Source organism: Actinomadura sp. B10D3 (genome assembly GCF_039871695.1).
Classification (GTDB): domain Bacteria; phylum Actinomycetota; class Actinomycetes; order Streptosporangiales; family Streptosporangiaceae; genus Spirillospora; species Spirillospora madurae.
Map to the genome: position 1 here is coordinate 57,672 of NZ_JBDPLY010000014.1, position 57,671 is coordinate 115,342.

Genomic DNA, 57,671 nt, shown 5'->3' on the forward strand with positions numbered 1-57,671 from the left:
GCCACTGGTCCGTTTCCCCCCACGTGTCCGCCGCCGCCACCGCGGCCTCATGTTCGGCCCGCTCGGCCGCCTCGCGCCGGATGCGCCGCTCCTCACGCCTGCGCCGGTCCTCCGGGTTGGTGCTGTAGGCCGCAGCCGCGTCGGCCGGTGTGGGGCCGAGGAGGACCTGCGAGTGCCGGCCGGACAGGTCCCGGTAGAAGCCCCGGGCCCAGCGGGCCGGCAGGCCGTCCTCCGGCGGCAGCGGCCCGAACTCCCGGATCTGGGCGAGCCGCTCGTCGGTCGCCCGGAGCCCGCACAGGCCCAGCGCGGTCTCCGCCTCCTTCCGCTCGTTCAGCTTCAGCACCATGACCCGGCTGAGGTAGGACTCCAGGTCCTTGGTCACCACGTCGGCGATCCGCTGGGTGAGGAACACCGGCAGGATGTTCAGCGACCGGCCCTCACGGGAGATGCGCTGCAGCGACGCCAGCCCCTCGGTCTGGGACAGGAACGTCCACGCCTCGTCCACGATCAGCACGCCGGACCCGTTCGCGATCAGGATTTCCAGCGAGGCCCGGATGACCAGCCGGACGGCGGCCAGCGCGATCCGCTCCGACACCGAGTACTCGCTGGGCGTCTTCCCCTCGGGCAGGCCGAGGTCGCGGTCGAAGTCGACCAGGGTGAGCCGCTGCGACATGTCCAGCTGCGGCAGTGGCCGGAGCGACACGCCCAGCGAGAACATGCTGGACGCCTCCATCTGCTGCTCGACCAGGCCGCGCAGCCGGTCCGCGTCCTCGCCGGGCACGAACTTCAGGGCCTCCCACACGCACCGCGCCCCGTTGAGTGCGCCGCGCTTCAGCCCCGAACCGAGTGACAGCCGTTCCGACAGCGTCAGGCCGTCCTTCGCGTCGTCCAGGGCGGACAGGATGTGCACGTTCGCGATCTCGGCGGCGATGGTCGGCGGAGCGTACCGGAACGGGTCGAACGCGCCGGGGGTCTCCTCCAGCGCCGACATCGACACCCGTCCGGCGGGAACCCCGAGCCCGTTGACGTAGTCGACCATCCCGTACAGCGAGTCACCGCCCTTCGGGTTGACGAAGATGACCGGCAGCCCGTTCAGCACGGACTGCGTCGCGAGGGACTGGGCGAAGAACGTCTTGCCGCTGCCCGGATCGCCGAAGACCCCGAAGACCGGAGGAAGGTTGCGGCGGGGGGCGGCGAGCGGGTCGATGAAGAACGGCGTGCCGTCCGGGTCGATCAGCCCGCCGAAGGCCCCCGCGTCATCGCCCAGGTAGGAGAAGGACTGCAGCCCCGCGTGCGACACCATCGGCACGTTGACGTCCTGCAGGAACGGGTTCACCCGGACCGAGGAGCACGGCAGGGTCTCCTCCAGCGCCTGGATCTGCCGGTGCTCCAGCGCCTTGATCTGGATACCGTAGGTCTGGTCGAGGAAGTCCATGTAGGTCTCGGTGGCGTCGGTCACCTCCCGGGCCATGATGAAGCTGCAGTTGGCCAGCATCGGCTGGTTGGCACCGGCGAGGTAGTCCTCCACCTCCTTGGCCTGCTGGAAGGTGTCGGAGAGCTCCACCTTCTCCAGGTCCTGGGTCTTGCGCTCCTCCTCCATGTTGGCGATGATCCGGCGCTGCGAGCGGCGCGCCCGGGCCCGCGTCAGGTTCGGCGGTTCCAGCTCGGCGCGGATCGAGGTGACGTGCGGGGCGTCGCCGGGATGGCTGATCGCGTCCAGCGCCCACTGCGCCTGCGGCGAGGGCATGATCGGCTGGTCGAAGCGCATGACCGCGGCCATCTCCAGCTCCCCGATGCCGGTCACCCAGAGCCGGGTGGGCAGTTCCTCGATCACCGCGTCGGGGCCGCGCCCCAGGTTGTACCAGGATTCCAGCTGGTCGAACTCCTCCCGGGTGGGCATCCGCGCGTCGGCCCGTTCGAAGATCGACGAGATCTGGTCGATGTCCTTCCGGTAGTGGGCCAGGTCCGGAACGTCCTCGGCCATGGACTCCTTGAGCAGCTCCGTCAGCGATCTGGCGAAGGACGGCCCGCCTCCCGACGCCTTCCCCGCCCGGGACGCCTTGTCCAGCAGTGACGAGCGCAGCTGCACGCCGACGAACAGCACCCGCTTGGGAGCCAGGAACCCGAAGGCCTCGGCCTGGTAGGCGCGCAGCTCGTCGCTGTTCTCCTTGGGAGGGGTGGCGAGATCGTCCCAGGTGATCGAGACCAGGTGGATGTTGCGGTTGTCGGACAGGGTCGCCAGCCCGCCGATCGGCTGCCGGGACGTCTGGCCCAGCTCGCCCAGCAGCCGCGCCAGCGGTGTGGCCAGGGAGAGTTGCTGCTCGGGATCCTCCCATTTCATCGGCGACAGGCGGACCGTGCGGTACATCCAGACCTCGCCGTTGTGACCGACGTAGATCCCATCGGAGGTCCGCCATGCGTACGGAGTCGTCCACATGGTGGCGGTGTCGGCCTCGGAACGACCCGCTCGACCGGCGCCGACGAGCCGCTCCAGCGCGGATCGGAGGTTGACCATGTGTGAAATCCCTCGGGTATGTGAGCTCATCAGGACTGTCCGGGGATTGGGGCTGGCTTCAGCAGCTTTTGTCCGCACAGTCGGAGGGAAGACCGACGACCGGCCACCGCGCCTGGCCGGAAGACAACCAGAGCACCGAGAGTTTTGGACACTGTTATGGCTACCGCACCGAACCTCGTCGTGGCGGGGCATCCGGGCGTCGCGCGGAAGCTGCGGGAGACCGGACGCTTCCCCGCGGTGTTCGATGTCAGCAGCGCATCCGAACTTCGTGATCTGTCCAAGAGCGGCAGAGTCGCACCGCCGGCCGCCTTCATGTTCGCCCCCGGCTTCGTCGAGGACCTGCCGGAGGCCGGGGTGACCGTGCTGGCCAACGGGCTGACCGCCGCCGGCTACACCGTGCTGGTGCACGAGTTCTTCGTCCAGCGGGGCACCGAGTTCGCCCCAAAAGTACAGGTCACCGCCCGGGAACTTAGGCTGACGGACCTGCTGGCGATGCTCGGCATGGCCGGATCCGAACAGCAGCAGGCCCCGCAGGAGCCCGAGACCCGGATCGGAGACCAACCCAGCTCGCAGCCCCAGTCGGACTGGGACCAGTGGAGCTGGGGCCAGTGGAGCGGGGGCCAGCAGAGGCAGCGACCCGAGGCCCAGCAGCCGCAAGCGCCACCGCCACAGCAGGCGCCCCGGGCGCCGGCACGGCAGCGATCACAGCCGCAGGCACAGGGGCAGCCGCACCCACGAGCGCCGGCACAACAACCACCGGCGCAGCAGCCGCAATCGCAGCGAACACCACAACCACAACCGCCGCGGATCCCCCAATCACAACCGCAGAAGCACTCCCAACAGCCCCCCGCACAGGGGCAGCCGCACCCGCACCCGCACCCGCACCCGCAATCACGCCCACAGCCGCAGGCATCATCGGGCTCCGACCTGGCCCCACCTCCGCCACCGGGCGCCGGTCCGCCACAGGCTCCGGCTCCGGCTCCGGCTCCGAACGGATGGAACGGTGGCTCGAACGGGTCGAACGGCGTGCACGGCGCCGGTTACTCGAACGGCAGGATGCCGGCATCCGGGGCGCCACCGGCCGCGCCTCCGGCGCCGGCGCGGCGCGGCCAGGTGATCACCGTCGCCTCGGCGAAGGGCGGCGTGGGCAAGACCAGCATGTCCGTGCAACTGGCGCTCTTCGCGTCGCGGCTGCTGCGCGGCGCCGGCCGGGAGGGGTCGGCGGTGGTGGTGGACGCCAACTTCCAGCAGGCCGATGTCGCGCGGTACCTGAACCTGAGGTCGCCGACGGTGCTGGACCTGCTGCAGCAGCCGGCGGGCCTGTCCGCGGCCACGGTGCGCAGCCAGCTCGCCAGCGTGCCCGAGGCCGGGCTGTACGCGCTGCTCGGGCCGCCGGACGCGGCCAGCGCCGACCCCGCGCTGATCAACTCGGCGCTGTACCACCGGATACTCGCGGTGCTGCGCCAGGCGTTCGACTACGTGTTCATCGACACGCCGGTCGCCGAGCTCTACCACATGACCTTCGCCGACCTGATCCTGCCCGAGACCGACGTGATCCTGGTCCCCGTCGAAGCCAACCGGGTCACGCTGGAGGCGGTCGGTTCCTGGCTGAGGGCGATCACCATGCCCCGGCACACCTGGGGCGGCGGGGTCGCCCCGGAGAAGCTGTCACTGATCCTCAACCGGGCCCGGGCCGACGTCGAGTGCACCCCCGAGGACGTCATGGACCTGATGCCGGGATGGCGGTTCGTCGGAATGATCCCGGAGGACAAGGAGTGGATGCAGGCGGTGAACAGGCAACAGCTGGTCTCGATGAACATCGGCCCCGACCTGGAGGAGACGTTCCGCAGCATCCTGCACACCGTTACCGGAGACCAGGTGTTCGCAGCCGGCGCGGCCCCGCCGGCGGAACCCAGCCGCTGGAAGCGGCTGCTCAGCCTGGCCACGCAATGATCGAGATTGTTTCCCGAACCAGCGACGAGCGCGGACGGAAGAGCCCGAGGTATGGCAATGTCTGAAGATCCCGCCCCGAAGACGGATTTCTGGGCGGTCATGGGTATCGGCCACCAGGACGCCCACGAGGAGAACGGGCAGCAGCAGGACCCGGCGAATCACCTCGGGAGGCGGGACGCGGAGGAAGAGACCGCGGTCGCCTCCTCCGCCGGCCAGGCGCCCGCCGGGACGGCCCTGCCCCCGCCAGAACCCGCCGCGAACGACACGTCGCCACCGGAGCAGGATGCCTGGGCCGCGATGTTCTCGGAGGAGAACGGGGCACCGCCCACCGGGACGGAGGGTCCCGCGCAGCCGGGCACTGCCGGGACGGCGGTCCCGACGGCCAAGGCGCCCGTGCACGCGGCACCCGGACCGGAAGCCGCGGGACAGGCGGGACCGGCGGGACCGGAAGCGGCAGGACCGGACGAGCCGGTTCCGGACGGATCCGCGGCGAACGACCCGGCCGGTACGGCGGCCGCCCTCCCTCCCGATCCCACCTGGGTGGCGGCGGAGCAGCTCGAGGCCTCGATCCGGCCGCGGCTGACCCAGCTGTGGCTCCAGCTGCTCACCGAGCACGCCGGTGGGGACGCGGCCATGGGCCGCCGGATCTACCAGGTCATGGACGGCTTGCACCTGATGGGGGAACTCTGCGAGGACCAGAGCATCAGCGAGGTGCACGTGCACGGCACCCGGGTGACCGTTGTCGGGCCCTCCGGCACGCGGGAGGTGCCCGGTTTCTCGAGCCAGGCCACGGCGCGCCGCGCGATCGAGGCGGTCAAGGCCAGGCGGGACGCCATGCGCGTCACCGTCACCGAGCTCGACGGCTCGGTCGTGGTGCGGCGGGCGCACAACGCGACCCCGAGCGCGGCCGACCTGGTCGCGTCCGGGATCCTCACCGAGGATCTGGTCTCCCGCGTGCGTGAGGCCCTCGACCGGGTGCAGGCGGTGACCATCACGGGCCCGGCCGCACGGATCGTCATGCGCGCCTTCGCCCCGCTCGTTCCCGAGGGCAGCCGGGTCTTCGCGGGGCCGCAGGCGGTGCTGCCGCCGGGCTGCCTCGCCGCGGCCGGCCCGCTGGACGCCGACTACGTGATCGGTGTTCGCCCTGGCGTGGTGGCGGAGGAGATGGCGGCGGCCGGCCAGCTCGGCGCCCTCATCGCGAACCCGCAGACGCGGTTCAGGGCGGCGGTGCGGCTGCTGGTGTCCGGGCGGTCCACGGCACCTGGCGCGGTCACGATCGAGGGATCTCCGGTGATCCCGGCATAGCCCGCCCCCCATCGGGTGGCCGGCGTGACCGGTCAGGCGCTTCGCATGTTCACCGTCCGGTCGGAGTCGAGGATGAAGGTCGCCGCCTCGTCCGGCGTCAGCCCCAGCACGTCGACGGCCAGCCTGACCGGTCCGACCTTCTCGCGATCGCAGCGGTGGCATCTGGTCTTGTTGTCCCCGTGGACCTTCATGGACGGGTTCTCGTCACGGTTGCTGTGCCGCGTCGGCCGCGGGCAGTGCCACCGGCCCGTCTCGTCGGGCGCGGAGCCCAGCCGGGTCAGGACCGTCGGGATGTCCACCGCGTTGGCCTCCATCAGGCGCTTGTCGCGCGCCGTGGGAGGGACCGGCGGGACGATCTCGGCGCTCTTGTTCGCGGTCCGCAGCTCCTGCCGGTACTGCGCGCCGGCCCGCCGGACCAACTCGAGATCGATCCCCTGCCGCGGGTCGTCCTTGACCGTGGGGACGGGCTCGGTCCCGGTGGACAGGTAGGGGAAGCGGTCCTGGTCCCGCCGCCGCAGCTCCGCCACGAGCACGAACATGGTGAACGCGTCCCGCGCCGACTCCGGCGGGACCATCCGCAGCCGCGCCGCGTACCGGATCACGCTCACCGCCTCGGGGGTGACCGGCCCGTCCGCGGGCGAGCCGACCTCGACGGTCGGGATTCCCTCTGCCGCCGGCCCGCCCGCCTGCCCCCACATCAGGTGCCCGGGCGGCCGGCCCGCGTCGGGAATCCGCTCGCCGTCGTGGCCCCGCCGGGAGAATTCCAGGACGGCGCCGTCGACGTAGGTGTCGATCCGCCTGCCGGCGAACCCGCACAGTGCCGCGTAGAGCACCAGTCCGCCGGTGCCCTCGGGCGCCAGGAAGATCACCCGGGCCCGGAAGTCGGTGGCGCTCAGCGAGCTCGCGCGCAGCGCGGCGACGGCCGAGGCGGCGGCGTCGCCCTCGCCGGGGACCAGGTCGACCGTCTTGATCCCCGGAGGTCCGGGCGGCGCGTCCGGAGTACGGATGGCCAGTACGTAGTCCGTCAGCTTCACGGTTCTCCTTTGTCGCCTTCCCTGAATTTCACCATGGTGACCGTCCTGACCTGTGGCTCAGGCGCACGTCCATTACGGGCAGTTGCCGATCCGGGATCTCGCGCAACTAATACAGAAGGGGATGTCAATGCCGGTCGAAGGGCCGGCTCCGCGCCCGGCCGGCCTCCGGCGGGGCGTACGAAGATCGCCCCGGCCTGCCGGGCCGGGGGCCGCAGAAGAAGGAGAGGGTGCACAGTGGAGACCACCCAGATCAAAGAAGAGTTCTACATACGGCGTCTTTTCGACGACGACGTCCCGCTGTTCGTGGACGCGACCAAGTACGCCAGGCACGGGTTCCCCTACGAGCTCAGCGCGAAGAAGGCGCTGAAGGCTACCTGCGCCGTGCGGCTCGACAGCGAGGTGGTCGCGTTCAGCCTGCGCAACTACACCGCCCGGCAGGCGGAGAAGGAGGTCGAGAACGTCGGCACCGGCACCGCCGACGGGGCGGGCACGCGGAACCAGCTGCGCCTTCGGATGCCCCGCAAGACCCTGCACGTCCTGAACGAGAGGGCGCGCGCCCTGGCGGTCGTGCTCGGCGACGACGTGATCGTCGAGTTGGACGACACCCTGTACGTGCTGCGGCTGTCGCGCACCGGCTCCGACGGCGAGCTGATGCTCGTCGGCAAGCTTCGGGCCAGGTCCGAGGGCGGGTACGACCGAACCGAGATCGGTGCGGACGACGCCGACTTCGAGCTCCCGATCACCGGGGTCCGGCTCCGCGTGTTCCTGCGGTCTCCGATCCGCGACCGCATCCTGGCCTACGGTTTCAGTGGCTACCTCACCCGCAAGCCGGGCGAGATGGAGACGGTGACCCGGGCGACGGCGCTGGCGCTCAACAACCTGATCGGGCTGGCCACGTTCCGGATGCTGTCGGGGCTGCACCGCGTCGACGTCCCGCCCCGCCCGTCGGGTGCCGCCGCCCGGCAGCGCGGGCCCGAGGAGCGTGTGCTGTTCGACGTCCCGGTGCTGCTGTTCACGGAGGACGAGGTCCCCGCGGCCCGCGGCAGGGTCGACGCGGAGATCGACCTGGACCGGATCGATCCGGTGACCGGTGGGCTGCAGGTCCACCTCGGCGAAGGAGACAAGCTGGAGTGGAACCCGGCGGTGGCCGGCACGGTGAATTTCGCCTCGTACGAACAGGTGCTCGTGGAGACCACCGCCAGCCTGGTCCACTCGATCCTGGGTGATGACACCGTGCGGGACATGGCCTACGACATCATGCTCGCCGACCTCGGGGAGGACGCGGTGGCCAAGCTGCGCGCCGCCACCACCAGCCTCCCCGGTCTCCTGGCCGCCAAGCCCAGCCAGGCCAGGGTCCGCCAGGCCGAGCCCGCCACCGGCTCCACGGCCGCCGTCTGAACCGGAGTCCACCAGCTTCAGGGATGCCGCTGCCCTGGACTTCACGCACGCCGCCACCACGTCGCTACGGGGCATCCCACACAGAGCGGATCAATCCCTGCTCGCGACCGCGGGAATACGCGCCGACCTGGGGGCGGCGCTGGCGCCGCCTCGGACGTGGCCCAGCCCAGCTCGTCGAGGCGGGAGGACGGGACGCGCTGCTCGGGGCCGGCCCACCGACAGTGCGGCGACGCGCCTCCCGCGGTAGTCCAGGACAGGGGCGCCGACTCCGCGGATCCCGGGTTCGTTCTCGGCGTCGTCGACGCTGCATCAGGTCGGTGTCTGTCATCGCGGGACGGACCCGCGCACGGTGCGCGCCTGGCGTGTGGAACACGCGATGGGGCGGATCAGAACCACACCCGGTGGGTGCCAGGGATGTCAACCGCTCTCGCGTGGCGCGTAACGAACGCAGGTTCCGTAAGCGACATAGGCGACATCGGTCACCACGCCCCTTCCATGGCTGGCGACCTGAGGGATCGCTGTGAAACCCACCCCCACCACCGCATCGGGGTGCAGATCCTGCACCGCAGCAGCCAGATTCTCAAGAGCGATCTCGGAGTTCGCGCCTGGCCTGCCGGCGCGAATCTGCTCCGCCTCCACCTTGCGCTGATCGCCAGGGATGAAGTCCGTTGTACACATCGGAATACCCACACCAACATGCTGCCCACAGCCCACCCAAGGAGCCCTCAACCGTCGTTCAGACGTTGGGAAACCGGTTGTGGTCAGTGGCCGCTGGGAAGTTCAGACAGCGAACGCGTTGGTGATCGTCGCGGCCAGCTCACGGACACGCTGGTGCGCGTCGGCCATGGATGCCTCGTGCTTCGGGAGGAGTTCGGCCAGTGCAGGGTTGTGCGTGGCCATGATGAGTTCGGGGATCACCGTGTGGACCTCGAGTCCGAGCAGCTCTTCTCTTCCGAGGACCGCTTCGGTGGTCGGCACGACGTAGTCCAGGCCGTGGTTGGGCGTGCCAGGCCCGTAGCCGCCGCCTCGCGCGGAGATCAGCACCGCGGGGCGTCCGGCGGCAGGGGACGGTCGGACGGTGCGGCCGAAGACGATGATCTGGTCGAGCCAGGCCTTGAAGACCGACGGCATCGACAGGTTGTACATCGGCACAGTGAACAAGTAGGCGTTGGCGCCGAGGAACTCCTCGATGAGTTCCTCCTGGAGAGCGGCCGCGGCGGCCTGCTCAGGGGTGTGGTCTGCGGGGTCGGTCTCGCGGGCGGTCACACCTGCGGCGCTGATGTGCGGGACCGGGGCTGCGGCCAGGTCCCGGTGGACGACGTCCCCGTCCCAGCCTTCGAGGAAGGTTCGGGCCACGTTCCGAGAGACCGAGGCCTCGCCGAGCGAGGAGGAATCGACGTGAAGCAGGTACGACATCAGTGTTTCCTTAGCTGGATAGGCGGGTTCATACTGGGAATGCGGTTACGTACGGCCTGGGAGGTATCTGGGGTGGTGGCAGCACGACGGATCAGCGGCCCGTGCCAGGCGTGGCCGGAGGACAGCGCCTTCATCCGGGAGGTGCTCGACCGCATCGGCGACAAGTGGACGGTGCTGGTCATCAGCACCCTGAGCACCGGATCCCTGCGCTACTCCGACCTGCAGGCAAGCATCCCGGGGATCTCGCAGCGGATGCTGACCCAGACCCTCAAGCACCTGGAGCGTGACGGGCTGGTCACCCGGACCGCGTATGCCGAGGTCCCGCCACGGGTGGAGTACGACCTGACCGACCTCGGCCGGTCACTCCTGGACGCGGTCACAGCGATGGCCGCGTGGGCAGCCGCCCACCACGGGGAGGTCGCCAGCAACCGAGCCTCCAGCGAGACCACGGGCGTGGGCCGCGCGAAGACCTCGGTCACCGCCCCGGCTCGATGACCGACGGGCGGCCGGGGTGTTTCGCCACGTAGCACCACGGGCAGCCCAGATCGGCTGACCTCGATGGCGACGCGCGGACCGGTGCCCTGCTCTCGCTGTTCAACCATCCGTCTCTCACCTCACTAACGGTGCGTAACACCATCATGAGTGAGTAGGACAAGGCTTACAAAAGGCACTTTGAAGTGCGTCAGCCTCGCGGGCCAGGCAACCAGGGCGGCGCATCTGGACACCGCGAACGAAGTACAGGTCAGGGGCTGGACACCGCTTCCGAGCGATGTATTATGCATAAAACACAACGAGCTGAGGGAGAGTGGGATGCGGGACGAGCGGCGTGGGGGCGCGCGGAAGCCGGGCACGACCATGCCGACCGTGGCGTCGGCGATCGCCGACGCGATCCGGGGGCAGATCCGGAGCGGTGAACTGGCTCCGGGCACCCGGTTGCGCCAGAACGAGATCGCGGCTCAGTTCGGTGTCAGCAGCACCCCGACGCGAGAGGCGTTCCGGCTCCTGGAGGCCGAAGGGCTGGTTCGCATCACGGCTCGGACCGGCGCGATCGTCTTCGCGCCGAGCAGAGCCGACGTCCTGGAGACCTATGAGATCCGCTGGGCCCTGGAACGGCTGGCCGTCGCGCAGGCGACGCCGAAGTTCACCCCGGCGGACGTGCGCGAGGCCGAGCGATTCCTGAAGGAGATGGAAACCGCGCCCGACTACGACGCCTATCAACGCGCCCACAACTCGTTCCACCTGGCCACTTACCAGCCGGCGGCGATGCCGCAGCTCCACTCCTTGATCGCCGGAGTGCGGGACAGGTTCGGCGCCTATTTCCACATGTTCGTCACGCAGCACGCTCCCGACGAGGAGACCTTCGCCCAGCATCGAGCGATCCTCGACGCCTGCAGTGAGGGAGACGTGGCGAACGCGGAGAACGCCCTGCGCCTGCACTTCGAGGAGACCCGAAAGGTGATTCTGGCCGCACTGCCGGAAGATGCCGAATAGCCCGCAAGTGCAGTGATCGCCACAGTGTCGCGCGTTATTGGCGTGCGAATTTTCCCAAGGAGTCCATCATGGTCTCAGCCGTGCGATTTTTCTCCGATCACAGTGTTCTCGAAGGTCATGTCTATCGCCCGAAAGGCCGGGTGGGATCCACGCCGGGAATCGTGCTGTGCCATGGCTTCGCCGGCCAGACGGCGCCGGCGCTCGCCGCGGCGCTCGCCGACCTCGGCTACACCGTGCTGACGTTCATGTTCAGCGGCTACGGCGCCAGCGGCCGGCGCGGCGAGGTGGACTGCGAACAGCAGGTGCGCGACGCGCGGACGGCGGTTTCCTTCCTCGCGTCGCAACCCGGGGTCGACGCGGACCGCATCGGAATCGTCGGTTCCAGCCTCGGCGGTTCGATCGCCATTCTCGCCTCCGCCGAGGACGAGCGGATCGCGGCCTGCGTCGCCGCTTGCCCGATCGGCGACGGTGAGCGCATGATGAGGGCGCGCATCTCCGCTGACGACGCCTGGCGGCGGCACACGGAGAGGATCCGCAGGGCCCGTGAGGACGGTCGGCCGGTACACCGGTTCGACATCGTCTTCATCCCGGAGGAATTGCGTGAGCACCTGCCGATGGACACGCCGATGGAGTTCCCCGCGGACACCTTCTTCAGCGTCCAGAGCCTGAACGCCCATTCGGCCATCGGCAAGCTCTCGCCCCGACCGCTGCTCGTACTGCACGCGGTGGACGACGACGTCGTGCCGAAAACCGAGTCGGACCGGCTGGTCGCCGACGCCGGCCCATCCTGCGATTACCGCGAGCTGGAACAAGGCAACCACTTCATCCTTGCCCAACCGGGCGTGCACAAAAGCGTCTGTGAATGGCTGACGGTTCATCTTCCTGTTGCCGCTTAGCCGACAGAACGCAGCTTCACCAGGGGGCACCAGGGCGCTCCGAAGACGACTGACACCCATGGTCGCCCACGGCGCCGATCGAAAACGGGAGAGCCGTATAGGCACGTGACGAAAGAGGTTCGGTTCCGTGGACACCCAGAGGCAGGGACGCACAAACGAGGACGGACGACTGCATCGACGGGTCACCAGAAAGGTGGCCAGGCGCCTGGTCCCGCTGATCGGGCTCCTCTACTTCGTGAACTACCTCGACCGCAGCAACATCGCGTTCGCCAAATTGACGATGAGCGAGGAACTCGGGCTCAACGCCACCGAATACGGCGTGGCGGCGGGCGTGTTCTTCGTCGGATATCTGCTCTTCCAGGTGCCGAGCAACCTGGCACTGCACCGGTTCGGTGCCCGCCGGTGGCTCAGCCTGACCCTCCTGGTCTGGGGCCTGCTCGCCGCCGGGACGGCCTTCGTGCCCGACGCGCCGACCCTCTACGGCCTCAGATTCGTCCTCGGACTCGCGGAGGCGGGACTGTTCCCCGGAGTGATCGTGTACCTCGCGCAGTGGTTCCCGGCCGCCGAGCGGGCGCGGGTGTTCAGCCTGTTCGTGATCGCGATCCCCATCTCCGCGGTCGTGGGGTCGCCCACGTCGACCGCGCTGATGCAGTACGGCGACGGCCTCCTCGGCCTCGACGGCTGGCGGCTGATGTTCCTCGTCGAGGGACTGCCCGCGGTCCTGCTCGCCTTCGTCACCTGGAGCTACCTGACCGACCGGCCGTCGGAGGCCCACTGGCTGTCACCGGCCGAACGGAACTGGCTCGTCGCGACCCTGGAGCGGGAGGCCGCCGAGGCCGCCGGGAAGTTCAACTGGTCGCTGCGCCGCACGCTGACGAACCCGCGCACGCTCGCCCTGGGTTTCATCGCCTTCGGGTTCCTGTACGGGCTGTACGCGATCAGCTTCTTCCTGCCGACGATCGTGGCCGGCTTCTCGAAGATGTTCGGCACCGACTTCTCGCTGGTGGAGACCGGCCTGATCGTGGCCGTGCCCTTCCTGGTCGGGACGGCGGCCATGATCGTGTGGTCCCGGCACAGTGACCGGACCCAGGAGAGGGTGCGGCACGTCGCCGTGCCGATGGCGCTGGGCGGTGTCTCGATTCCGGTGGCGCTGTACCTCCACTCTCCGTTCGCGGTGATGGCGCTGGTCACCCTGACCGTGGCCAGCATCCTGTGCACCATTCCCGTCTTCTGGGCGATGCCTCCGGTCTTCCTCTTCGGCGCCGCGCTCGCCGGAGGGATCGGCGTGATCAACACCCTCGGCAACTCCTCCGGATTCCTCGCCCCCTACGTCACCGGCTGGCTCTCGGACGCGACCGGCAGCAGCCGCGCCGGCCTGTGGGTGGTGGGCATCGTGATGGTCCTCGCGGCGATCACCACGGTCGCCCTCGGCGCCACCCCCCGGCCCGACACCACCGCGCCCGCGCCGGAACCCGTCCGGGTGGGCGACCGGTGAACGGCTGACGCACGGCGGGACCACCCCGCACCCGTCCGGCACGACCGTGCCGACGAAGCTCTGACATCGCTCCGCGGCGGCCACGCCGGCGAGTCCCTGCGGCCTGCCCGCCGCGGAGCCTGGAGACAGCATGAGCATTGACGAGACACCGGCCTTCACGGTCGCGGCGGTGCATGCCGCGCCCGTGTTCATGGACCGCGACGCGACGATCGACAAGATGGGCGGCCTGGTCGCACGGGCCTCCCGCAGCGGAGCCGACCTGGCGGTGTTCCCGGAGTCGTTCATCCCGGGATTCCCGCTCTGGACCCTGGTGCACGCACCCATCGACCAGCACGCCATGTTCCGGCGCCTGTACCAGCAGGCGATGCCGGTCCCGGGGCCGGAGGCCACCCGGATCGCCGCGCTCGCCCGCCGTCACGGCCTCCATGTGTCCGTCGGCATCACCGAACGGAGCCCGGTCAGCATGGGCGGCCTCTACAACACGAACCTTCTGTTCGACCCTGACGGCCGCCTCGTCCACATTCACCGCAAGCTGGTGCCCACATGGGCGGAGAAGCTCGTCTGGGCCCGGGGGGACGGCAGCTCGCTGCGCCCCACGACGACGTCCATCGGCCGCCTCGGCGTCCTCATTTGCGGGGAGAACACCAATCCACTTGCGCGTTATGCGTTGCTCGCGCAGGGAGAGCAACTGCACATCTCCACCTATCCGCCGGCCTGGCCCTTCCGTCGCGGTGCCTCCCCGGACACCTACCAGCGCTGGATCGAGCTGCGCGCGGCCGCCCACTCCTTCGAGGGCAAGGTCTTCAACGTGGTGGCCGCGGCACATCTGGACGAGGCCGCGATCGTCCAGTCGGCCGCGGGCGACCCGCGGGCCGAGGAGACGCTGCGCGGGGCCGGGCGCGCGGCTTCAATGATCATCGGTCCCGGTGGCGTCGTCGTCGCCGGTCCCCACCCGGGCGAGGAGGATCTGGTCGTGGCGCCGGTGGACGTCGCCGACTCCATCGAGGAGAAACTCGCCCACGATGTCGTCGGCTACTACCAGCGGCCGGATCTTCTGCAGTTGCGGGTCGACCAGCGGCCGCAGCCGCCGGTCTCGCTGCTCAACGAGGTCGGCTCCGGCTCGGCGCCCTGGGAGACGCCCGGCGCCGACCCCACCGCATCCGATGCCTTCTCGGCGGGAGTGCCGCTGGCCGGGATGTGGGCGGCGGACGGGCCGCAAGGGTTCGCCGCGCCCGGCGAGGGCCGGGTCGGCGATGGCGGCCGGGGGAAGGTGACGGACCAGTGAGCACCACGACCGGCGATGGACGGCAGCTGGACGGGGTGGTCGTGCTCGATCTGTCCCGGGCTCTCGCCGGGCCTTACGCCACCATGATGCTCGGCGATCTCGGCGCCCGGGTGATCAAGGTGGAGGCGCCCGGCACGGGCGACGACACCCGCGGCTGGGGGCCGCCGTTCGTCGGGGAGGCGGCCGCCAGGGAGTCGACCTACTTCCTGTCGTGCAACCGCAACAAGGAGTCGATCATTCTCGACCTCAAGGACGATGCCGACAAGGAGATGCTGAGCCGGCTGGCGCGCCGCGCCGACGTCCTCGTCGAGAACTTCCGGCCGGGCACCCTCGACCGGCTCGGCCTCTCCGTGCGCCGCCTCCGGCAACTGAACCCACGGTTGATCATCCTGTCCATCACCGGCTTCGGTCATGACGGCCCCGAGGCCGGCCGGGCCGGCTACGACCAGATCGCCCAGGGCGAGGCCGGCCTGATGTCGCTGACGGGCCCCGACCCCGGTCACCCGACCCGGATCGGCATCCCGATCGCAGATCTGCTCGCGGGGATGCACGGCGCCTACGGTGTCGTTTCGGCCCTGTACGAACGCCAGCGCACGGGTCGTCCGCGGATCGTGCGCACCAGCCTGCTCGCGGCGGTGGTCGCCACCCACGCCTTCCAGGGGACCCGATGGACGGTCGCCGGTGAGGTGCCGGCCGCCCAGGGGAACCATCACCCGTCGATCGCGCCGTACGGGCTGTTCCACTGCGCGGACGGCATGCTGCAGATCGCCGTGGGCAGCGAGGGGCTCTGGCGGTCCTTCGCCGCGGGATTCGATATCGCGCCCATGGACGCCCGGTTCGCGACCAACGCCCTGCGCGTCGCCAACCGCGGGGAACTGACATCCGTCATCAACGCCGCGTTCGCCGGCCTCAAGCTCGAGGACGTCCTGCGCCACCTTGACGACCTCGGGATTCCCGCCGGCGAGGTGCGCACCCTCGACCGCGTCTACGAATGGGAGCAGACGCGGTCGCAGGGACTGCTGATCGACGTCGAGCACCCCTCGCTGGGCGCGATCGCCCTCCCGGGGCCGGCGCTTCGTTTCGACGACGGCTTCCGTGATGACCACAGCGCGCCGCCGACGCTGGGGCAGCATGACGCGGCCGTCCGGGCGTGGCTGGACGAGCAGGACGCCCCGCGCACCGCCGGCACCGGTGGTGCGGCCGAGGAGACGGCATGAGCGCGCACCGGCCCGATGCCCGGGAGTTCGTCGAGCTTCTGGTCGATCCCGGAACCTGGAGGTCATGGTCGGCCGGCTCGGAGCAGGCCGTCACGGCGTCGGCGGACTACGCCGGGCAGCTGGCCCGGGCCCGCGAACGCACCGGGGTGGACGAATCCATCCAGACCGGGGAAGGGCTCGTCCACGGACGCCGGGTGGCCCTGGCCGTGTCGGAGTTCGGCTTCCTCGGCGGGTCCGTCGGCGTCGCCGCGGCGGAACGGCTCGTGCGAGCGATCGAGCGGGCCGGCGCCGAAGGGCTGCCGCTCATCGCGGCGCCCGCGTCCGGCGGGACCCGGATGCAGGAGGGTGCGATCGCCTTCGTGCAGATGCTGAAGATATCCGCCGCGATCGGGCGGCACCGCGCGTCCGGCCTTCCGTACGTGGTCTACCTGCGCGATCCGACCACCGGCGGGGTGTTCGCGTCCTGGGGTTCGCTCGGGCATCTGACCGTCGCCGAACCGGGGGCGCTGGTGGGATTCCTGGGGCCGCGCGTCCTTGAGGCGCACGGCCGCCCGATACCGGAGGGCGTGCAGGTCGCCGAGAACCTGCTGCGCCACGGATTGGTGGACGCGGTCGTCGAGCCGAAGGATCTGAGAAGCTTTCTCGATGGCGCGCTCGATGCGCTGACGAGCGCCCCACCAGTTGCCGCGAGGGCGCCGAGTCCTCCGAGGGAGCGGTTGCCCGCCGCGTCATCGTGGGAGTCCGTGGCACGCAGCCGAGCGTCGGGGCGGCCGTCCCTGCGCGACATGCTCGCCCGGATCGGGACGTCCGTCACCGTCCTTCACGGCACCGCGACGGAGGACAACGGCGATGGACTGCTCGTCGCAGTGGCGCGATTCGGCGACGTGCCGTGCGTCGTGGTCGGGCATGACCGCGGACCGTCGAACCGTCCCGCCCTCGTGGGTCCGGCCGGGCTGCGGCGGGTCCGCCGCGGGATGCGGCTCGCCACCGAGCTGGGGCTGCCACTCGTCACCGTGGTCGACACCGCCGGGGCGGTGCTCTCCCGGCAGGCCGAGGAACAGGGGCTCGCCGGGCAGATCGCCGACGGCCTCGCCGAGATGCTGGCGCTGCCCGCCGCCACGGTGTGCGTCCTGCTCGGCCAAGGGACCGGCGGGGCCGCGCTCGCGCTCCTGCCCGCGGACCGGGTGATCGCCGCCCAGCACTCCTGGTTGTCGCCGCTGGCACCCGAGGACGCCTCGATGATCCTGCACCGGACCACCGCCCGAGCGGCCGAGGTGGCGGAACTGCAGGGCGTGCAGGCCCGTGACCTGCACCGCAACGGCATCGTCGACGTGGTGGTCGCCGAACACGCCGATGCCGCCGACGACCCCGCGGACCTCCTCGACCGGCTCGGCCGCGTCCTGGTGCACGAACTGGACCGGTTGCTCCGCGCCGACCCCGGGGCGCGGCTGGAGGCCCGCCTCGATCGGTACCGGCGGCTCGGAACATCCCTGGTCAGTGCGCCGACCGATCCCGCTGCAGAGCGGTGCACCGGGTCGAACCTGGGCATGGGTTCCACTGAGCCGGATCGCACCGCGGCCCCAGCGGCGAAGCCGCTCGGCTGAGTCCCGGTGAGGAGATGAAGGCCATGGACAGAGCCACAACGCAGCCGGGGGTGGTCATGGCGCCCGCGGACCGCACCGTGATCCGGGACGCCGACGCCGCCGCCCTGGCGAGCTACCTCACCCCCGTCACCGACCATTACGTACTGGGGGCGCTGGGCATCGCGCACTGCGATGCCGAGCGCTGGACCCTCACTGTCACCGGTTCGGTCGATCGCCCCCTGACCCTTTCCATGGACGAGGTCCGGGCGCTTCCCTCCGTCGAGTTGACCGTCACGCTCGAATGCGCCGGCGACCCTCTGAATCCGGACAAGCCGGTGCGCCGAGTCAGCACCGCCGCATGGCGCGGGGTTCCCCTCGCCGATCTGCTGCGCCTGGCACGGCCTCACCCCGACGCGTCGGACGTCTGGTTCGACGGCGCCGACCATGGAACGTACCGGCCCAACACCGCCGTCGCGGAAGCGGTCGCGGAGTACCGCAAGGATCTTCCCCTCGCCACGGCGTCCGGTGGCGACGTCCTGGTCGCCTACGCCATGAACGGAGAGCCGCTGCCCACGGAGCACGGGTCCCCACTGCGGTTGATCGTGCCCGGCCATTACGGAACCAATTCCGTGAAATGGCTGAAGCGGATCACGGTCGCGAACGGCCGCCCGCAGGGGCTGTTCTGCAGCGTCCTGTACCAGTCGGCGGAACAGGTGGACGGCCGGATCGTCCGGCGGCCCGTCCGGCAGGTGGCGGTCAACTCCTTGATCACGGACCCGGCCCCCGGGGCCACGCTCACGCCGGGACGGGTCCGCGTGACCGGGTGGGCGTGGGGCGCGCGCGAGGTCGCCGCGGTCGAGGTCATGGCCGAACCGCGGGGAGTCTGGCAGCCCGCACGGCTGGAACCGCGCACTGATCACGCGTGGCAGCGCTTCGACGCGGCTCTGGAGATCCCGGCGGCCGGCGAGTACCGGCTCGCGGTCCGCGCACGAGACCGCGGCGGCGCGGTTCAGCCGGCAGAGGAGCACATCAACCAGATCCCTCATGTGACGGTCCACGTAGGCCGAGGTTGACGGCCACACCTCGCCGGATCGCCTGAAAGTCAGCGAGAGAACATCACCTCTTTGTTGCCTTGGTCTCGCTTTCCAGGAGGGTGAGGGCCGCCTCCCGGGCGTCGTCAGCGACGCCAGGAACTCCCTGGTGGTCGGCGACCACCGTCGCACCTTCGAGGAGCAGGAGGAACCGCCGTCCTAGCGCGGCGGGGTCCGCGACTCCGGCTCGGGTCGCGATCTGCGTGAGCAGTTCCAGGTAGCGGCCGAGGTGGCGGGTGGCGATGACGTCGACCGGTGTCGCATGGCGCTGGGTGGCGGCGTTGACGATGGCGCAACCGCGGAAGCCGGGTTCCTCGTACCACCGGCCAAGGGCGTCGAACACCGCGGCCAACTGGGCCGCCGGCTCGTCGCCCGCATCGGCGACGACCTGGGACAGCCAATGCGTGACGCGGTCGCTGCGCGCTTCGAGGACGGCCTGGATGAGCCCGTCCTTGGACCCGAAGTGACGGTACAGCGTCTCCTTGGAGATGCCCGCCTCGGCGCACAGTTCCGCGACACCCACACCGTCGAGCCCGCGTGCGTAGAGGAATTCTCCTGCGGTGCGAAGGATCGCCGCCCGGGTGCGGTCGGGGTCCAGGGTGCTGCCCTTGGGTACCGGCATACCCGAGATCGTACCGGGCGGTTCGATGTCTTGCTATCGTTCACATCGAACCGATCAGTTCTATCTGAAGGGTCGTGCCATGCCGGATCCGCTGATCACCGATCCAGTACATGTGAACGGGCCTGCCGCACGCACGGTCCCGGTGACCTTCCAGAGTGCGGGCGCGACGCTGCTGGGAATCCTGCACCTACCGTCCGGCCCCGGGCCGTACCCCATCGTGGTCGTACTGCACGGCTTTCCAGGGAACGAGCGCAACTTCGACCTCGCACAGGCCGCGCGAAGGGCCGGCTACGCGGCGTTGGTGTTCCACTACCGCGGCTCGTGGGGCATGGGCGGTTCCTGGTCATGGACGCACGTGCTGGAGGACTCCGCCGCCGTCGTCTCCGCACTGCGCACGACAGAGGCCGCTGCCTACGACCTCGACCCGGGACGGCTCGCCGTGGTGGGCCACAGCACGGGCGGGTTCGCCGCGTTGATGACCGCGGCCGCCGACCCCGGGGTGACCGCGGTCGGCTCGGTGGCCGGGTTCGATTTCGGGACGGCGGCCGCCGCCTCTCGCACCGACCCAGCCGTCCGGGCAGCCTACCTCGACGGCTGGGCGGGCGAGCTGCTTCCGCTCCACGGCACCAGCGCGCATGCACTGGTCGAGGAGATGGAGGCGGCAGGCGACTCATGGCGCCTGGCGGGGCTCGCACCACGGCTCGCCGACCGTCCCGTGCTGCTGATCGGCACCGGCCGCGACCCGGTCACTCCCGCCGACGTCCACCACCGGCCGCTGGTGGAGGCCTACCGAGCCCACCCGCTGCGGGATCTAGACGCCCGTATCTTCCCCACCGACCACGCCCTGTCCGACCATCGGGTCGCCCTGGCCCGCACGGTGATCGCCTTTCTCGACCATCACCTGAAGGCCGGCCCGCGGTGAGCGCGACCCCTGCCGCGACGGCGGAGGCTCGGTTCCACCACGCGCCCGGGTATCGCTGGACCGCCGCGAGACTGGCCATGGGAACCGCATCGGCCCTCGGGATCTCCCGCTTCGCCTACGGTCTACTCCTTCCTGCCATGCGGACCGACCTGCATTGGAGTCTCGCGCAGGCCGGCGCACTCACCACCGCCAACAGCGTCGGATACCTCATCGGAGCCGCGCTCACCGGTGCCGCGGCCCGACGCTCGGGCCCTACGGCGACCTTCCGCGTGGGCATGGTGCTGACCGTCGTGTCCCTGGCCGCCACGGCAATGAATGGTGGCTATCCAGCGCTGCTGACCGCGCGCCTGGTGGCGGGCATCGGCGGCGCCCTGGTCTTCGTCGCCGGCGGCGTGATCGCTTCGCGCGCCGCCGCCGCCGTGCACTCGCCCGCTCCGATCACGATCTACTTCTCCGGTGCCGGGCTGGGCATCGCGGTGAGCGGCGCCGCGCTCCCGAGCCTGGTGGCCCGTGCTCCGCACAACTGGCCGGTCGCATGGATCGGCCTGGCCGCGTTCGCCCTTGTGGCCGCCGCCATCAGCTGGACCGCTGCGCGCGTCGACGAACCCGAACTCCGGTCCACCGCGGGCCGACGCCGGATGCGACCGCTGTTCCCCACCGCCGTCGCCTACCTGCTGTTCGCCTGCGGGTACATCGCCTACATCACCTTCCTGTCAGCCGCCCTCGCCGACAGGCAGACGTCCACGTGGCAGATCAGCATGCTGTGGACGGTGCTCGGGATCAGTGCGATGGCCGCGCCGCGGCTATGGAATCCGGTGATCGGTGCATGGCCGCAGGCCCGCGTCCTGACCTGCCTCCTGACCCTCCTCGCGGGCGCGAGCGTCCTCGCCCTCGTCAGCTCGTCCTATGCCGTCCTCACCGCCTCGGTCCTGATCTACGGCGGCACCTTCATGAACGTCCCGGCCGCTGTGACCGCGACCATCCGCGGCGCGAACCGCCAGGAGGACTGGGCACCCACGCTCGCCGCCTTCACCACCGTGTTCGCCGCCGGCCAGACCGTCGGCCCATGGGTGGCCGGCGCCATCGCGGACCACACCACGCCTGACGCCGCTCTCACCTGGACGGCCGCGCTGTGCGCCACGGCCGCCCTCGTCGCCGCGACCCAGCGAGCCTCCGCGCACCTCGGCGCGAGCAGGAAACGATCGCACTCCTAACCGCTGCCGGCGGCGACATGGATCCGCTCGCCATGCGCCCCGGCGCCTGCGCTGTGCTGGTGCGTGCGCTGGGCGCCTGGTTCGGCCAACCGGCCTGAGCGCCGTATTAACGGTCGTCTCAGGTTCGCTCAATAGGAAGCAGGCGTCAGATACGCGATGTAACCCGTGTAGGAGGCCAGTGATGGCAGTCAACACAGCGCCGTCCGGGAAAGCGCCGGCCGGTCGGTTGGCCGGTCGGTGGGTGCCGTGGTTGGTGATCGGCTTCTGGATGGTGCTGGCGGCGTTCATGGTGCCGCTGAGCGGAAAATTGAGCTCGGTCACCACCGACAGCGCCGTGGACACCCTGCCGGCCAGTGCCGAGTCCACCAGGGTGGCGGTGCTGGAGGACAGTCTCCCCGGCGGTGACGAGAACACGTTCGTCTTCGTGTACCACCGCGCCGGCGGCATCACCGACGCCGACCGCGCGACGGTCGAGCACCACTACAACACCCTCGCCAAGCGGTACCCGCCGAAGGCGGCGGCCCCGGCCGGCGGCGAGGACGAGGGCCCACCGACGAGAGCCTCCACCGACGGCGAGGCGATGATGTTCACCCTCCCGGTGAGCGCGACCTACGGCGAACCGGAGGCCATCGTCGGCCCGTTGCGCGACGCCGCGAAGGACCGCCCCGCCGGCCTGGAACTCGACGTGACCGGCCCGGCCGCGATCGACGGCGACATGGACGCCGTCTTCGACGGCATCGACCTGCAGGTCTTCCTCACCACCGTCGTCGTCGTCACGCTCCTGCTCATCCTCACCTACCGCAGCCCGGTGTTGTGGTTGATCCCGCTGGTGGTCGTGGGCGCGGCCGCACTGACCGCGATGGCGACCGTCTACCTGCTCGTCAAGGGCTTCGGCATCGTGGTCAACAGCCAGAACTCGGCGCTGCTGACGATCCTTGTATTCGGCGTCGGAACGGACTACGCGCTGTTGCTCATCGCCCGGTACCGGGAGTCACTGCGCCACCACGAGAACGTCCGGGTCGCGATGGTCCACGCGCTACGCGGCGCGGCGCCGGCCATCGTCGCGTCCGCGGCCACCGTGGTCGCCGGCCTGCTCTGCCTGCTCGTCGCGGACCTGAACAGCACCAGCGGTCTGGGCCCGATCGGTGCGGCCGGCATCCTGTGCGCGCTGGTGGCCATGCTGACGCTGTTCCCGGCGGTGCTCGTGGTGCTCGGCAGGCGGATCTTCTGGCCGGCCATCCCGCGGTTCAGCACGGCCGTGGAGGAGAAGCCGGGGCTGTGGGGACGGCTCGGCACCGCCATCAGCCGCCGCCGGTGGGTGGCCGCGCTCGGCTCGCTCGGAGTCCTCGGCGTGCTCGCCGTCGGGCTGGCGGGCAACACCGGCGCCCTGCGGGAGCAGGACCAGTTCCTGTCCGCGCCGGAGTCGGTCAGCGGCTTCACCGTTCTGCGCCAGCACTTCCCAGAGCTCGGCGGCCAGCCGATGACGATCTTCACGCGGCCCGCGTACCAGGAGCGGGTGCTCGACATCGTCAAGGACACGCGCGGTGTGGCCCTGGCCATCCCGGAGGAGACCAGCGGTGGCTGGGCCAACATCTCCGCGTTCCCGGCGGACGCGCCGGAAACCGCCGCAGAGTACGACACGATCAAGCGGGTGCGCACCGCCGTGCACGCGGTGAGCGGGGCGGAGGCGATCGTCGGCGGGCCGAGTGCGGAGAACCTCGACACCGAGGTGACCACCAGCCGCGACGAGAAGCTGGTGATCCCGCTGGTGCTCGCCGTCGTCCTGATCGTCCTCGGGCTGCTGCTGCGCGCGATCGTGGCCCCGCTGGTCCTGATGGCCACCGTGATCGTCTCATTCGCCGCGGCCTTCGGCGGCAGCGTGTTCGTCTTCGACACGATCCTCGGGTTCAAGGGGATCGACTATTCGGTGCCGCTGCTGGCATTCCTGTTCCTGGTGGCGCTCGGCGTCGACTACAACATCTTCCTGACCAGCCGGGCCCGGGAGGAGACCGTGCCTCTCGGCGCCAGACAGGGCATGCTCAAAGCCCTCTCCGCCACCGGTGGCGTCATCACCTCGGCAGGCGTGGTCCTGGCGGCCACGTTCGCGGTCCTCGCCACACTTCCGCTGGTGATGCTGATCGAGGTCGGGTTCCTGGTCGCCTTCGGCGTCCTGCTCGACGCCCTGCTGGTGCGGTCGGTCCTGGTGCCCGCCCTCACCCTGCTGATCGGCCGGCGGATCTGGTGGCCGAGCCGGCTGTCCCGTCCGGCTTTGGAGCTGCCGGACGGTCAACAGTCGCTCGCCGACGACGAGGAGCCCACGCTGCAACGGTGAGCGCGGCGGCACGGACGAGATCCGGGACGGGGACCCAGGCCCGTCCCGGTGTCCTACCCGGTGGTGGGCCGCGCGATCGGGGCGGGCGGGGCCGCGGCCGGAAGGTCGACCCGAAGCAGCGCGCCACCGCGTGCGGAGCGGGCGACGGTGGCCCGGCCGCCGTGGGCGTCGACGACCCGCTGCACGATCGACAGCCCCAGACCGGATCCCGGCAACGCCCGGGCGCTGTCGGCACGGTAGAACCGGTCGAACACCCGCGGTGCGTCGGCGGCGTCGATGCCCGGCCCGGCGTCGTCGACCTCGAGCACCGCCGACTCGCCCTCTGCCCGGAGCCGGACCTGGACCGGCTGGTCCGCGGGGGACCACTTGCCGGCGTTGTCGATGAGGTTGAGCACCGCCCGCTGGAGCGCGGCGGGACGCCCGCTCACCCACACGGAGGTCACGTCGAGCGCGACCTCGATGTCGGGCACGCGGGAACGCGCCCGGGTCGCGGCGGCCACCACCACGTCGGCGAGGTCGAGCAGCTCGGTGCTCTCGTCGCTGACGTCACCGCGCGCCAGGTCGGTCAGCTCGGCGGCAAGAGTGCTCAACTCGGCCACCTGGGCGCCGAGATCGTTGAGCAGCCGGGTCCGGCTCTCCGCCGGCAGTGCGCTGTCCAGGGTGCCGCGCCGATCGAGCCGGATCAGCAGCTCGACGTTGAGGCGCAGGCTGGTGAGCGGGGTCTTGAGCTCGTGGGCGGCGTCCTCGGCGAGCAGCCGCTGGGCCCGCCGGGAGTCCCGGAGCGCGGCGAGCATGTCGTTGATCGACTGGATCAGCCGCCGGATCTCCCCACCGCCCTCATCCGGGATGTCGGCGTCGAGATCCCGGGTGTGCGCGACACGTACCGCGGCGGCGGTCAGCCGGTCGATCGGTGCCAGCCCGGTCCGCGCCACGGTCCGCCCGACAAGGGCGCCGCCGACCACGCAGAGCAGCCCGATCAGCAGCATGACCAACCCGAACCGGGTGATCGGGCTGTCGTCGTCGGCGGCGCGGGCCACCTGGACCGCGCCGTCGCCCACCCGCAGCGTGTAGATGAGGTAGCCGCCGCTGTCGTTCGACTCCACCAGATCGGCCGACGCTCCCTGCGCCACGCGCCCGGCGTGCTCGCTGACCGGGGGCAGCGCGGGTTGGCCGGCCGGCGTCCGGGTCGAGCCGTCGGGCAGGATGACCCGCACCAGCCGACCGGATCCGAGATACGGCGGTAGCTGGACCTGCGCCAGACCGGCGCGCTCCGCGTTCGCCGCCAGGACGCGGGAGTCGTCGCGTAGCTGATTCTCGGCGGTGTCCTGCAGCTCCCAGTTCAGTAGCTCGATGCCCGCCTGGAAGGCCGCGAACACGCTGACCGCGATGGCCGTCGCCGCGATCACCGTCAGCCTGGTCCGCAGGGACCGCCGGCGCCACCATCGGGCCAGCCGGCGCGGTCCCCGGCCGGCGGGCCTGCTCACGGAGGAGTCTCCCGCAACGTGTATCCCAGGCCGCGCAGCGTGTAGATCAATCGCGGCTCGCCCTCGGCCTCCATCTTGCGGCGCAGGTAGCTCACGTACACCTGGAGGTTGTTGGCGGTGGCGCTCATGTCGAAGCCCCAGACCGCCTCGAACAGCGCGTCGCGGGTCAAGACCCGGGTGGCGTTGCGCAGGAGGACCTGCAGGAGGGAGAACTCGGTCCGGGTCAGGTGCAGCGGCCGCCCGCCACGCCACGCCTCGAACCTGTCGGGATCGAGCCGGACGTCGGCGAACGACAGGATCTGCGACTCCTCGTCGGGCGGCGTGCGCCGACGCAGCAGGGCCCGCACCCGGGCCAGCAACTCCTCGGTGGCGAACGGCTTGGGCAGGTAGTCGTCGGCGCCCGCGTCCAGCCCCGCGACCCGGTCGGAGACCTGGTCACGGGCGGTCAGCATCAGCACCGGCAGGTCCCGACCCGCGGCCCGCAACCGCCGGCAGGTCTCCAACCCGCCGAGGCGGGGCAGCATCACGTCGAGGATCAGCAGATCCAGCGTGTCACCGCCGGCCCCACCGACCCCGTCGAGCACGGCGAGACCGTTGGCGACGGTGCTGGTGTCGTAACCCTCGACCTGGAGCACCCGCTCCAGCGACTCACGAATGGCCCTCTCATCGTCCGCGATCATGATCCGCACGCCGGCCCGCCCCCTTCCAGTCGAGGCTTTTGCCGCTCATTGTCCCCGACCAACCTGAGACCAGGATTAACGCGTCGCCGGGCTGGATGAGCCAGGCCTCCGGGCGGGGCACCGGTCAGGGCGGGTGGAGCCGTGGCGGGAGGCCATGGCGTATGTGCGGGGTCTGCTGGCCGGGCTGGAACTCAAAGAACGGGTGGACGCTGGCCGAGTTCGCCGGGGACAGCGCGCCGGATGCGACGCAGCGGTTGCTGCGCAGGGCGCGCTGGGACGCCGAGGGTCTGCGGGACGACCTGCGTGAGTCCGTCGTTCAACACCTCGGGGACCTGGCCGGGGTGCTGGTCGTGGACGAGACCAGAGCGCACCTGGTTTGGTGAACGCGGTCCCGGTCTTGTGGGCGGGACGTCCAGCAGGCGCGGCCTCGGGGGCTGCGCTTGCTGGGCATCACGTCCGTGCAGGGCGCCTTGAGCAATGCGGCGTACCTCGCGAGCGGTGGGGCGGCGGTGCGCGCAGCGGGCGGGATCGCGTGGGTCAGGCCTTGGCGCGCTGCTGCTTGAGGCGGAGTTCCTCCTTGCGGACTTCGGCTTGGACGGCTTGCTCGCGTTCCAGCCACTCGGGCCTTTCGGCCTTCAGGTTCTCGATCTCGGCCGTGGTGAGGGGACCCGTGATGCCGGCGCGGGCCAGACCCGAGATGGAGACGCGAAGCTTGGCGGCGACGACCTGGCGGGGGTGGGGACCCTCACGGCGCAGATTCGCCAGCCATGAAGGCGGGTCGGCCTGGAGCGCGTTCAATTCGTCCCGGGAGACAGGACCTTCCTGGAACTCGGCAGGTGCTGCCGACAGCAGGATCCCCAGCTTCTTGGCCGCGGTCGCGGACTTCATGGTCTGCGGGGTCTTTGCCTTGGACGTGCCCATGACCCAAGGGTAGCCAGCGGGAGGTAACCGTCTGGACGTGACTAGGGTGGCGGAGTGACCGATGGTGAGTTCCGGCTGGCCTACGTGCCGGGCGTGACGCCCGGAAAGTGTGCCCGGGTGTGGGCCGAGCGGGTCCGGGAGGTGCCGCTTCGCCTGCTGCAGACGCCGGTGGCCGAGGTCGTCCCCCTGCTGCGGAACGGTGGCGTGGACGCGGCGTTCGTACGCCTGCCCGTCGACCGCGAGGCACTCCATGTGATCCCGCTGTACCTGGAGACGACCGTGGTCGTGGTGCCCAAGGATCACGCGGTGGCCGCTGTGGAGGAGGTGGAACTCGCCGATCTCGCCGACGAGGACGTGTTCGAGCCACTCGACGACGTCTTGACCTGGGACGACCGCCCCGGACAACCTGCCTTCACCCGTCCTGAGAGCACCGCCGGCGCGATCGAGCTGGTGGCGTCGGGAGCCGGCGTCCTGCTGGTCCCCCAGTCTCTGGCCCGCCTCCACCACCGCAAAGACCTCACCTACCGAACCGTGACCGACGCCCCTCAGTCCCAGATCGGCCTGGCCTGGCTCGACGCCGTGACGACCGACCTCATGGAGGAGCTGATCGGCGTCGTCCGCGGCCGCACCCCCAACAGCTCCCGTGGCCGCAACCCCCGGCAACAGCCCGCCCGTAAAAAGCCACCGCAACAGCGCCCCGCCCCCAAGCACCGTCGCCAGAAGCGCCGGCGGAGGTGACGAGCGTCGCACTGGCACCCGCCCACCAGAGAAGGCCGAGTATGTCCAGGTGAGGGCGATTATGGGGCTGGCAAGGGGTCGGCCATGGCGCAGATGGATTTCGGGTTGATATTCGAGGCATCGCCCACCGCCTCGGTGGTGCTGTCGCCAGATCTGGTGTTCCGGGCGGTGAACCGCGCCTTCGAGAACATCACCGGCCTCCCCGGCTCCATCGCATGGTGGCCGAGCAGCTCGGTGACGCCGACCTCGATGTCGCCGTTCCCGACGAGCACGGAGAGCCTGCCTCGTGCGATGGCTTGGACGTCGTCTCCCAGTGCCCGGGCGACCGGATCCAGGAAGCGTCGACGGGGAGCCTTGCCCAGCGCAGCAGTTCTCGCAGGCACAGCGGCTGCCGTGCGCAAGACAGCGCCCGAAAGTTTCCGGTTCCGGATGGGATGGTTACTATGATCAACTTGTCCCCGGAGCAGTCGCACGTGGGGGCGTGACCTCAGCCGGCAATCGTGCTTGTCAGCGCCACGCCCGAACATGGACGGCTTCGCCGTGGCCCACGCAGCTCCCCCCACAAAAGGAATAGTTCGGTGTTCTCAAGGGCGCCCCTGGCCGTGGCCGGCGCAATGCTCTCGGCCGCCCTCCTGCCTGCCTTGTCCCTGTCCAGTCTCCCCGCCGCAGCTTCACCCGATGTGGCCGCCGCCCCTGCAGCAGCCAATCCCGCCCTTGTGAACGACCACGTTCTGTTCACCAAGGACGACCACACGGCACTCACCCGGCATGCCAGGACCCTGATCGACGCTGTCCCACGGGGCGCGAGGATCAGCCTCCCCCTCTACTATTTCAACCGAGACGAGATCGTCACCGCGCTCATCGCCGCCCACCGGCGTGGAGTCGACGTGCGGATCGTCATCAACGGCAGCGAAACGGGGAAGGCGCAGTTCAAAGCCCTCAAAGCCGCCAAAATGAACGTCACTGTATGCGGCAAGCCGATACCGAACGGGTCGAGCCACATGTCGGACCGCGGCTGCATAGCCAACCGTTCCGAGAAAAACGACCCCGACGCCACCGCCTACTCCCGTCTACATAACAAGTTCATGACCCTCTCGAAGGTGAGCCTGTCGAACGGCGACGTCGCGCAGAATGTCGTCTGGCTCGCTTCGGCGAACTTCGACCACACCACTGCATACGAGGATTCCTTCACTTTTCGCAACACCGAGGTCTACGGCTTCTACAGGGCCTACTTCGACCACATGAGATACTACGCCGGGACGCCCGGAAAGAAGGCCTACGGAACGAACGCCAGGGATAGTCAGACCACCACTGCGGACGGAATGTACAAGGCGCACTTCTTCCCTCGCCACGAAGCTACGGGCCAAGGATTCTTCAGCGGGTCCAACGACCCCATCGTCGCTGCGGTGGGTAAGGCGAAATGCTCTACCAAATCCACTGGCGACGTTATCAGTGTGGCGAATTTCCGGATCTCCAGGAGGCCGGTCGTCAGCGCCCTCAAGGCTGCCAAGAAGCGCGGCTGCACCATCCGGGTGGTCACCGGCGACGTCGCGGCCGACAACGGCAAGCCGTACGCGGCGCTCGTGGACCTCGACAAGGCGGTGGGCGTACGCGTCTGCGGCCCGGCGACTCGCAAATCCTACATGCACGAGAAATTCCTGACCATCACAGACGGTAAAGCCTCGCAGCTTTACCTCGGAAGCCAGAATTTCACCTACGCTGCCCTGCGGCAGCAGGACGAGAACGTCCTGCGGGTGGCGAACCCTAAGGTGGTGGCGAAGTATGCGGACCACTTCCAGAGCCTCCACGGTTACTGCCCGACCTGGAATGCCTCCACCTTCACACCTACCACTCCACAAGACATGGAAATGGAAATGGACGAGTAAACAGTCAGGGCACCAGGTCACTCGTTGCCTGCTCGGCGACAGCCGGTGGCTGCATGGGAGGGCGTGGTGGCGGTCCGACGGCTCAGCAGGTCGAGCACATGGACGTGGTGCCGCCGGCGGCCACACGGTCCTTACCGGGCTCGGCCTGGAGCTTGGCGATTCATCGCCCCCGGTCGACGGGCGACCGGCCTGACGTCACGCCAGAGGCGTCGCCTTCGCGGATGCGTGAGCGGCGTGGCGCGCCGCGAGGTAGCCGAACGTCAGAGCGGCGCCCAAGGGACACCCTGCCCCCGGGTATTCCGAGGCCATGATCGAGTTGGCGTCGTTGCCGCAGGCGTAGAGGCCGGGGACGGGCTCCCCGCCACCGGTCAACACCCGCGCGTCGGTGTCGGTGCGCAGGCCGAGTGCCGTCGCGAGCGGGGTGGGGACCACCGCGATCGCGTAGAAGGGGGCCTTTACGATCGGGCCGAGGTTGCCGTTCGGTGCGTGGGCGGGGTCGCCGAACTGATGGCCGAAGGGGCTCTGTCCCTTGCCGAACTCCTCGTCGACGCCGGTGCGGGCGAATCGGTTGGTCTCGGCGACGGTGCGCTCGAGCCCGCCGGGATCCACGTCGATGGCGGCCGCGAGGTCCCGGATGGTCCGCCCGGTGTGCAGGTAGCCGGCGCGCAGGTAACGCTTCAGCAGCGCCTTCGGCAGGTGGGGGCGGATCATGCCGAGCCCGTAGCGCGCGAGGGTCCCGGAGTCGAGGACGAGCCAGGCCGGGATGGTGGGCACGGCCTTGTGGGAGTCGTACATCGCGCGGGTGAACCGGTGGTAGGACACCGACTCGTCGACGAACCGGCGGCCGGTGGCGTTGACGGCGACGATCCCGGGCTTGCCCCGGTCCCAGATGTGCGGGAACACGACGGTGGAGCCGTCCCGGCGGCGGCCGATGGAGCTCGGGAACCAGAGGGCGTTGTCGTCCGGCGACTCGCCGAGGGCGCCGCCCACGGCCCGGGCGAGCGCGATCGAGTCGCCGGTCGCCCCCTCGCCGGCACGGGTGAACTGCGGGGTGGGCCGGGGCAGGTACCGGGCGCGCAGCTCGGGGCTCGCCGCGAACCCGCCGGCGGCGAGCACGACGCCTCGGCGCGCGGCGATCCGCACGGTCCGCCCGCGGTGGGATACCACGGCGCCGACCACCCGGCCCTCGGTGCCGGCGACGAGTTCGGTGGTGCGGGCGGTGAACCAGACCTCACCGGACCGCCTCCGCAGCTGGTGGTAGAGGTGGGCGACGAGCGCGTTGCCCATCGCGAGCCGCGTGCCGCGCGGGTAGCGGAGCCGGTCGCGGGCCCAGCGGGCGCCGAGCCGCAACGCGACGGCCATGCCGCGGACCGAGCCGTCGAAGATCGTCAGGAGCCGGTCGGCCTCCGAGCGGCGGACCATGAGGGTTCCGTGGAACAGGGCGAACTCGGGAACCGGGGGGCGCACGCGGCCGAACCCCGCCTTTCCGAGCCTGCGGCCGTCGAACGTGTGGGGCTCGAGTGCGCGACCGATACCCGAGCCCGGGACCTCGGGGTGGTAGTCGACCACGGTCCTCGAATGCCAGAACCCGACACCCAACCGCTCCAGGTGCTCGATCGCTTCCGGCGCATGCCGAAGGTAGGCCTCACGGAGCGCGCGCGGGGCGCGGTCGCCGACGAGGGCGTCGAGGTAGCGGGACGCCTCTGCGGTGTCCGCGGCCGGGTCGTCCTGCATGCGGTGTCCCGGAACCCAGCAGCTGCCTGCGGAGTAGGCGGTGGTGCCGCCGAGCCACTCAGTCTTCTCCAGGACCAGGACCGACAGTCCCTCCCCCGCCCCCACGACCGCGGCGCCGAGGCCGCCTGCCCCGGAGCCGAGGACCAGCAGGTCGACCTCGTGGTCCCATGCGTGGTCGTCACTCATCGCTTTCCTTCTCCTCGGGTGAGGGCGGCGAGGTGGCGCCGCATGCGGTCGAGGTCGGGCACGGCGCCGGTGAGCAGAGCGAGCGTCCGCGCCGCCTGGGCGACGAGCATCGCGCCGCCGTCGAGCACCCGGCAGCCGGCGGCACGGGCGGCCCCGAGCAGCGCCGTGTCGAGGGGGCGGTAGACGACGTCGGCGACCCAGTGCCGATCACGGAGGATTCCGGCGTCGAACGGCAGTCCCGGATGCCCGGTCATCCCCACGGGGGTGGCGTTGACGATGCCGTCGGCGTCCGCGAGCGCGGCAGGAACCGCCTCCGCCGCCAGCCGGTGGATCTCGCCGGTGGGGAACGTGCCCCGCAGCCGGGCCACGAGCGCGGCCGTCCGATCGGCGTCGGCGTCGGCGATCGAGACGCCGGCACCGGCCCCGGCGAGGGCGTAGGCGACGGCGGACCCGGCTCCCCCGGCGCCGACCACGACGACCCGGCCGAGCCGGACGCCGGGCAACCCGTGCCGCACGCCGGCCAGGAAGCCGCTGTGGTCGGTGTTGTGCCCGGTCAGGCGCCCGTCCCGCACGCTGACCGTGTTGACCGCGCCCAGCGCCCGGGCGTCGGCGGACAGGTCGTCCAGCTGGGCGAGCACGGCCTGCTTGACGGGATGGGTGACGTTGAAGCCGGTCACCCCGCCACGGACGGCATCGCGCAGGGTCCAGCCAGGCGGAAGGTCATCGAGATCGAGCAAGGAGTAGCGGTAATCGAGCCCGAGCGCGCGGGCCTCCCGTTCGTGCAGGGCCGGCGAGAGCGAGCCGCCGATACCCGCTCCGACCAGCGCGATCCGGTGGTGGGCTGGGTCGAGGACGACGTCAGACACGGGCGCCGCCGAGGAGGGCGCGGTTCGCCCGCAGGTCGCGACAGGCGAAGTCGACATCGGACAGGCCAGCCTGCGGGACCTCAACGCCGAGCGGCGTCCCCGCCGGCGCGGCGGCCACCGGTTCGGCCAACGGAAGCTCGGGCGAGCTGCCGAGGAAGGCGGAGGTCGCGGCCTTTCTCGGGACGTTACGAGTAGCGGCCGATGCCGTGGTGGACATGGCGTTCCCTTCGAACCGGCGTCGTCGAGAGAACCCGGCCCGGGAGGCGGTCGAGCCTGGCGGGTCCGGTCGTCAACGAGCGTCGCAGCCGGAACTATGCCGTGTCCAATACTCAGTTCCACAAACACCATGCTTGCTGCACACACAATCAGCTCAGAGGACTGGTACTCGGTTCTCGGAGTGGTCGCGCCACTCCCTGCTGCAGTCCTGGGCGACTGTGTGCCACCCACTCCGAGACTGTGCGTGGAGTTCTACAATCACAAATCCACTGTGCTGATTCGGAACTATATGTGGGACGCGGGGCGGCGCAGGCCCTGTTGTCGGGAGGTTGGGTGCTGGAGATCCGCTGGCTCGAGGCCTTCATCGCGGTCGCCGAGGAGTTGCACTTTGGTCGTGCGGCGGCGCGGTTGCGGCTCGCGCAGTCCCCGCTCAGCCAGACCATCCGAAGGCTGGAGAAAGAGTTGGGGACCAGGCTGTTCGACCGCAGCACCCGCAGCGTTGCGCTCACTCCGGCCGGGCACGCGTTCCTACCGTACGCGCGTCGCGTGTTCGAGGAGCTGGAGCTGGGCCGGCAGGCGACCCGGGCAACCGACGGCGTCGTCTACGGCACGGTCTCCATCGGGTTCTCCGGGGCTCTGAACCACCTCACGCTGCCACCGCTGACCAGGGCGGTCCGTCAGCGGTTCCCGGATGTCACGCTGTCGCTGAACGGTGGGGTGATGACCCGGGACGGTGTCGGGCGGCTTGAGCGCGGTGGGTTGGACATCGCCTTTGTCGGGTTGCCGATCGATCCGTCGCCGGTGCGGACCCGGCTGATCGGCCGGGAACCGCTGGGCGCGGCACTGCCCATCGACCATCCGCTGGCGGGGGAGGCCGCGATCGATCTGGCCGACCTGGCCGATGACGGGTTCATCACCACACCGGTCGCGGCGGGCTCGGCACTGCAGCAGGTCGCGATGCAGGCCTGCGTGGCGGCGGGCTTCCGGCCGCGCATCGTGCAGGAGATCACCGACCCGTACATGATCCTCACCCTGGTGTCGACAGGTGTCGGCGTCGCGCTGATGTCCTCCGAGGTCGCCCAGATCATGCCCTCGGCAGCGGTGTTCGTGCCACTGCACGGAGAGCCGACCTACATGGACCACGGCCTGGCCTGGCTCGAGGAGAACCCGTCCCCGGTGATGCGCGCCGTCCTCGACATCGCCGAAGAAGTCCTCCCCACTCCTCCGACCTGATTCGGCTGCACGGCGTCGACCTGGTCGCCTGCAGCGACGTCGACCCGGCCCGGGCCGCCCGCTCGAAGCCCGGGCCGGTGAACACCTCGGCGAGTACGTCGTACAGCAGCCGCGTCACACCGCGAGGTAGCGACGGTGGAGCTCGTCGTCAGTGAGTAGCTGGTCGGCGGGTACCGTCGTGACGATCTGACCCTTCACCATCACGCTTACCGTGTCGGCGAGCGCTGCCACGAAGTCCAGCCGGTGCTCGATCACGATGACGGAGAGCCCGGAGTCATGCTTCATCTGGATCAGGTGGTCCAGCAGGTCCTGGACGAACGAAGGCTGCACGCCCTCGGTCGGCTCGTCGAGCACCAGCAGCTTTGGGCGCCGGAGCATCACCCGGGCGAGCTCCACCAATCTGCGCTGACCACCGCTGAGCTCGATGCCGGCGTGCGTCAGCCGCTGCCGCAGCGCCGGAAAGAGTTCGTCGACGACGGCGAGCGCCTTCCGCTCCGCCTCCGAGCGACGCCAGGTGCCGATCCCCACCATGAGGTTCTCGAGCACCGTCAAGGTCGGAAAGACCGCGCTGTCCTGACCGATGTACGCGATGCCCCTGCGGGCCCGCTTGGTCGCTGACAGGCCGGTGATGTCCTCGCCGAGGAAGTCGATCCGCCCGCCGGTGGTCCGGAGCAGGCCGGTCAGCGTGTTCGCGAAGGACGTCTTGCCGGCGCCGTTACGCCCGACCAGCCCGATCGCCTCGCCATCCGCGAGGTGCAGGTCGACACCGTGCAGCACTGGAGTGATGTCGTGCGCCGCGCGTAGCCCGGTCACGTCGAGGCTCACGAGACGGCCCTCCCCAAGTAGATGTCCAGCACCCGCTGGTCCGCGCGCAGGTCTTCCATCGAACCCTCCAGGAAGACCGAGCCCTCGACGAGCAGCGTGACGTCGGACTCCAGACGTTCGACGAAATCCATGTCGTGTTCCACGACGACCACGGTGCGCTCCCGGCCTAGATCCCGGATCGCGTCGGCGAGGGCGGCCGTCTCGTTCGAGGTCATCCCGGCCGCCGGTTCATCGAGCAGCACCACGCCGGGCCGGGCGGCGAGGACCATCATCACCTCGAGCACCTGCTGGGTGCCGTGCGACTGCGCACCGGCGAGGTCGGCGGGAAGCGTCAGGCCGAGCCAGCCGCTCAGCTCCCTGCTGCGGGCTGTCGCCCGGGCGGCGTTGCGATCGGCGCTGTACGCGGCGAGCCAGATGTTCTCCCGGACGCTCAAGGCCGGGAAGACGCAGGGCGCCTGCATCTTCAGGCCGACTCCGAGCCGGGCCCGCCTGTACGGCCGCATCCGGGTAACGTCCCGCTCACCGAGGTGGACCCGGCCGCTCGTCGGCGAGAGCCGCCCGGTCAGCACGGCGAAGAACGTCGACTTGCCGGCCCCGTTCGGCCCGATGAGGCTGCGCACGCCCCGGTCGAGCGAGAGGTCCACATGCTCGACCGCTCGGACGCCGCCGAAGTGCTTGCTCACCGCTGCGGCGCGCAGTTGCGGAAGGGGCCCCTCGGTACGGCGCGGGAAGAGGCCCGGTAGGGCCTTCAGGTCGTAGGACGGCTGGTCACTGACATCGGGGCCGGCACGGTTCAGCAGACGCTTGACAAGCGAGCCGGCACCAGGAACGAGCCCGTTGGGAAGGACCAGCACGAACACGATGAGGATGACCCCGAGCGCTATCGGGCCGTGCCCGGCAAGCGGCGCGGAGCCGCCGATGGTGAGCCGGTCGGAGTAGGAGTTGATCGCGTTGATCAGCACCGCGCCGACGAAGGCGCCGCCGAGCGAGGTGCGCCCGCCGACGAGCACCCAGATGGCGACCGAGCCGGCCAGGGAGAGCGCGAACAGGTCGGGGGTCACGATCTGTTGCCAGGACGCGAACAGTACCCCGGCGACACCTGCGATCGCGCCACCGATGGCGAAGCCGATGAGCCGGTACGCGCGGACGTCGAACCCCAGCAGTTCGGCTCGGGTCTCGTTGTCGGCGGTGGCCAGCACGATCCTTCCCAGGGGCCGACTGAGCAGAACCCGGATCGCCACGTATGCGGCCAGAGCGACCAGCACGACCACCACGAAGAGCGTGTAGCCCGAGAGCATCGCCGTGCCGAACTGCAGCGGGCGGATGCTCGCCATGCCGTTGTACCCGCCGATCGGCACATCGCCGATCTTCCACTGTGGTCCGGACATGGAGGTGACCATGATGCCGAAGATCAGCGTCATCGCCATGGTGACGATCGCGACGAACAGGTCGGTGATCCCGCCGTAGAACATGCAGTATCCGAGCAGAGTCGCGACCAGAGTCGCGGCACCGATGCCGACCGCTATGCCGACCAAGCTGCCGGCGGTGCCATCGATGTTGCCGACCGCGATGCCGTAGCCGTAGGCGCTGACCGCGAAAAAGGCGGCTTGACCAAAGCTGAAGATGCCGAGCTTGCCCCACACGAACGACATGCTCAGCGCGAGCAGGCCATAAATTATCCAGGATGTCGCCCGGTCGAGTAGCGAATAGTCGAACCACTGGGCGACCAGCAGCACGACCACGGCCGTGAAGGCGACCAGCAGCAAGTTGCCCCGGGTCCCGAGGAAACAGGAGCGTACGCCGCTCATACCTTCGACCTCCACTTCGCTGACATTCCTTGGGGAAGGAACCGAAGCACGACCATGGCCACCACCAGTACGGCGACGGTGCCGAGGAAAGGGTTGGTGAGAACGCTGGCGGTGTACTGCGAAACACCCAGCAGCGATCCCGCCGCGGTGGTTCCGGTGAGCGGGGCCGCCCCTCCCGTCACGACCGTGAGGAAGGCGAGCGGGAGGTAGGAGACACCCATGAACGGCTGCACTGCGATCACCGGGGTGAGCAGCGCACCGGCGAAGGCCGCACACGCACTTCCCAACGTGAAGGTGGCGGCGTTGATTCGCACAGGGTCCATGCCCAGAGTGCTGGCCACGCTCGGCGCCGATGACGCCGCCCTGGCTCGAGCGCCGTACATGGTGCGGGTGAAAACCCACCACAGCACCCCGACCAACACTCCGGTCATGACGATGAGGAACAGTTGGTACTGGGGGATGAAGTATTGGCCGACCTTCCAGGAACCGCCCATCGAGCCGATGCCCGCCGGGCTGGTACCGAAGCCGATCAGATAGCCCTGCTGGAGCAGCAGGCTGAGCGCGAACGTCACCAAAAGGGTGTCGACCAGCCGGCCGTAGAGCGGGCGGATCAGCAGCCGTTCCACGATCAGGCCGAAGATCGCGCCCACCAGCGTCGCGATCACCACGGCCAGCGGGAACGGGATGCCGTTCCGGTCGCACACCAGGACCGCGAAGGCACCGAGCGCGACGAACTCGCCGTGGGCGAAATTGATGATGCGCATGAACCCGAAGATCACTGCCAGACCCGCCGCGACCAGCACAAGGGTCGCGACGGTGCCGAGCAGGATGACGGTTCCGTTGAGAACCGCGTCCATCAGGAGACCAGCTGGGTGTGTTGGTCCGGGTTGGCGATCAGGTCGCAGGAGGGCTCGGCCACCAGGTTCTCGATGGTCTTGATGATCTCGAACCGGCCTGAGCCGTTCACCTTGGCGAACGAGATGTTGTGCGAGAGCTGGTGGGTCTTGCCGTCCATGGTCAGGGAGCCCTCGGGGCCTTTGACCGTGAGGCCCGCCTCGAGAACCTTGGTCACCTTGTCCAGATCAGTACTGCCGGCCTTCTCGACCGCGGCGGCCCAGAGCTTCCAGGCCGTGTAGGACGTGGCGATCTCGCTGTTGACGTACTGCACGTCCGGGTACTTGGCCTTCGCCTTGGCGACGAAGTCCTTGCTCTCCTGGGTGTCGATCTCCTCGTAGTAGTTCAGCGCGGACAGGATGCCTTGGCTGTCGGCGGGTCCGAGCTTGAACTGCTCGTTGCCGAGACCGAACGTGGGCGCTCCGGTCCAGAGCGTCTTGTTCAGGCCGGTCGAGGCCATCTGCCGGTGGAAGTTGAGGTGATCGTTGCCGACCAGGTGGGAGATGATGAAGTCGGGCCGGGCCCTCTGGATCTTCGCGACCGTGGTGCCGAAATCGGAGACGTCGAGGGGAAAGAGCTCGGACGCGACCACCTGACCACCGGCGGCCTTGGCGAACTTCTTGGTCAGGTCGGTGGCGATGTGGCCGTAGTTGTAATCGGCGGCGAGCACATAGACCTTGGGTCCGTGCTCCTCGATCATGTGCTCCACCAGTGGTTTGACCTGCTGGCTCGGCACGATGCCGGTGCTGAAGACGTTCTTGTCGCACAGGCCGCCCTCGTACTGGTGGTTGTAGAACAGCATCTTCTTCGCCGGCGTCACCATCGCGCGGTAGGCCTCGCGCTGGTTCGAGGCACCGCCGTTCATCAGCGTCGTGATCGACGGGTCGCGGAGCAGTTCTCGAGCGTTGGAGGTCCACACCGCGACGTCGGTCTTGCCGTCGAGGAACTTGAGCTTGATGTCCTTGCCGAGGACACCGCCTGCGGCGTTGAGCTCTTCGACCGCCAGGTTCATGCCCTGGATCGTCGGGGCGCCGTAGGTGGCGAAGGCACCGGTCTTGTCGGCGATCGCCCCGACGGTGATCGTGTTGCCGCTACCGGGGGACTTCGGGCCGCACGCGGCCAGGACCGGGGATGCCACGGCGAGCGCCGAGACCGCCAGGCCGCCCTGCAGGAAGCCTCGCCTGGAGAGAGGGGGCTGCTGACTCATCGCTGCTCCTTTGTGAGTCGTGTGGGACTGATCGTGGGAAGGGGGTGCCAGCCGTGCAGCGCCTCCCAGGTCGCCGCGACCGAGATCAACCGGTCGTCGGCGAAGTGGGGGGCGACGAACTGCACGCCGACGGGCAGCCCGTCGGCGACCGCGGCGGGGATGCTGATCGCCGGATGTCCGGAGACGTTGGTCGAGGGCGAGTTGGCGAGCATCGTCCAACCGCGCAACACGTGCTCGGCCAACCCGACGTCGGGGGCGGCCTTGTGGGCGGTGTGGGTGGCCGTAGGCATCACCAGGACGTCGACGTCTGCGAAAGCGCGGTCGAATGCGTCCGTGATACGCGGCGCGAGGTTCATCGCCCGGCCGTACAGGGAGCCGAAATGCTCGTTCCGCATGTAGGCGCCGAGCATTCCGGTGAGCTTGACGGTGGGCGGAAGCTCGGAACCGGAGGCCTTCAGGGCGGGCCCGAGCGCACGGGCCAGCGCGACATCGTAGCGGCCCTTGGCGTGGTACCCGTTGCCGTGCGCCGCGAGCATCGCACTGGCCCCCTCGACCAGCGCGACGAAGTTCATCTGTCGGCCGAGCGCATGTTCGGGGATGGAGACGTCGGTGATCCTCGCGCCTGCCGCGGCGAGTTGGTCGATCACGCCGCGGACCGCCCCGTTGGTCTCCGCGGTCCCCGGGGGTGAGTCAGGCCGGGCCGCGGGAAACCCCTCTGCCAGGACGCCCACGCGCAGGCCGGCGAACGACTCGGGCGCCCGCCGGACGGCGTCGACGTAACCACCGGCGGTGAAACCCGGCTGTTGCCGCGGATCCGACGGGTCGAACCCGGCGACGGCCTCGAGTCCGCGGGCCAGGTCCTCGGCCGTCGTGGCCAGCGGACCGACGTGGTCGAAGGCCCGGTCGAGCGGGACGATCCCTGTGTACGGCACCAGTCCGTACGTCGGTTTGAGACCGAGCACCCCGCACCACGCGGCGGGCAGCCGGATCGAACCGCCCTGGTCGGTCCCGTAGGTGATATCGATGCCGTCGTAGGCCAGTGCCGCGGCGGAGCCGCCCGACGAGCCGGAGGCCGTGCGCCCGGTATCGAAGGGGTTACGGATCGCGCCGAAGGCCGAGGTCTCTCCCCCGCCGGAGAACGCCATGTCGTCCATGTTGAGCATCGCCACGATCTCGCCGCCCGCTTCGAGCAGGCGGCGGGTCAGTACCGAGTCCTCGTCCGGAACGAACCCCTGGAGCACCCGGGAGCCGCAAGTCATCGGCACGCCCGCAACGGCGATCAGGTCCTTCAAGCCGATGCGCTTGCCGGCCAGGACGCCCTCCCCCGCGCCGGTGACCCGGACGTGCCGGATCACGGCGTTGAGGGGGTCCTCTTCCCGGCTCGCGCGGGCACCGACCGCACGAACGGCGGGGAAGGTGTCCGGGGCCGGCTCCGAGAGTGCCTCGAATTCCTCGAGCGTCTCGATCTGCGAGGCCATCAGCTCGACAAAAGCGTCGACCTCCCTCTCGTCCAGCCTGAACCCCGCCTGGACGGCGAGGGCGCGCACCTCTTCTCGGTCCGGATTGCGCATCACGTACTCCTTCGGTTGCCGCCGTGCACGGCGAGCTGCGGTGCGACCGTGCGCTGGATGAGGCCCATGAATCGCTCGGTGCCTGTAACCGGCAGAAAGCCGATCACCGCGTGGTCCATGCCGGCGTCCTGGTACGCGGTTATGCCTGGCGGGTCCGGTCGCAGACGAGCGTTGCAGCCGAAACTATGCCGCGTCCAATACTTAGTTACACAAACACTATGCTTGCTGTGCACATAATCAGGTCGGAGGTGTCGGGAGGACTTCTTCGGCGATGTCGAGGACGGCGCGCATCACCGGGGACGGGTTCTCCTCGAGCCAGGCCAGGCCGTGGTCCATGTAGGTCGGCTCTCCGTGCAGTGGCACGAACACCGCTGCCGAGGGCATGATCTGGGCGACCTCGGAGGACATCAGCGCGACGCCGACACCTGTCGACACCAGGGTGAGGATCATGTACGGGTCGGTGATCTCCTGCACGATGCGCGGCCGGAAGCCCGCCGCCACGCAGGCCTGCATCGCGACCTGCTGCAGTGCCGAGCCCGCCGCGACCGGTGTGGTGATGAACCCGTCATCGGCCAGGTCGGCCAGATCGATCGCGGCCTCCCCCGCCAGCGGATGGTCGATGGGCAGTGCCGCGCCCAGCGGTTCCCGGCCGATCAGCCGGGTCCGCACCGGCGACGGATCGATCGGCAACCCGACGAACGCGATGTCCAACCCACCGCGCTCAAGCCGCCCGATGCTGTCGTGGGTCATCACCCCACCGGTGAGCGACAGCGTGACGTCTGGGAACCGCTGATGGACCGCCCTGGTCAGTGGCGGCAGCGTGAGGTGGTTCAGAGCCCCGGAGAACCCGATGGAGACCGTGCCGTAGACGACGCCGTCGGTTGCCCGGGTCGCCTGCCGGCCCAGCTCCAGCTCCTCGAACACGCGACGCGCGTACGGTAGGAACGCGTGCCCGGCCGGGGTGAGCGCAACGCTGCGGGTGCTGCGGTCGAACAGCCTGGTCCCCAGCTCTTTCTCCAGCCTTCGGATGGTCTGGCTGAGCGGGGACTGCGCGAGCCGCAACCGCGCGGCCGCGCGACCAAAGTGCAACTCCTCGGCGACCGCGATGAAGGCCTCAAGCCAGCGGATCTCCAGCACCCAACCTCCCGACAACAGGGCCTGCGCCGCCCCGCACCAGCGCGACGCCTACGCCGTCGTCACACCCGAGAACGCGGAACCGGGGGCGAGGGTCGCCCTGGTGCGGAACGACCACAGGGCCTGCTGGTCCAGGACGTCGATTCGCCACCCCGCCTCCGTGCGTCGCAGCCGCAGGTCGTACGACAGGCCGCGGACCACGGCCTCGGTGCGGGGGCCGTCATCGCTGACGAGGACCGCGGTGCCGTACATGTGGGCCGTCGCGGTGTCGCCCGATGGGGTGACGGTCACCGGGAAGAGGAGGTGCTGGCAGGACGCGAACCGGCCGAGGTTGGATATGTAGGAGATGGCCCCGGGAAGCCCCGGATCGACGCTCGCCCCCGCGAAGGTGGCCGTGACGTCGTCGGTGAAGCACTCGCCCAGCATCGCGTACCGTCCCGTGTCGATCAGCTGGACGTAGCGGCCCATGACGTTGCGGATCGCGTCGGAATCCGAACCGGCGTCCCCGGACGCGGGACCCTTGGCGAGGAGTTCGGCGGCATGGGCGGGGATACGGCGACCGAAGTACTGACGGTCACCCTCCAGGCTGGGGCCCTCCTTCATCAGTGCCAGGTTCACGAGCGCGGCGACGATGATGACGATCCAGAGCGCGGTGACGAGGATGGTGCTGCCGGGTGTCACCGACTGGGTCAGCCATGCCGCCACGAAGGGCGCCGGCGCGGAGAAGACCAGGGTCGAGCCGGTGGTCGAGAGGGCCGAGCCGGTGTAGCGGTGGCGGGTGGGGAAGGCCTCGGCGAACAGTGCCGCGATGCCGGCGTTGCCGATCTGTGCGAACGAGAGCGCGATGCTGACGACGGCGAGGATGAGCCAGAAGTTCGCGGTGTCGGCGGCGGCGAAGAAGACGAACGCGCCGGCCAGGCACCCGCTGCTGCCGATGGTGAGGATGCGGACGCGCCCGAAGATGTCGGCCATCCGGCCGCCGGCGATGATGGCGCCGACCGAGAGCAGGTTCGACACCATGATGATCGTGAACGTCTCGTCGTTGCCGAGCCCGACCGTCTTGGTGAGGTAGCCGGTCCCGAAGACGGTGATGACGTAGAAGGTGACGACGCTCGGCGCGTACGCAAGGATCATGCGCAGGAGCGTGCGCCAGTGCGCGCGCACGACGGTGAGGGGGCCGTCCGGCGCGCCGGCGGCGCCATCGGCACCGGCCTTGAACAGCGGGGTCTCCTCCACCTTCAGCCGTATGTAGATGCCGACCAGTACCAGAAGCACGCTGAGCAGGAACGGGATCCGCCAGCCCCACGACAGGAAGGCCTGGTCGGTCAGGGTCGCGCTGAGCAGGACCAGCAGCAGGTTCGCCAGGACCTGGCTCGCGGGAGCACCCATCGTCATCAGCGACGAGTAGAAGGCCCTCCGATCGCGCGGAGCGTGCTCCATGGTCAGCAGTTGGGCGCCGGTCGCCTCCCCGCCGAGGGCGAAGCCCTGCAGGAAGCGCATCACCACCAGCAGCGTCGGTGCCGCGAACCCGATCTGGGCGTAACCCGGCAGCAACCCGATGACGATCGAGGATGCGCCCATCATGAGGAACGTGGTGAGCAGGACGGCCCGCCTGCCCACGCGGTCACCGAAGTAGCCGAAGACGACGGCTCCGAGCGGGCGAGCGAGGATGCCGACGCCGAAGGTCGCGAAGGACAACAGGATCGCGGTCGCCTGGTCCTCTCTGCTGAAGAACACCAGAGGGAAGACCGTCGCGGACGTCGCGCCGTAGAGGGCGAAGTCGAACCACTCCAGCACGGAGCCGGCCGCGCCGCTGCCGAGCGCACGGCGTGCCTGCGGCGTTGATCTTCTGGTCAACCGCAGGGGCCGCTCGACCAGGGGTGAGGTGGGCTGGTTCGTCACGGGACTACCTCTCTCGGACAACGAGGGAACCCATCACCGACCGGTGAGGGCGCAGTGCAGGTGGCGATGAGCCGGACTGGAGGCCGTGCTACGGGCTCCCCCGATGCGGACGGGAACGATGCCGGTCGCCCCCGACGTGCGGGACGTCGCGGACCGGCTCGCTGATCACTTGTGGACGGGGGCCGTCACGTCCTCACGGCGCGACCGGCTGCGCGGCCGCCGACCGCCCGGTGGTGACCGGGTTGTCGATGATGGCGCCCTGTGCGCGCAGCACCCCTCGCAGTTCCTCCGCGTCGACCTGTCGCGGTGGGATGCCCTGCGCGGCGGCGAGTGCCGCCGCGGTCCCGGCGGCCTGGCCGAGAGCCATCGCCGAGCCCATGTGCCGCAGCGCGCCCATGGCCTCGCCGGTCGCCGAGGCGCAGCGGCCCGCGACGAGCATGTTCTCGACGCCGCGGGGGAGCAGGCACCGGTAGGGGGTCGAGAACGGCGTGGGCGGTTCGGCCAGCGTGATCCCCCCGCCTCGGGGGTGGTGGAGGTCGAGCGGGCCGCCGCCCTGGGCGATCGCGTCCGGGAACTGCCGGCCCGCCATCACGTCCTCGACCTCGAGCACGTGGTCGCCGGCGATCCGCCAGGTCTCCCGCACCCCGATCCACGCGGCCGTCGCGGTGAGCTCGCACCGCTCGAACCCTGGGACCTCGCGGCGCAGGAACCCGAGCACCCCGCGCAGCTGGCGGCGGCCCTCCATCTCGGCGCGGGTGAGATCGCGCTCGTCGGCGCCGTCCCAGCCGCTCACCCGCGTCATCAGGATGAACGCGTCGTCCCCGCTGGGGGAGCTGACCAGCGACAGGATGCGCTGCGCCAGCTCGCCCGTCGCCATCCCGTGCTTGGACAGCCGCTGCTTCTCCGCACGCGGCACCGCCCGGAACCGGGCGACGTCGACCTTGCTCAGCCGCGCCATCAGCGTCATGGGCTGGAGGTCGTGGCGGTCGTCCGAGGCGTTCTGGAACTCGGCGCCCGCCCCGCGGGCCAGCATGCCGTTCCCACCGGTGTCGACGGTGACGGGCGCGGAGATGGCGGTGCGGTCCATCACACCCTGCGCGATCACCCCGGCCGCGCGGCCGTCGGTCAAGATCGGGTCGACCGCCTGGGTGTGCATCCACACGTCCACACCCGCCTCGGAGACCATGTCGTCCAGGACGAACTTCAGCACCTCCGGGTCGAACGGGAACGTCCGCTGCACGAACGGGTTTCCCGCCGCCTCGCCCATGGTGTAGTCCAGGAAGTCCGTCGCGCCGCCCGCGTCGACCAGGCGGCGGGTGATCTCGTAGCCGATCCCACCGGTCACGAGGGTGTCGCGCCAGTAGAAGCCCATCAGACTGGCCATCATCGCGCCGGTCGCGGTGCCTCCGAGGAACGCGGCGCGCTCCAGCAGGGTGGTGCGCGCCCCGGCACGGGCCGCCGCGATCGCGGCGCACACGCCCGCGGGCCCGCCGCCGGCCACGACGACGTCGGCTTTCGCGGTACGCGCCGCGAGAGCGTTCTCGGTCACTGTTGATGCTCCGTCCTCTGCTCAGGTCCGGACGTTCCCGGGACGCGCCGCTGCGCGCCGTGCGGGCTCGGGCGGCTCCGGGTCGTCGGTTCCGGCCGGGCGGTTGCGCACCGCGCGGAAGACGTGCGCGCGCAACGCCGCGAACTCCGGGAGTTCCTTCGTGCTGATCTGGTCGCGCGGCCGGGGGAGATCGATGTCGACGATCTCGGCCACGGTCGCGGGTGGCGGCGAAAGGATCACGACGCGGTCGGACAGGTAGACGGCCTCGTCGATGTCGTGGGTGACGAACAGGACCGTGATGCCGAACAGGTCCCACGTGCGGAGCGTCAGGTCCTCCAGCTCCGCACGGGTCTGGGCGTCGATCGACGCGAACGGCTCGTCCATGAGCAGGATCTCGGGGCGGTAGGCCAGCGCCCGCGCGATCGCGACGCGCTGCTGCATGCCACCGGAGAGCTGGTAAGGGCGCTTGGTGCGCGCCTGCAGGAGCCCGACGGCGGCCAATGCCTCCCGCATCCGGTCGTCGCGCTCGGCTCGGGGCACCCGGCGCGCCTTCAGCGGCAGCACGACGTTCTGCTCGACCGTGAGCCACGGGTACAGGGACCGGCTGTAGTCCTGGAAGACCATCGCCATCTCGTCGGGCGGCTCCTCGATCACCTTCTCGCCCAGCCGCACCTCGCCCGAGGACGGCGGGAGCAGCCCCGACAGGCATTTGAGCAGTGTCGTCTTGCCGCACCCCGACGGCCCGACCACGCAGAGGAACTCCCCGCGCCGCACGGTGAAGTCGACGTCGGCGATCGCGACGTCGGCGCCGTCGCGGCCATAGGATCGCCGCAGATGGGCGACGGACAGAGTCATTGACATCGGTTCTCCTGGGGGTGTCGTCACGTCCGCTTCCCGCGGCTCGCCTGGTACCAGCGCAGCAGCCACCGCTCGAACAGCAGGAACGCGAGGTTCAGCAGGTATCCGAGCACGCCGAGCAGGACGATCCCGGACCACATGTCGGTGATCTGGAAGCTGCGCTGCGCCTGGAGGGTGAAGTGGCCGATCCCGCTGGTGCTGGCCACCATCTCGCTGATGATCATCACGATGATCGCCAGAGACAGGCTGGTCCGCATGCCGGCGGCGATCCGCGGGCCTGCGGCCGGGAGCACCACGTGGAACAGCCGCCGTGCGCCGCGGATCCCGTAGACCCGGGTCGACTGCAGCATCACCGGGTCGGCGTCGTCGACGCCATCGACCGTGTTGAGCAGGATCGGCCACAGCGAGACGAACGCGATGATGAACACCTTCATCTCGCCGCCCACGCCGAACACCAGGATGGCGAACGGCAGCAGCGCCGCGGAGGGGATCGATCGGAGGAAGCCGACGAGCGGGTCGGCCAGCTTCCGCGCCCACGGGGACAGGCCGAGCACGACGCCGAGCGCCACGCCGGCGACGACGGCGACGGCGTACCCGGCGCCGAGCCGGCCGAGGCTGGGCGCGACGTCGGTGGCCGGCCGCTCCTGGGCCCAGTTGACCCAGAACCGCTCCATGATCTGCTGCAGCGGCGGGAAGTAGAGGGACGTGCTGCCGCTCGAAAGCGTCCACCATGCCGCGACGGCCGCGAGCGGCACGCCGACCTCCAGCCCGATCAGCAGCCCGCGCCGGCGGCTCATGACTCGTCCCCCCGCCGTTGCGCCGCCCATGGCGCCGCCATCCCGGCCGCCCTGGCGAGCAGCCCGTTGAAGAGGACGCCGAGCAGGCCGGCCGCGAGGATCAGCGCGTACATCTGCGCGGTGGCGTTCCCGCTCTGCGCGAGCACGATCTGCTGCCCCAGTCCGGGCGCACCGATGACGATCTCCGTCGACAGGGCGACCAGCAGCGCCAGCGAGGCGGAGATCCGCAAGCCGGTGACCACGAACGGCAGGGCGCTCGGCAGCACGACCACGAGGAACTCCCGGAGCCGGCCGAGCCGGAACGAGCGCGCGGTGTCGAGTGCGACCGGGTCGGTGTCCCGGACGCCGTACACGGTCTGCAGGAGGATCGGGAAGACCGCCGCGAACGCGACCAGGAAGAGCGTCGCCTCGAATCCCGTGCCGTAGAGAAGCACGACCAGCGGAATGATCGCCACGACCGGGATCGGCCGGAGGAACTCGATGATGAACCTCGTCGCGTGGAACAGCACGTCGCTCCTCCCCACGAGGACTCCCGTCGGCACCGCGATCAACGCCGCGAGCGCGAACCCCACTGCCGTGGACCTTGCGGTGTTGAGGACCGCCGTCCAGAACACCCCGGTTCCGAGGGCCGTTCCGAACGCGCCCAGCAGCTCGGGAACGTCCGGGAAGTAGCGAGACGGCAAGGCGCCGGTCACGACGGCCAGGTGCAGCACCGCCAGCGCGAGCACCGCCGACGCGAGTGGCCACGCCCATCGCAGGCCCGCGCGAGCCCACCCCCCGGTGCTCACAGGCGGGGGGTCTTTCCGAGCAGCCTGTCGAGGTCCGGTGGACCGGTGAGCAGGCCGTACCGCACGGAGAGATCGCCCATCATCTTGATCGACGTGACGTTCAGCTTCGGCGTCCAGTGCGGCAGGACCATCCGCTCGACCAGATCCGGTTCGATCTTCGTGTAGGTGCGGACCACGGCCCGCGCCTCCTCAGGGTGCGCCTGGGCGTACTCGAGCGCCTCGTTCATCGCCGTCGTGAACCGCTGCATCAGTTCGGGGTTCTGCTTCATGAACCGGGCGGACGCGAAGTAGACCGGGATGTTCGCCGCGGGATCGGGCATGTCGGTGAACGGGCGCAGCAGGGTCTTCGCCCCGGCGTCGATGGCCGCGGTCGTGTAGGGCTCGATGACGTTGGCCGCGTCGATCCGGCCCTGCTCCAGGGCCGGCAGCATCTGCGAGGTCGGCATCTCGATCAGCCGCACGGCGGAGGAATCGCCGCCGGCCTGGTCGATGGAGTACTTGGTCAGCACCTCCTCGACGTTCTTCAGGGTGTTCACCGCGACCGTCTTGCCCTTCAGGTCCTTGGCGGACTTGATGGAGCTGCCGGGTGCGACCACGACCGCCTCGCCGGTGCGGCCGGTCTGCGGCCCGCTGCCGGGAGCCACCTGCAGCGCCCCGTTCGCCACGACCTGCACGGGCAGCCCCTGCTGCTGCGCCAGCATCAGGGAGACCACGTTCGAGTAGGCGACCTGCGTCTGGTTGTTCAGCAGCGCCGGCAGCAGCGCGGCCCCGCCCTCCGCCTGTTGCGGCTCGATCTTCAGACCGGCCTTCTCGAAGACCCCCTTGGCGATGCCGAGGTACAGCGGGGCGACCATCGCGGACGGGAGGACACCGACCTTGATGGTCGTCGTGCCGTTCTCGTCCGTGCTCGGGCCGGCCGAGGCCCCGCATCCGGCCAGGGACGCCGCGGCGGCGACGGCGACGAACCCGCGGAGGAGCGCGGCCGGGCGGGTCCGCCGCTCCCGGCGGTAGAAGCGAATCGGTGACGGTGGGGACATCGTTCTCTCCTTGTCCAGCCCGGCGGCACTGTGCGCAGGTGGGGCGGGCACGCCGGCGCGGGTACCGGCTGCGGCGGGCAGCGGATCGGGGTCGGCGTCCGACTGCTACAGTGGGCAGTATGCGAACAATCGTTCTTTGAGTGACCCGGGTGAACGTACGACTTCGATGAACTGGCTGTCAAGGCTGTGTCCTGACTGGACCGTGCGTACGTCAGCCGTCCTTGGACGATTTCGACCTGGAGGTGTCGTGAGCTCGATCGATTCGAATGAGGAACGGCTCGGCCCCGCCGTGCGCACGTTCGACCGTGGCTTGGACGTCCTGACGAGCTTCTCGCGCACGAGGTACGAGCAGAGCACCAGCGAGATCGCGGCCGAGACCGGCCTCGACCGAACCTCGGTGCGACGGGTGGTGCGCACCCTCCAAGCCCTCGGGTACCTCGAGGCCGTCGGCACGCGCTACCGCCTCACCGCGAAGGTGCTCGACCTGGGCTATGCGGCACTCGCCGCGCGGGACTTCTCCGAGCTCGCCCAGCCGTACCTCGAGCAGGTCGCGGAATCGAGCGGTCAATCGTGCTCGCTGGGCGTGCTGGACGGAGACGCCGCCGTGTGCGTCGCCAGGGCCGCCGTCCGTCAAGCCCTGTCGATCTCCCTCGCCCCGGGTGGCCGGATGCCCGCCTTCGCCTCGGCGCTGGGGCGGGTCCTGCTGTCCGGTGTCGAGAAGGAGCAGCTGCGCCCCTACCTGCAGGGGCTGCGACGAACGGGCTTCAACGATCGGACGGTCACCGACGTCGACGAGCTCGTACGATGCGTCGACGAGGTGCGCCGGCAGGGCTGGGCATTGATGGACCAGGAACTCGAGCTGGGCGTCTGCGAGGTCGCCGTACCCGTGCGAAGCCGCAATGGTACGGTCGTCGCCGCGATCTCCGTCGCTACGAACGTCAGCAGGGTCGACGCGCCGACCCTGACCACCAGAATCCTGCCGCACCTGCTCGCGGCCGCCGACGAGCTGGAACGCGACCTCACCGTCCACGTTCCGCTCCCGGCCGTCGTCGCACCGCCGTCGCATCCCGCGGTGACGTGACATCAGCCGGAGCGCCCGGATTGCGGCGAAAGCACCAGAGACAATCAAGATCACGGCGCGTGAGACACGAACGCGAGGATGACGGTGGACCACAACAACGTGCTGACCTCCCTCGAGCGAGGTCTTGCAGTCCTCTCGTCGTTCGACATCGACCGGTCGCCGGTGACGCTCAGCGAGGTCGCGCGGGCCACCGGTCTCGACAGGTCGGGCGCGCGGCGGCTCCTGCACTCGCTGGTCCTGCGTGGATACGTGCGCAGCGAGCGCGGTGCCTACGCGTTGCACCCCAGGGTGCTCGAGATCGGAAACGCCTACCTCGCGAGCCTCGCCCTCCCGGAGATCGCGCAGCCCCACTTCGCCGAGGTGAGCCGGCTCCTCAACGAATCGGTCTCGATGGCGGTGCTCGACGGCGACGAGATCGTATTCGTTGCACGAGTGCCGGTCGGGCGGCTCATGTCACTCACCTTGTCCGTCGGGAGCAGGCTGCCGGCGTACCCGACGGCGCTGGGCAGGGTCCTGCTATCGGACCGGCCGGAGGACTGGCTCGACCGCTATCTGACCTCGACGTCCTTCAAGGCTTTTACCGCTCTCACCATGACGGACCGGTCACTCCTGCGGCGAGAGCTCGCGCAGATACGCCGTCAGGGATGGGCCATCAACGATCAGGAACTCGAGGTGGGCCTGCTCTCGCTCGCCGTTCCGATCCGCGACGCATCGGGCGCCATCGTCGCGGCGATCAACGTGTCGAGCCACACGAGCCGGTTCACACCGGCCGGACTCGTCGACGCCGGTCTCCGCCCGCTACAACTCGCCGGTGAACGAATCGAATCGGCGCTGCACGCGGAACGTCCAGCCGGCACTTGACCGGCGTTCCACCGGACCGCTGCCACGAACAGTAACTCAGCAAGCTCAGAAAGCTCTGGAGTGGTGAGGTAATGCAGGACAGCGTGCAGCGGAAGCGCTGGGTTGTTGACCTGCTGCATGACCGACAGAGTGGAAGCGGCGCGAGAAAGAAACGGCACTCTGCTCACTCGACCTGCATCAAGAGGCCACCTCTTCCGTGTTCCCCTGGGATCACCCCGAAGATCGCCTCCGTCACCATCAGGGGCGCCGGCACCTTCTGGTGGACGGCGGCCGGGGAAGCCTTGACGTCATATGGGAAGGAGACGGAAGCAACGGTCCCTGACCAGGTGAGACCATGGTTCCATGGAAGCCGGCGGCCCTCGGGGTGACGCCTCTCACGGCCTGGGCGCATGACAGCCTTCCGGAGCGACGGCTACGCCCGGCTGCGCGACTACGCCGTGATCGGGGACGGGCGGAGCGCCGCGCTGGTCGCCGCCGACGGGTCGGTGGACTGGCTGGGAATGCCGGACCTGGACTCCCCCTCGGTGTTCGCCGCCATCCTGGACCCCGTCCGGGGCGGGCGCTTTCTGCTGGAGCCGGCGGAGCCGTTCACGGTCTCGCGCCGGTACCTGCCGGGCACGAACGTGCTGGAGACCACGTTCACCACCGCCCGCGGCAGTCTGCGGGTCACTGATGCGCTGACCTTGGAGGGCGACGGGACGCTGGGGCCGATGCGGGAGCTGCAACGGCGTCTCGATGGAGTGGCTGGGACCGTGCCCGTGCGCTGGAGCGTGCAGCCGCGATTCGGTTACGGGGCTCACCGTCCGCGCATCACAAGGCGCGCCGGTGTACCGGTGGCGGAGGCAGGCGGGGACGCCCTCGCCGTCTGCGCCTGGGACGCGGGTGAGCCGCAGTGCGCCGACCAGGAGATCAATGGCCGTCTCGAATTGAGAGAGGGGCGGCGAGCCCTGCTGGCGATGCCGTTCGCGCACCAGGAACCGCTCGTCCTGCCGACCCGTTCCGACTGCGATGCCCGTATGGAGCACACCATCGCGGCCTGGCAGGGTTGGTCGCGGGAACGTTCGTACGAAGGCATGTGGCGCGACGCCGTGCTGCGCAGCGCACTGGCGCTCAAGCTCCTGATCTTCGCGCCCTCGGGAGCGATCGCCGCCGCGGTGACATCGTCACTGCCGGAACAGGTCGGAGGCGAACGCAACTGGGATTACCGCTTCTCCTGGGTCCGCGACTCGGCGTTCACCCTCGACGCACTACTGCGGCTCGGATGCTCCGCCGAGGCGCATGCCTACTTCTGGTGGCTCATGCACGCCACCCAGCTCACGCATCCGCGACTGCGGGTGCTCTACCGGCTGGACGGGGGCCCCGACACACCAGAACGGATACTCCCCCTGGACGGATACCGCGGGTCCAGACCGGTGCGGATCGGCAACGCAGCAGGTACCCAAGACCAACTGGACACCTACGGTGAGCTGATGCAGACCGGCTGGCTGCACGCCGGCGCCGCCGGACGGCTGGACGCGGACATCGCCCGGCGCCTGGCCGAGCTGGCCGACTTCGTCTGCGCCGCCTGGCGGTCGCCGGACTCGGGGATCTGGGAGGTGCGCAGCGCTCCCCTGCACTTCACGCAGTCGAAGATCATGTGCTGGGTCGCGCTCGACCGTGCCATCGACCTCTGCGAGCGCGGCCTGATCCCCGACCGCGGCTCGGACCGCTGGCGACTCGCCCGCGCCCAGGTGCGCGACTTCGTCGAGACACGCTGCTTCTCCCCCCGTCGCCGCTGCTACACGCGCTCCGCCGGCAGTTCGGAACTGGACGCCGCCGTGCTCTCCGGCCTTCTCCACGGTTACTCGCGTCCCGGCGATCCCCGCATGCGCGCCACGGTCGACGCGGTGGCACGGGAACTGCGGCACGGTCCGTTCGTCGACAGGTACTCCGGCGAGGACGGGTTGAGCGGCACCGAAGGCGCGTTCCTGGCCTGTTCCTTCTGGCTGGCCGAGTGCCTCGCCCGCACCGGGCGCCTCACCCAGGCCGTCGCGCTGATGGACGACCTGATCAGGCTGGCCAACGACGTCGGCCTCTACGGCGAGGAGATCGATCCGGACACCGGCATCTTCCTGGGAAACCTGCCCCAGGGGCTGACCCACCTGGCGTTGATCAGTGCCGCGTGCACCATCGACTCGGTCGCGGGGAAGGCGGGCAGGTGAGCGCCGGAGGAACCGCCGCGGGCGCGTTCGTCGGCACACTGGTCCTGACCACCGTCCTGCGCACCGCCAGCGAGTTCAAGCTCACCCGGATGGACCTGCCGTTCCTGCTCGGCACCGCCGTGACCGGCGACCGGGCCCGCGCCAAGGCGATCGGCTACCTCATGCACTTCGTCAACGGGCAGCTGTTCGCGTTCGTCTACTACGCCGTCTTTCTCGCCATCGGCCACGCCGGCTGGTGGCTCGGAGCACTCTTCGGTCTCATGCACGGGATATTCGCCGGCACCGCGCTGGTGAACGTCCTGCTGCCGTTGGTCCACCCGCGGATGGGCAGCCCGATGACCAGCGCTCCCAAGGCCGCCCAGCTGGAACCCCCGGGCTTCCTGATGCTCAATTACGGCCCCACCACGCCACTGGTCACCGTCCTCGCCCACGTTGCCTTCGGAGCAATAGTCGGAGGTTTCACCGCGCTCGGCACCCACGGGTGATCCTGCGGCCTGGACCGGCCGTGGCCGCCTTGGCGGGTGAGTACCACTACCTCCCCCCGCGACCAGCGCCTCGCCGAGATCATGATCGGTGCTCCGGCAAGGGCAACGGGAGTTCGCCGCCAACGCTGATCAAGGATGCTCGCGGGGTAGGTCGAAGCGGGAGAACAGGTCAGCGTCGAGGAAGGCGACGATCCGGGTTATCGATGTGTTGTCGATCGTGAGCACATGGATGGCGTGTGCCCGGTGTACACCATCGATGCCACGACGGTAGGCCGCGACGGCCGGCTGTCCGTTGGCCTGCGTGGGCATGAGCCGCAACGTGCCCGGCTGGTCGAGCACCCGGGAACCGATGAAGCGTGCGACGGCGTCACGTCCCTCGAACCACGTCGAGAACGGCGGCATCTCGAAACGGGCGTCCGCCCGTAGCAACTGCACGAGTGTGGTGATGTCGGCGTTCTCCAACGCCGACACATAGGCTTCGAGCAGTCTGCGCAGTCGCGGCTCCGCCGGTTCGGTGATCTCAGCCTCGTCGGGAGCTGTCCTGGCCAGTTGGGCCCGGGCACGCTGCAGGATGCTCTTGACCGCGACCGGCGATATGCCGAGCAGGTCGGCCACCTCGGCGGCCCGCCAGGCGAGGACGTCGCGCAGGATGAGGACGGCACGTTGCCTGGGTGGCAGCAGTTGCAGTGCCGCGATGAACGCGAGCCGCAGATTCCCGCGTGACTCGACGACCCACGCCGGATCAGAAGGTCCGGCGTGGGTCGATGCGGTCGGGAACGGCTGCAACCAACTGATGTCGGTTCCGTCAGGGGTGCTCGGCACGTTCGTGTCACTGCTTGGACCGGCCATTCCAGACGGCAGCGGTCTGCGGGCGTTCTGCGCGGAAGCCGTCAGGCAGGCGTTCGTCGCGATCCGGTACAGCCAGGTGCGCACTGAGGATCGACGCTCGAAGGTCGCGTACGACCGCCACGCACGCAGGTATATCTCCTGGACGACGTCCTCGGCTTCGTCGATGGAACCGAGGATGCGGTAGCAGTACGCCAGCAGTTCACGCCGGTACCCGGCGGTGGCGTCGGCGAACTCCGCACGGTCCGGCATGGTCGGCTTCTCGGTCCCTTGGGCGTACGACGTCATACAGAGACAGACCATCGGACGCGGCGAAAGGCATCGCTGCTCGTTCGTGTTCTCAGGGGTTCGATGCGGCTCGCTCGATCGCGAGGACGGCGACGACGCCGACCAGGGGTGCGGCAGTGGCGACCCACAGTGCCGCGGCGAACCCGTCGAAGAACGCCGCCGTCGAGGCGTAGCCGCCGTTGTGCGCGAAGACGGCCGACAAGATCGCCACTCCGAAGACACCGCCCAGCTCACGCAAGGCCGTGTTGGTTCCGGCCGCCACGCCGGTGTCATCGACCGGTACGGCGGCGGTCACGGCGCTCGCGGACGTCGCGAAGATCATGCCGATGCCTGCGCCCGCGACGACCAGCGGCAGGATGAGCGACGTGTAACCCACGTCCGGTGTCGCGACGACCGCGAGCCATCCGAGCCCGGCGGCCTGGAGCAGCAGCCCGCCCAGCATGAACGGCCTCGTCCCGACGCGGTCCGCCAGCGCACCGGACAGTGGCGCCACGATCATCGGCATGCCGGTCCATACCAACAGCCGCACCCCGGCTTCGAACGGGGAGTTTCCGAGCCCGGTCTGGAAGAGCTGGGTGATCATGAAGAGTGCGCCCAGCAGCGACAGGAACTGGAAGAAGATCACCGCATTGGCGACCGCGAACCCGGGCCGGCGGAAGTACTCCACCGGCAGCATCGGGTGGGCCACTCGCCGCTCCCACGCCAGGAACCCGAGCAGAAGTAGGCCGCCCGTCGCGAAAGCCGCGACCACCTCGGGACTTCCCCACCCCGCGGAGGGGGCCCGGACCGGCGCCCACGTGAGCGCGAACATCGCGACCGCGGCGAGGGCGACGCCGACGAGGTCGAGTTGCGGCCTGGGGCCGCGACTCTCCCGCAGCCGCCACGCGGACAGCGGGATCATCAGCAGGCCGATCGGGACGTTGATCCAGAAGATCCACTGCCAGGCGATCCCCTCGGTGATCGCGCCACCGAGGACCGGGCCGCCCGCGACCCCCAGTCCCGAGATCCCGCCCCAGAGCCCGATCGCCGTGCCACGCCTCTCGGCCGGAAAGGCGTCGCTGATCAGCGTCAGGGTGAGCGGCAGGACGACGGCCGCGCCCACACCTTCCACGACGCGAGCGGCAATGAGCCCGCCGACCTCCGTTGACAGGGCACATGCGGCCGACCCGGCGATGAACACACCGAGGCCGCTGATGTACACCTTCCGGCGGCCGAATCTGTCACCCAGCGCGGAACCCGTCAGCATGAGGCAAGCGAACGCGAGGTTGTAGCCGTTGATCGTCCATTCCAGGTCGGCCAGGCTCGCCCCGAGCTCCTCCCTCAAGGTCGGCATGGCCGTCGCCACGACGACGACATCCAGCGAGCACAGGAACGCGCCGAGCCCGGCGAGGGCGAGCGTCCACCCCCGATGCGCGACTGGCAGGGCACTTCGCCCGTCCAAGATACGTACAGCCGACATGGATCCCTCACCTTTCACCGCCGCGATCAGCCCGTCCCGGCTGATCGGTCACCGCATACAGACCGGTTGCAAGGCGGTAAGGAATCGGCACCGTTGTCGGCAGGCAGGTCACCCGTGCAGGACACCGCCGCCCGACTGTTCTTCGAAGCCCGCGCCGATCGAGCCGGTCCCCGGCGATATGCCAGGTCGGCTTCGAGTTTCTGCACTTCAAGGGCTCGCCGGTGCACGGCTATCGTTGGGGCACCAGCAGTACGCGAGGAGGCATCCATGACGGACGAAGGCGTCCCGAGTCGGCGCCTGCTCGACACGCTGCTTGACATCCGCACCGTTTTCGACCCGGGGTCGGCGCTGACGTTGACGCTGCGGGAAGCGGTCGAGAGCGAGGGCCGGCAAACGGCCGTGTCCTGGGTCGCGCTGCCCGATCCTGCCGGGGGGCTCGTGATCGAGCACGTCCTTGGGCAGCGAACCTCGGAACTCGAGAGCCTCGACGTTCACCGGGGCCAGGGACTCACCGGCCGTGTGTTCGAGCAGTCGCGCATCCACTGGGTCGAGGAGTACGCCGAGGCCGCCAGCATCACGCACGAGTTCGACCACATCATCGAGGCCGAGCGTGTCCGGCGGATGATCGCCGCGCCGCTGTCCATCGAGGAGGAGGTCCTCGGCGTCCTCACCGTTGGACGACGCGATGCGGGACCTTTCGCCGAGCGGACCGTCGCCCACATCGAGGAACTGGCCCAGCGGGCGAGCTTCGCCCTCGGCATCGCGAGGAAGAGCCGGGACAACGCGGCGGCCGCGGCCCTGGCGGAGCGGCGCCGGATCAGTGAGGAGATCCACGACAGCGTCAGCGCTCTGCTGTTCTCGATCTCTTCCAGAACCGAGAAGGTGCACAGGCGCGCGGCGAACGTGGAGCTCGCGCGCGAACTGGAGACGCTTCAGGGCGAGGTCGCCGAGGTCAGTGGCATGGTGCGAGAGTTGATCCACGGATGGCACGCGAGCGCGACGACCGACCTGCGTGCCGAGATCCAGGGGAGCGTCGACGACTTTCGGCGCCGGACGGGGATCGAGGCGATCGCCGTGTTCCTCGGCACCATTCCGCCGCTGGGCGCGGCTCAGGTCGAAGCCGTGACCCGTTTCGTCGCCGTGACGCTGGCCAACGTGGAGCGGCACTCCGCCGCACGACGGACATCGGTCACCGTTGCCGCGCTGCCGGACCAAGTGACGGTGGCCGTGTCGAACGACGGTCCCCCGCCGTCGGAGGTTCGTCCCGGGATCGGCCTGACCGGCGCGGAGGCCAGGATCGCGGGACTCGGCGGCAGCGTGTCCGTCGTGGACGACGATGCGGCGGAGGGGTTCACGATCCGGGCGCGCGTGCCGCTGTGAGCATCACGCTGTTCGTCGTCGATGACCACCCGATCGTCCAGGCGGGCATCGAGAACGTGTTCGTCGACGAGGACGGGTTCGAGCTGCTCGGAGCCGCGACCTCGCTGCCCGAAGCCCTCGCCGCGGTGCACCGCCGGAAGCCGGATGTCATCCTCCTCGATGTCCGGCTCGGGGACACGGATGTGGTCTCTGCCGTCACGGCCCTGAGCGCGGCGGCACCTCGGGCGCGCGTGGTGCTCTTCACCGCCGATCCTCGGAATCCGCACGTCCCCCGGGCCAGGCGTGCCGGCGCGGTCACGACCGTGCCGAAGGACACCGTGCCGGCCGAGCTCCGGGCGGTCGTCCGGGCGGCCCATGAAGGCACGCTGAAGGACGAGGCGCCACCCGAACGGGCTCTGCTGACTCCCCGCCAATGCGAGGTGCTCGCTTGCGTCGCCGCCGGCATGACCAACAGCGAGGCCGCCCGGGAGCTGGGGCTCCGGCCGACGACGGTGAAGGCGTACTGGCAGGAGATCCTGCAGCGGCTCGGCGCGCGGAATCGAGCGGACGCCATAGCCACCGCATATCGCCTCGGTCTGCTGTAGATCCGCGAACGAAAACCGGCAAGACCCTTCCGTTCGGCGGTGACGCACGTCTCATCGCGTGGGTTTGAATGCGGTGTCCCGTCCGTATCCGAGCCCGGAGGCCGTCTTGAACGCCGGACCCGCACATGGTGCCGCCCTGTTCCCGCCGTTCGACGGCCTGGGACAACTGCTGCCGAGGGCGGCTCGCCGCTGGCCCGATCGCACCGCCCTGGTCGCCGACGGGCGGAGTTTCACCTTCGAGGAGCTGGACCGGCTGGCAGGGCGCATGGCGCACGCCCTGAGCGCGCGGGGCGTCGGCCTCGGTGACCGGGTCTCGCTGATCTCCCAGAACCGGTGGGAGTGGATCGTGGCCTATCACGGCGCTCTCCGCTGCGGCGCGGTCGTGAACCCGCTCAACGTCATG

At 69.8% G+C, this 57,671-nt stretch carries 50 protein-coding genes and 1 pseudogene (2 of these 51 cut by a window edge); 25 read left to right on the forward strand and 26 right to left on the reverse strand.

Annotation, left to right across the window (positions count from 1 at the left end; translation table 11 throughout):
• Positions 1-2,515, reverse strand: the 5' portion of a protein-coding gene (locus tag ABGB11_RS21590; protein WP_347635525.1) for an ATP-binding protein. Its footprint begins 11 nt before the window's first position; 2,515 of the gene's 2,526 nt are visible here — the first part of the coding sequence; its start codon is at positions 2,513-2,515; its stop codon lies off the left edge, out of view.
• A gap of 156 nt (positions 2,516-2,671) precedes the next feature.
• Here ABGB11_RS21590 and ABGB11_RS21595 point away from each other — a divergent pair, with 156 nt between their 5' ends.
• Entirely contained in the window at positions 2,672-4,468 is a 1,797-nt protein-coding gene (locus ABGB11_RS21595; protein ID WP_347635527.1) for an AAA family ATPase, read from the forward strand.
• Between the two features lie 57 nt (positions 4,469-4,525).
• The gene (locus ABGB11_RS21600) at positions 4,526-5,773 is read left to right on the forward strand and encodes a hypothetical protein (protein ID WP_347635529.1); all 1,248 of its coding nucleotides are present in this window, start codon (positions 4,526-4,528) and stop codon (positions 5,771-5,773) included.
• A 32-nt stretch (positions 5,774-5,805) separates the two neighbouring features.
• Here the strand turns inward: ABGB11_RS21600 and ABGB11_RS21605 are convergent, their stop codons facing one another.
• Positions 5,806-6,807, reverse strand: coding sequence for a hypothetical protein (locus ABGB11_RS21605; RefSeq protein ID WP_347635531.1), 1,002 nt, complete (start codon positions 6,805-6,807; stop codon positions 5,806-5,808).
• 234 nt (positions 6,808-7,041) lie between these two features.
• On the opposite strand from ABGB11_RS21605, the gene ABGB11_RS21610 reads away from it, so the two are divergent.
• On the forward strand, positions 7,042-8,205 hold the full coding sequence (locus ABGB11_RS21610) for a hypothetical protein (RefSeq protein WP_347635533.1): 1,164 nt from the start codon (positions 7,042-7,044) through the stop codon (positions 8,203-8,205).
• Positions 8,206-8,622: 417 nt separating this feature from the next.
• Here ABGB11_RS21610 and ABGB11_RS21615 read toward each other — a convergent pair whose 3' ends face one another.
• Both ABGB11_RS21615 and ABGB11_RS21620 read right to left on the reverse strand, forming a co-directional pair.
• A complete protein-coding gene (locus tag ABGB11_RS21615; protein WP_347635535.1) occupies positions 8,623-8,895 on the reverse strand; it encodes a hypothetical protein in 273 nt (90 codons plus the stop codon).
• Between the two features lie 90 nt (positions 8,896-8,985).
• Positions 8,986-9,621, reverse strand: coding sequence for an NAD(P)H-dependent oxidoreductase (locus ABGB11_RS21620; protein WP_347635537.1), 636 nt, complete (start codon positions 9,619-9,621; stop codon positions 8,986-8,988).
• A gap of 75 nt (positions 9,622-9,696) precedes the next feature.
• On the opposite strand from ABGB11_RS21620, the gene ABGB11_RS21625 reads away from it, so the two are divergent.
• The 8 genes from ABGB11_RS21625 (at position 9,697) to ABGB11_RS21660 (ending at position 18,661) form a co-directional block, all read left to right on the forward strand.
• Entirely contained in the window at positions 9,697-10,116 is a 420-nt protein-coding gene (locus ABGB11_RS21625) for a helix-turn-helix domain-containing protein (protein ID WP_347635539.1), read from the forward strand.
• A 315-nt stretch (positions 10,117-10,431) separates the two neighbouring features.
• Positions 10,432-11,112: a GntR family transcriptional regulator gene (locus tag ABGB11_RS21630; RefSeq protein WP_347635541.1), complete on the forward strand. Its 681-nt coding sequence runs from the start codon at positions 10,432-10,434 to the stop codon at positions 11,110-11,112.
• Between the two features lie 68 nt (positions 11,113-11,180).
• Complete coding sequence (locus ABGB11_RS21635) at positions 11,181-12,008, forward strand: alpha/beta fold hydrolase (protein ID WP_347635543.1); 828 nt, start codon at positions 11,181-11,183, stop codon at positions 12,006-12,008.
• A 193-nt stretch (positions 12,009-12,201) separates the two neighbouring features.
• Positions 12,202-13,503 (forward strand): MFS transporter, encoded by a 1,302-nt coding sequence (locus ABGB11_RS21640; protein ID WP_347635545.1) that lies wholly within the window; start codon positions 12,202-12,204, stop codon positions 13,501-13,503.
• A gap of 130 nt (positions 13,504-13,633) precedes the next feature.
• Positions 13,634-14,788, forward strand: coding sequence for a carbon-nitrogen hydrolase family protein (locus tag ABGB11_RS21645; protein ID WP_347635547.1), 1,155 nt, complete (start codon positions 13,634-13,636; stop codon positions 14,786-14,788).
• Entirely contained in the window at positions 14,785-16,005 is a 1,221-nt protein-coding gene (locus tag ABGB11_RS21650) for a CoA transferase (protein ID WP_347635549.1), read from the forward strand. Before ABGB11_RS21645 ends, ABGB11_RS21650 begins: the two co-directional genes overlap by 4 nt.
• Positions 16,002-17,609 (forward strand): carboxyl transferase domain-containing protein, encoded by a 1,608-nt coding sequence (locus tag ABGB11_RS21655; RefSeq protein WP_347635551.1) that lies wholly within the window; start codon positions 16,002-16,004, stop codon positions 17,607-17,609. The genes ABGB11_RS21650 and ABGB11_RS21655 overlap by 4 nt, the downstream gene beginning before the upstream one ends.
• A gap of 23 nt (positions 17,610-17,632) precedes the next feature.
• Complete coding sequence (locus ABGB11_RS21660; protein ID WP_347635553.1) at positions 17,633-18,661, forward strand: molybdopterin-dependent oxidoreductase; 1,029 nt, start codon at positions 17,633-17,635, stop codon at positions 18,659-18,661.
• A gap of 43 nt (positions 18,662-18,704) precedes the next feature.
• Here the strand turns inward: ABGB11_RS21660 and ABGB11_RS21665 are convergent, their stop codons facing one another.
• Complete coding sequence (locus ABGB11_RS21665) at positions 18,705-19,301, reverse strand: TetR/AcrR family transcriptional regulator (RefSeq protein WP_347635555.1); 597 nt, start codon at positions 19,299-19,301, stop codon at positions 18,705-18,707.
• A gap of 79 nt (positions 19,302-19,380) precedes the next feature.
• On the opposite strand from ABGB11_RS21665, the gene ABGB11_RS21670 reads away from it, so the two are divergent.
• The 3 genes from ABGB11_RS21670 (at position 19,381) to ABGB11_RS21680 (ending at position 23,769) form a co-directional block, all read left to right on the forward strand.
• Positions 19,381-20,223, forward strand: a complete 843-nt coding sequence (locus ABGB11_RS21670; RefSeq protein WP_347635557.1) for an alpha/beta fold hydrolase — start codon at positions 19,381-19,383, stop codon at positions 20,221-20,223.
• Positions 20,224-20,300: 77 nt separating this feature from the next.
• Positions 20,301-21,437 carry a YbfB/YjiJ family MFS transporter gene (locus ABGB11_RS21675; protein WP_347635559.1) on the forward strand — a complete coding sequence of 379 codons (1,137 nt, stop codon included), beginning with the start codon at positions 20,301-20,303 and terminating at the stop codon, positions 21,435-21,437.
• 241 nt (positions 21,438-21,678) lie between these two features.
• A complete protein-coding gene (locus tag ABGB11_RS21680; protein WP_347635561.1) occupies positions 21,679-23,769 on the forward strand; it encodes an MMPL family transporter in 2,091 nt (696 codons plus the stop codon).
• Positions 23,770-23,822: 53 nt separating this feature from the next.
• On the opposite strand, the gene ABGB11_RS21685 is transcribed toward ABGB11_RS21680, so the two are convergent.
• Complete coding sequence (locus ABGB11_RS21685) at positions 23,823-25,253, reverse strand: HAMP domain-containing sensor histidine kinase (protein ID WP_347635563.1); 1,431 nt, start codon at positions 25,251-25,253, stop codon at positions 23,823-23,825.
• Positions 25,250-25,942, reverse strand: a complete 693-nt coding sequence (locus tag ABGB11_RS21690) for a response regulator transcription factor (protein ID WP_347635565.1) — start codon at positions 25,940-25,942, stop codon at positions 25,250-25,252. Before ABGB11_RS21690 ends, ABGB11_RS21685 begins: the two co-directional genes overlap by 4 nt.
• A gap of 82 nt (positions 25,943-26,024) precedes the next feature.
• Between ABGB11_RS21690 and ABGB11_RS21695 the strand changes: the two are divergent.
• Positions 26,025-26,295 (forward strand): annotated as a pseudogene (locus ABGB11_RS21695) (transposase); the annotation flags it as partial.
• A gap of 175 nt (positions 26,296-26,470) precedes the next feature.
• Here ABGB11_RS21695 and ABGB11_RS21700 read toward each other — a convergent pair.
• Positions 26,471-26,854: a DUF5997 family protein gene (locus tag ABGB11_RS21700; protein ID WP_347635567.1), complete on the reverse strand. Its 384-nt coding sequence runs from the start codon at positions 26,852-26,854 to the stop codon at positions 26,471-26,473.
• Positions 26,855-26,908: 54 nt separating this feature from the next.
• Between ABGB11_RS21700 and ABGB11_RS21705 the strand changes: the two genes are divergently transcribed.
• Positions 26,909-27,592 carry a LysR family substrate-binding domain-containing protein gene (locus ABGB11_RS21705; protein ID WP_347635569.1) on the forward strand — a complete coding sequence of 228 codons (684 nt, stop codon included), beginning with the start codon at positions 26,909-26,911 and terminating at the stop codon, positions 27,590-27,592.
• A gap of 59 nt (positions 27,593-27,651) precedes the next feature.
• Here ABGB11_RS21705 and ABGB11_RS21710 read toward each other — a convergent pair whose 3' ends face one another.
• Positions 27,652-27,864, reverse strand: coding sequence for a hypothetical protein (locus tag ABGB11_RS21710; protein ID WP_347635571.1), 213 nt, complete (start codon positions 27,862-27,864; stop codon positions 27,652-27,654).
• A gap of 306 nt (positions 27,865-28,170) precedes the next feature.
• Between ABGB11_RS21710 and ABGB11_RS21715 the strand changes: the two genes are divergently transcribed.
• Entirely contained in the window at positions 28,171-29,478 is a 1,308-nt protein-coding gene (locus ABGB11_RS21715; RefSeq protein ID WP_347635573.1) for a phospholipase D-like domain-containing protein, read from the forward strand.
• A gap of 195 nt (positions 29,479-29,673) precedes the next feature.
• Here ABGB11_RS21715 and ABGB11_RS21720 read toward each other — a convergent pair whose 3' ends face one another.
• The 3 genes from ABGB11_RS21720 to ABGB11_RS21730 are packed head-to-tail and all read right to left on the reverse strand — an operon-like array spanning position 29,674 to position 32,481.
• Positions 29,674-31,398: an FAD-binding protein gene (locus ABGB11_RS21720; RefSeq protein ID WP_347635575.1), complete on the reverse strand. Its 1,725-nt coding sequence runs from the start codon at positions 31,396-31,398 to the stop codon at positions 29,674-29,676.
• Positions 31,395-32,264 (reverse strand): shikimate dehydrogenase, encoded by an 870-nt coding sequence (locus tag ABGB11_RS21725; RefSeq protein WP_347635577.1) that lies wholly within the window; start codon positions 32,262-32,264, stop codon positions 31,395-31,397. Before ABGB11_RS21725 ends, ABGB11_RS21720 begins: the two co-directional genes overlap by 4 nt.
• Positions 32,257-32,481, reverse strand: coding sequence for a hypothetical protein (locus tag ABGB11_RS21730; RefSeq protein WP_347635579.1), 225 nt, complete (start codon positions 32,479-32,481; stop codon positions 32,257-32,259). Before ABGB11_RS21730 ends, ABGB11_RS21725 begins: the two co-directional genes overlap by 8 nt.
• Before the next feature lie 332 nt (positions 32,482-32,813).
• On the opposite strand from ABGB11_RS21730, the gene ABGB11_RS21735 reads away from it, so the two are divergent.
• Positions 32,814-33,713, forward strand: a complete 900-nt coding sequence (locus ABGB11_RS21735; RefSeq protein WP_347635581.1) for a LysR family transcriptional regulator — start codon at positions 32,814-32,816, stop codon at positions 33,711-33,713.
• Between the two features lie 114 nt (positions 33,714-33,827).
• Here ABGB11_RS21735 and ABGB11_RS21740 read toward each other — a convergent pair whose 3' ends face one another.
• The 12 genes from ABGB11_RS21740 to ABGB11_RS21795 form a co-directional block, all read right to left on the reverse strand.
• Positions 33,828-34,538 carry an ATP-binding cassette domain-containing protein gene (locus ABGB11_RS21740; protein ID WP_347635583.1) on the reverse strand — a complete coding sequence of 237 codons (711 nt, stop codon included), beginning with the start codon at positions 34,536-34,538 and terminating at the stop codon, positions 33,828-33,830.
• On the reverse strand, positions 34,535-36,361 hold the full coding sequence (locus ABGB11_RS21745; protein WP_347635585.1) for an ATP-binding cassette domain-containing protein: 1,827 nt from the start codon (positions 36,359-36,361) through the stop codon (positions 34,535-34,537). Before ABGB11_RS21745 ends, ABGB11_RS21740 begins: the two co-directional genes overlap by 4 nt.
• Positions 36,343-37,203, reverse strand: coding sequence for a hypothetical protein (locus ABGB11_RS21750; protein ID WP_347635587.1), 861 nt, complete (start codon positions 37,201-37,203; stop codon positions 36,343-36,345). Before ABGB11_RS21750 ends, ABGB11_RS21745 begins: the two co-directional genes overlap by 19 nt.
• Positions 37,203-38,447, reverse strand: coding sequence for an ABC transporter substrate-binding protein (locus tag ABGB11_RS21755; protein WP_347635589.1), 1,245 nt, complete (start codon positions 38,445-38,447; stop codon positions 37,203-37,205). Before ABGB11_RS21755 ends, ABGB11_RS21750 begins: the two co-directional genes overlap by 1 nt.
• The gene (locus ABGB11_RS21760) at positions 38,444-40,018 is read right to left on the reverse strand and encodes an amidase family protein (RefSeq protein ID WP_347635591.1); all 1,575 of its coding nucleotides are present in this window, start codon (positions 40,016-40,018) and stop codon (positions 38,444-38,446) included. Before ABGB11_RS21760 ends, ABGB11_RS21755 begins: the two co-directional genes overlap by 4 nt.
• 237 nt (positions 40,019-40,255) lie before the next feature.
• The gene (locus ABGB11_RS21765; RefSeq protein WP_347635593.1) at positions 40,256-41,155 is read right to left on the reverse strand and encodes a LysR family transcriptional regulator; all 900 of its coding nucleotides are present in this window, start codon (positions 41,153-41,155) and stop codon (positions 40,256-40,258) included.
• Between the two features lie 48 nt (positions 41,156-41,203).
• Positions 41,204-43,054, reverse strand: coding sequence for an MFS transporter (locus ABGB11_RS21770; protein WP_347635595.1), 1,851 nt, complete (start codon positions 43,052-43,054; stop codon positions 41,204-41,206).
• 193 nt (positions 43,055-43,247) lie between these two features.
• Complete coding sequence (locus ABGB11_RS21775) at positions 43,248-44,603, reverse strand: FAD-dependent oxidoreductase (protein WP_347635597.1); 1,356 nt, start codon at positions 44,601-44,603, stop codon at positions 43,248-43,250.
• Between the two features lie 21 nt (positions 44,604-44,624).
• On the reverse strand, positions 44,625-45,464 hold the full coding sequence (locus ABGB11_RS21780; protein WP_347635599.1) for an ABC transporter ATP-binding protein: 840 nt from the start codon (positions 45,462-45,464) through the stop codon (positions 44,625-44,627).
• A gap of 20 nt (positions 45,465-45,484) precedes the next feature.
• Positions 45,485-46,258, reverse strand: a complete 774-nt coding sequence (locus ABGB11_RS21785) for an ABC transporter permease (protein WP_347635601.1) — start codon at positions 46,256-46,258, stop codon at positions 45,485-45,487.
• Positions 46,255-47,046 carry an ABC transporter permease gene (locus tag ABGB11_RS21790; protein ID WP_347635603.1) on the reverse strand — a complete coding sequence of 264 codons (792 nt, stop codon included), beginning with the start codon at positions 47,044-47,046 and terminating at the stop codon, positions 46,255-46,257. The genes ABGB11_RS21785 and ABGB11_RS21790 overlap by 4 nt, the downstream gene beginning before the upstream one ends.
• Positions 47,043-48,083, reverse strand: coding sequence for an ABC transporter substrate-binding protein (locus ABGB11_RS21795; RefSeq protein WP_347635605.1), 1,041 nt, complete (start codon positions 48,081-48,083; stop codon positions 47,043-47,045). Before ABGB11_RS21795 ends, ABGB11_RS21790 begins: the two co-directional genes overlap by 4 nt.
• Before the next feature lie 247 nt (positions 48,084-48,330).
• On the opposite strand from ABGB11_RS21795, the gene ABGB11_RS21800 reads away from it, so the two are divergent.
• From ABGB11_RS21800 to ABGB11_RS21815, 4 genes are all read left to right on the forward strand, one after another.
• Positions 48,331-49,164: an IclR family transcriptional regulator C-terminal domain-containing protein gene (locus tag ABGB11_RS21800; protein ID WP_347635607.1), complete on the forward strand. Its 834-nt coding sequence runs from the start codon at positions 48,331-48,333 to the stop codon at positions 49,162-49,164.
• Positions 49,165-49,242: 78 nt separating this feature from the next.
• The gene (locus ABGB11_RS21805; RefSeq protein ID WP_347635609.1) at positions 49,243-50,025 is read left to right on the forward strand and encodes an IclR family transcriptional regulator C-terminal domain-containing protein; all 783 of its coding nucleotides are present in this window, start codon (positions 49,243-49,245) and stop codon (positions 50,023-50,025) included.
• Positions 50,026-50,414: 389 nt separating this feature from the next.
• Positions 50,415-52,226 (forward strand): glycoside hydrolase family 15 protein, encoded by a 1,812-nt coding sequence (locus tag ABGB11_RS21810; RefSeq protein ID WP_347635611.1) that lies wholly within the window; start codon positions 50,415-50,417, stop codon positions 52,224-52,226.
• Positions 52,223-52,711 carry a hypothetical protein gene (locus ABGB11_RS21815; RefSeq protein WP_347635613.1) on the forward strand — a complete coding sequence of 163 codons (489 nt, stop codon included), beginning with the start codon at positions 52,223-52,225 and terminating at the stop codon, positions 52,709-52,711. The genes ABGB11_RS21810 and ABGB11_RS21815 overlap by 4 nt, the downstream gene beginning before the upstream one ends.
• Positions 52,712-52,840: 129 nt before the next feature.
• Here ABGB11_RS21815 and ABGB11_RS21820 read toward each other — a convergent pair whose 3' ends face one another.
• Entirely contained in the window at positions 52,841-53,860 is a 1,020-nt protein-coding gene (locus tag ABGB11_RS21820) for a sigma-70 family RNA polymerase sigma factor (protein WP_347635615.1), read from the reverse strand.
• A 37-nt stretch (positions 53,861-53,897) separates the two neighbouring features.
• Positions 53,898-55,304, reverse strand: coding sequence for an MFS transporter (locus ABGB11_RS21825; protein WP_347635617.1), 1,407 nt, complete (start codon positions 55,302-55,304; stop codon positions 53,898-53,900).
• 267 nt (positions 55,305-55,571) lie between these two features.
• Between ABGB11_RS21825 and ABGB11_RS21830 the strand changes: the two genes are divergently transcribed.
• The 3 genes from ABGB11_RS21830 to ABGB11_RS21840 all read left to right on the forward strand — a co-directional run.
• A complete protein-coding gene (locus tag ABGB11_RS21830; protein WP_347635619.1) occupies positions 55,572-56,684 on the forward strand; it encodes a GAF domain-containing protein in 1,113 nt (370 codons plus the stop codon).
• Positions 56,681-57,268 (forward strand): response regulator transcription factor, encoded by a 588-nt coding sequence (locus tag ABGB11_RS21835; protein WP_347635621.1) that lies wholly within the window; start codon positions 56,681-56,683, stop codon positions 57,266-57,268. Before ABGB11_RS21830 ends, ABGB11_RS21835 begins: the two co-directional genes overlap by 4 nt.
• A 106-nt stretch (positions 57,269-57,374) precedes the next feature.
• Positions 57,375-57,671 carry the start of an AMP-binding protein gene (locus ABGB11_RS21840; protein WP_347635623.1) on the forward strand. Its footprint extends 1,275 nt past the window's final position, so the window shows 297 of its 1,572 coding nt (coding positions 1-297); its start codon is at positions 57,375-57,377; its stop codon lies off the right edge, out of view.

Coding starts and splice junctions, on each gene's coding strand:
- ABGB11_RS21635 (WP_347635543.1), top strand. CDS start 11,181: ATGGTCTCAGCCGTGCGATTTTTCTCCGATCACAGTGTTCTCGAAGGT.
- ABGB11_RS21670 (WP_347635557.1), top strand. CDS start 19,381: ATGCCGGATCCGCTGATCACCGATCCAGTACATGTGAACGGGCCTGCC.
- ABGB11_RS21620 (WP_347635537.1), bottom strand. CDS start 9,621: ATGTCGTACCTGCTTCACGTCGATTCCTCCTCGCTCGGCGAGGCCTCG.
- ABGB11_RS21785 (WP_347635601.1), bottom strand. CDS start 46,258: ATGAGCCGCCGGCGCGGGCTGCTGATCGGGCTGGAGGTCGGCGTGCCG.
- ABGB11_RS21730 (WP_347635579.1), bottom strand. CDS start 32,481: ATGTCCACCACGGCATCGGCCGCTACTCGTAACGTCCCGAGAAAGGCC.
- ABGB11_RS21665 (WP_347635555.1), bottom strand. CDS start 19,301: ATGCCGGTACCCAAGGGCAGCACCCTGGACCCCGACCGCACCCGGGCG.
- ABGB11_RS21825 (WP_347635617.1), bottom strand. CDS start 55,304: ATGTCGGCTGTACGTATCTTGGACGGGCGAAGTGCCCTGCCAGTCGCG.
- ABGB11_RS21600 (WP_347635529.1), top strand. CDS start 4,526: ATGTCTGAAGATCCCGCCCCGAAGACGGATTTCTGGGCGGTCATGGGT.
- ABGB11_RS21820 (WP_347635615.1), bottom strand. CDS start 53,860: ATGGTCTGTCTCTGTATGACGTCGTACGCCCAAGGGACCGAGAAGCCG.
- ABGB11_RS21760 (WP_347635591.1), bottom strand. CDS start 40,018: ATGCGCAATCCGGACCGAGAAGAGGTGCGCGCCCTCGCCGTCCAGGCG.
- ABGB11_RS21630 (WP_347635541.1), top strand. CDS start 10,432: ATGCGGGACGAGCGGCGTGGGGGCGCGCGGAAGCCGGGCACGACCATG.
- ABGB11_RS21655 (WP_347635551.1), top strand. CDS start 16,002: ATGAGCGCGCACCGGCCCGATGCCCGGGAGTTCGTCGAGCTTCTGGTC.
- ABGB11_RS21645 (WP_347635547.1), top strand. CDS start 13,634: ATGAGCATTGACGAGACACCGGCCTTCACGGTCGCGGCGGTGCATGCC.
- ABGB11_RS21700 (WP_347635567.1), bottom strand. CDS start 26,854: ATGGGCACGTCCAAGGCAAAGACCCCGCAGACCATGAAGTCCGCGACC.
- ABGB11_RS21810 (WP_347635611.1), top strand. CDS start 50,415: ATGACAGCCTTCCGGAGCGACGGCTACGCCCGGCTGCGCGACTACGCC.
- ABGB11_RS21750 (WP_347635587.1), bottom strand. CDS start 37,203: ATGGACGCGGTTCTCAACGGAACCGTCATCCTGCTCGGCACCGTCGCG.
- ABGB11_RS21720 (WP_347635575.1), bottom strand. CDS start 31,398: ATGAGTGACGACCACGCATGGGACCACGAGGTCGACCTGCTGGTCCTC.
- ABGB11_RS21795 (WP_347635605.1), bottom strand. CDS start 48,083: ATGTCCCCACCGTCACCGATTCGCTTCTACCGCCGGGAGCGGCGGACC.
- ABGB11_RS21780 (WP_347635599.1), bottom strand. CDS start 45,464: ATGTCAATGACTCTGTCCGTCGCCCATCTGCGGCGATCCTATGGCCGC.
- ABGB11_RS21675 (WP_347635559.1), top strand. CDS start 20,301: ATGGGAACCGCATCGGCCCTCGGGATCTCCCGCTTCGCCTACGGTCTA.
- ABGB11_RS21595 (WP_347635527.1), top strand. CDS start 2,672: ATGGCTACCGCACCGAACCTCGTCGTGGCGGGGCATCCGGGCGTCGCG.
- ABGB11_RS21755 (WP_347635589.1), bottom strand. CDS start 38,447: ATGAGTCAGCAGCCCCCTCTCTCCAGGCGAGGCTTCCTGCAGGGCGGC.
- ABGB11_RS21830 (WP_347635619.1), top strand. CDS start 55,572: ATGACGGACGAAGGCGTCCCGAGTCGGCGCCTGCTCGACACGCTGCTT.
- ABGB11_RS21805 (WP_347635609.1), top strand. CDS start 49,243: ATGACGGTGGACCACAACAACGTGCTGACCTCCCTCGAGCGAGGTCTT.
- ABGB11_RS21660 (WP_347635553.1), top strand. CDS start 17,633: ATGGACAGAGCCACAACGCAGCCGGGGGTGGTCATGGCGCCCGCGGAC.